Origin of the sequence: Roseateles sp., from assembly GCF_036404855.1 — a bacterium.
GTDB lineage: Bacteria > Pseudomonadota > Gammaproteobacteria > Burkholderiales > Burkholderiaceae_C > Pelomonas.
In genome coordinates, this window is the sequence record NZ_DASWYS010000040.1 from 1 (window position 1) to 43,663 (window position 43,663).

Genomic DNA, 43,663 nt, shown 5'->3' on the forward strand with positions numbered 1-43,663 from the left:
CTGGCGCATCAGCCGCATCGGTACGGGTGCCGGTGAGAGCGTCGTCGAAAAATCCACCTTCGTGCTGCCGCGCTGACGGCGAGGAGAACCCCATGTCCACAGTGAATCCTGATTCCGCCTGGCGCGAGCCCATGGTGTGGCTGGTGGTCGGCGGCCCGGCGGCTGTCGTCGTCGCCAGCTTCATGACGCTGGCGCTGGCGCTCAAGCATCCCGATCCGCCGCTGGACCTGCGCGCCACGTCGCACCAGGCGGCGGACGACGTCGAGCCGGCCGACGTGCGGGCGCAGTCCGGCGACGTGCCGGCGATGCTGGGCCGCAATCACGCCGCGACCGGTCCGGCCGGGGTCAAGCGGTGATCGGCGGGCCTGGCCCCTCGCGCATCGCGCGCTTCGCGATGGCGGTGGCTTGGTCGTCCTTCCTCGCGGCCGGCGTGATGGAGCTGCTGGTGTTCGCCGTGGTCGACCCGGGTGACCTGCGCTGGTTCGGCGCCACCCCGCTGGACCTGCCGGCCCAGGCCATCTACACGATCAGCTTCTTGATCTTCTGGGGCGTCGCGGCGCTCGGCGCCAGCCTGGCGTTGCTGCTTGCCTGCCTGCCGGTGGACGACGTCAAGCCTGCGAGTCGCGCGCCGGGCTGGCCGCGCTAGCCGTCGCGACGACGCGTGCGTGCCGGTCGTGGGTCCAGTAGGCCCATGCCCAGTCCAGCAGCACGACGAAGCGGTTGCGAAAGCCGATCAGGAAATACACGTGGGCAAACAGCCAGAACAACCAGGCCGGATAGCCTGAGAACCGCAGCGGCCCCGCCGGGGTGCCGAGGTCGACGACGGCACTATTGCGGCCTATGGTGGCCAGGTTGCCGTAATCACGGTAGCGGAACGGCTGCGTGGCCTCGCCGCGCAGGCGGCGCAGCAGGTTCGCGGCGGCCTGCCGGCCCATCTGCTTGGCGCCGGGTGACACGCCCGGCACGGCCTTGGGCTCCCGGCCCGGCACATGGCTTTGCGCGGCGGCGAGGTCGCCGATGACCTGGATGGCGGGGAAGCCCGGCACGCTCAGGTCGGGCTCGACGACGACGCGGCCGGCGCGGTCCAGCGTGCAGCCGGTGGCTTGCGCCAGCGCGCGGCCCAGCGACGACGCGGCAACGCCGGCGGCCCAGACGATGCAGCGGCTGTGCAGGCGCTCGGCCCCTGCGGCAGTCGCGATATCCAGCCCTTGCGCATCAATGCCGGTCACGCGGGCGCCGACCCGCACCTCCACGCCGAGCGCGGCCAGTTGCTCGCGGGCGCGCTCGCTCAAGGCTTCGGGCATGGCCTGCAGCACGCGCGGGCTGCCTTCCACCAGCAGCACGCGTGCCTGGCGCGGGTCGATGCGGCGGAATTCGCCGGGCAGGGTGTGTCGCGCGATCTCCGCGAAGGTGCCGGCCAGCTCGACGCCGGTCGGCCCACCGCCGATGACCACGAACTGCAGCAGCGCCGCGCGCCGCGCAGGGTCTTCCTCCCGCTCTGCGGCCTCGAAGGCCAGCAGTACGCGGCGCCGGATCTCGAAGGCGTCCTGCAGCGTCTTCAGACCCGGTGCGAAGGCGGCCCAGTCGTCGCGGCCAAAGTAGCTGTGCGTGGCCCCGGCAGCGACGATGAGGTGATCCCATCGCAGCAGGGCGCCATCCATCAGCTCAGCCGTCCGGCCCTTGGCATCGATGGCGACGACCTCGCCCATCAGCGTCGTCACGTTGCGCTGGCCGCGGAACAGGTGGCGGATGGGTGCCGCGATGGACGGCGCCGACAACCCCGCCGTGGCCACCTGATACAGCAGCGGCTGGAAGAGGTGATGGTTGGTCTTGTCGACGACGGTGATGTCGACGTCGGCGGCGCGCAGGGCGCGCGCCGCCTCCAGGCCGCCGAAACCGCAGCCGATGATGAGGACTTGGGGACGCATGGCCCCATCCTACGCCTGGTCATGCTGCACTGCAGCATCGACCTGCCGACTCCGGGGCGGGGCCGCAGGGCATCGGGACGCAGAAGGCGGCCTGCTCCTACGCGGGCGGCGAGACCGGCATCCTAGGATGCTCGCGTCCGCGCGCGCTCAGTTCGATGCCCCAACACCTCCTAGCCACCACCCCCGCGCTGACCGCCACGACCGCGCCCCCGTCTTCCCCCGACTCGGCCTGGCAGCGCCAGCGCGGCGGCAAGCTGCGCGGCCTGTCCTTCCATCAATGCCTGCTGGCAGCCTTTCTGCTCATCACCGCGGTGCTGGGCGGCGCGGCGGCGCAGGCGATGCTCGCGCTGGAGCATGTCGCGCTGCAGGGCCGGCAGGCCTCGCAGGACGCCGCAGCCTTGACGGCCCAGGTGCAACGCCTGGCCGAGCGCACCGTGGCCATGGAGCGCAGCGCGCGTCAGTTCCTGGTGCTGGACGATGCCAGCCTGCGCGACCGCTATCAGGCCGCCTGGGCGGACGCTCGCGCGACGCAGGCCGCACTGGCCGAGCTGATGGGCGACGCGGTCGCGCAGTCCTTGCTTGCTGAATGGGTGACCCAGGCCGGGAGCGCCTGGGAGGTGCTGCAGGGCCCCGGCCTGGCCCGTGCCCGTAGCGCCGCACTGAAGCGGCTGACGCCGTTGTTCGCCCGCCTGCACCGACTCAACGAGTTGTTGACGGAACACAGCCAGCAGGCCATGGACCGCCGCAGCGATGCCGTGCTGGCGGAGCTGGAGCAGCAGCGCAACCTCATCAGCGGCCTGGTGCTGGGGGCCATCGCGCTGGCCGGCCTGCTGGCAGTGGGGTTCGGCCACTGGCTGCTGCGGCCGCTGGCCCATGTGGAAGCCGTCATCGGCCGGATGGGGGACAACCGCTTCGACGAGCCCATCGCCATCGGCGGCCCGGCCGACCTGCGCCGGCTCGGCCGCCAGTTGGAATGGCTACGCCAGCGGCTCGCGACGCTGGAGTCCGACAAGACGCGTTTCGTCCGCCACATCTCGCACGAGCTGAAGACGCCCATGGCCTCTATCCGCGAGGGTGCGGCGCTGCTGCGCGATGGCGTGGCCGGGCCGCTGACGCCGGACCAGACCGAGATCGTGCGCATCCTCGGCGACAACAGCATGGCCCTGCAGCGCCAGATTGAGGACCTGCTGCGATACCAGACGCTGGCGTCGAACTCGCAGCAATTGCAGCGCCGCGCCACCGACCTGCCGGCGCTGCTGGGTCGTGTCGTCGACGACCAGCGGCTGCTGTGGCAGGCGCGCGGGCTGGACGTGCGTGTGCAGGCTCAACCCTGCACGGCAGTCATCGACGGCGAGAAGCTGGGCATCGTCCTCGGCAACCTGCTCGTCAATGCGGTGCGATTCAGTCCGCCCGGCGGGCGCATCACGCTGGCCCTGGGGCAGGGCGATGGCAAGCTTCGCATCGACTGCCTGGATGACGGCCCCGGCGTGGCACCCGAGGATGCCGCGCGCATCTTCGACCCCTTCTACCAGGGCGGCAACCAGGTGCCCGGCGCGCGCCGCGGCAGCGGCATCGGCCTGTCCATCGTGCGCGAGATCGTGCAAGCCCATGGCGGCAACTGCTGCCTGCTGCCCGCCGAGCGCGGCGCCCATTTCCGGATCGAGATTCCCCATGCGACTTGAGCGACGACTGCCTGCACTGGCCTTGATGCTGCTCCTGGCGGCCTGCCAGACGCCAGCACCGGCCCCCGAGCCGGCGCCCCCGCCGCCCCAGCCGGTCTGCCCGGCACCGCCGCCTGCGCCGCCGCAGGCCGAGGCGTCGCTGGAGGCGGTGCTGGCCTATGCAGAGGACCTGCGCAAGGCGTTGGCCCTGAGCCAAGGGCGCAGCGGCGCCGAGCTGGCCCAGGCCGCTGCGCAACTGGAGCTCGCCGCCAACGCGACCGAGCCGCTGTCCGAGCCCCTGCGGCCTCTGGCGGCCCTGCTGGCCGCTCGACTGGCCGAGCAGCGTCGGCTGCAGGACAACGTCGACAAGCTGACCCAGCAACTGCGCGACAGCCAGCGCCGCAACGAGCAGCTCAACGAGAAGCTGGAGGCGCTCAAGGCCATCGAGCAGACCCTGCCCGGCAAGCCGGGCGCACCGCGATGAAGGAGGGCAGGGCATGACCACGCAAGCCACCATCCTGCTGGTCGACGATGACGCCGACTTGCTGCGCCTGATGACGATGCGGCTCAGCGCCGCCGGTCACACGGTGCAGGCGGTATCCAGCGCCGAGGCTGCGCTGGCCCACCTGGCCGTGCGGCTGCCGTCCCTCGTCATCACCGATGTGCGCCTGCCGGGCATGGACGGCCTGGCCCTGTTCGACGAGGTGCGCGCCCGCCATCCGTCACTGCCCGTCATCCTGCTCACGGCCCATGGCAGCATTCCCGACGCGGTCGAGGCCACGACGCGAGGTGCCCATGCCTACTTGACCAAGCCCTTCGACGGTCAGGAACTGATGGCCAAGATCCACCGCGCGTTGCTTTTCAACGCGTCCGCTCCCGGGACCTTTGATGGTGATGGCGCATGGCGCAGCGAGATCATCAGCCGCAGCCCGCGCATGGCTGAGGTGCTGGCGGAGGCCCGGTTGGTGGCGGCCACCGACGCCAGCGTGCTGATCTCGGGCGACAGCGGCACGGGCAAGGAGCTGCTGGCGCACGCCATCCACAACGCCAGCCCGCGCGCGACGCGGCCCTTCGTCGCCGTGAACTGCGCGGCCATTCCCGAGGCGCTGCTGGAGTCCGAGCTGTTCGGCCACGTGAAGGGGGCCTTCACCGGCGCACAGGGCCACCGTCAGGGCCTGATCCCCGCCGCGCACGGCGGCACGGTCTTCCTCGACGAGATCGGCGACATGCCGCTGGCCCTGCAGGTCAAGCTGTTGCGCGTGCTGCAGGAGCGTGTCGTGAGGCCGGTGGGCAGCAACGAGACGGTGGCGGTGGACGTGCGCGTGCTGTCCGCCACCCACCGCGACCTGGAGCTGGCGATGGCGGAGGGGCAGTTCCGCCCCGACCTCTTCTACAGGCTCAACGTCGTCAAGCTCAGGTTGCCGCCGCTAGCCGAGCGGCGTGAGGACATCGCGCTGCTGGCCCAGCACTTCCTGCTGGCGCTGGCGCAGCGGCACCGCAAGCCGGTCAAGGGCTTCGCGCCCGATGCGATGGAGGCGCTGGTCACGGCGCCCTGGCTGGGCAATGTGCGCCAGCTCTACAACGTCGTGGAGCAGGTCTGCGTCCTGGCCACGGCGGCACTGGTGCCGCTGGCCCAGGTGCAGCGCGCGCTGCAGATGCCGGCGGCCCAGGTGCTGAACTACCAGCACGCCAAGCAGCGCTTCGAGCGTGACTACCTGAACCAGTTGCTCAACCTCACCTCCGGCCATGTCGCCGAAGCAGCACGGCTGGCCGACCGCAACCGCACCGAGTTCTACCGCCTTATGCAGAAGCACGGGCTGGATCCGCAGCTGTTTCGCACCGATCCCTGACGCGCTGGGCGTTTTGCCGATTGCATTGGCGCCAATGCAAGATGGCGGCATGGACACTAAACCTGAACCGGGCCTGGGCGAGCTGCTGAGCCATGTGGGCGAGCTGATTGAGGTCGTGGGCCGAAAGTAGCGCTTCAGGGTCCTCTGCCGCGACGAGCGCGAGGTGATCGGCGAAGGCACGCACGAGCGCTTCGTCATCGACGCCGCGCGGTTCTTGCAGAAGGCGGCGGAGAAGGCCGGGCCACCGGGGGGCGTCTGATCCTGGCGACAAAAAACTGTCAGACAAATCAAGCACTTAGGTCTCTGCGCCATGAAGCTGTCGCCGCCTGGCGACAAATAACAGGCGTTGACTGGCCACGGACGTCTCACCGCACCGCGAAGCGCGTCCCAAGTGCTTGATTCTCAAAGGGAATCTGGAGCTGGCACAGCCCTTGCGCTCAGGGGGCTCGTGGTGCCAACCCGGCGCCGCGTTTGATTCACGCATCTTCAGGAGATCTGCATGCAACAAGCATCCACCATGGCCCGTCTGCTGTCCGCCGCCCTGATGGCGACCGCCGCCACCGCCTCTTTCGCCGCCGAGCCCGCCAATGCGCCCGCCCAGCAGGTCGCGCAGGCCAGCGACGACGCCGCCGTCGCAGCCCAAGCCGCCGCCGCCTTGCAGCAGGACAAGGATCTGCAGGCCCTGCCGCTGACCGTCAGCAGCGCGGGCGGCGGCGTCATCGTGGTGAAGGGCGCCGCACCCAACGCGGAATTGGCCCAGAAGGCCATTAAGCTCGCCCAGGCCGTGCCGGGCGTGAAGGAAGTGCGCAACGAGATCAAGGTCGGCTGATCCCCCCAGCCCCTCGGTCCCGAGGCCCTGCGCGCCCCCGCAGGGCCTTTTCGTGAGGGCACGGGCTCTGCAGCCCGGGCCCGTACGGGCCCCGCTCAGCGGCAAGACCGGGTGAGGGGAATCGGTGTCAGCAGTGGCTGTTGTTGACCAGCGCCTCCAGGCCCGCCTGGTCGAGGATGCGCAGCTGGCGCTGCTTCACCTCCATCAGCCCATCCTCCTGGAACTTGGAGAAGGTGCGACTGACGGTCTCGAGCTTGAGCCCGAGATAGCTGCCGATCTCCTCGCGCGTCATGCGAAGCACGAGGCTGGACGACGAGAAGCCGCGCGCCTGCAGCCGCTGCGTCAGGTTCAGAAGGAAAGCCGCGAGGCGCTCCTCGGCTCGCATGTTGCCCAGCAGCAGCATGACGCCGTGGTCGCGCACGATTTCGCGGCTCATGATCTTGTGGAACTGGTGCTGCAGCACCGTGAACTCGCGCGACAGCTCTTCCAGGTCGCGGTACTGGATCACGCACACGGACGAGTCCTCCAGTGCGACGGCGTCGCAGTGGTGGTGGTCGCTGCTGATGCCGTCCAGCCCCAGCAACTCGCCGGCCATCTGGAAGCCGGTGACCTGATCGCGGCCATCCTCGCTGCCGACGCAGGTCTTGAAGAAGCCGGTGCGCACGGCGTACAGCGCTTCGAAGCGGTCGCCGTTGCGGAACAGGTGGTCACCGCGCGGCACGCTGCGGCGCTTTTCAACCAGACCGTCCAGCTTCTGGAGCTCGCCAGGGTTCAGGCCCACGGGCAGGCAGAGCTCGCGAAGGTTGCAGCTTGCGCAGGCGACGCGAAGCGGCTCAAGCGGGGTGGCGCTGGGTTGCCCCGGCATGTCGGGAGAGATCGGCACGCTCATCGGACGAGGCAGTGGGGTCAGCATGAAAGGCATTGTTTGCGGCGGGACCCGCTGCGGCATTGACCTGGATCAACGCCCGGGCCTGTTCAGGCCGGCACAGTGGCAACATGACTGCTGTCACAGACCGCCCCATCGATGCCGACCTGCTGCGCCGCCACGACGTTGCCGGTCCGCGCTACACGTCCTATCCCACGGCCGACCGCTTCGTCGAGGCACACCAGGCGCCCCAGCATCTGCAGGCGCTTCGCCAGCGTGGCACGGTTCAGCCGCTGTCGATCTACGTGCACATCCCGTTCTGCGAGCAGCTCTGCTACTACTGCGCCTGCAACAAGATCATCACCAAGCACCACGAGCGCGCCCAGCCCTACCTGGCGTCGCTGGAGGTGGAGATGGATCTCGTCGCCGAGGCCGTGGGCGGTCCGGCGCCGGTGTCGCAACTGCACCTGGGCGGCGGCTCGCCCACGTTCCTGTCGGACGCCGAGCTGACGGCGCTGATGGACGCCTTGCGCAAGCGCTTCAAGCTGCTGCCGGGCGCCGAGCTGTCCATCGAGGTGGACCCGCGCACGGTGGATGCCGCGCGGTTGGCGCACCTGCGCACCTTGGGGTTCAATCGCCTGTCCTTCGGCGTGCAGGACTTCGATCCCGCCGTGCAGAAGGCCGTGCACCGCGTGCAGCCGCTGGAATCTGTCGCGGCGCTGATGCGCGCGGCGCGCGACCTCGGCTTCGCCTCCATCAGCGTCGACCTGATCTACGGCCTGCCGCTGCAGACGCCGACGTCGTTCGCTCGCACCATCGCGCAAGTGGCCGAGCTGCGGCCGGACCGCATCGCGATGTATGCCTACGCCCACCTGCCGCAGCGCTTCAAGCCGCAGCGCCGCATCGTGGCCGAGTTGCTGCCCCCGGCCGGCGACAAGCTGGGCATGCTGTCCGGTGCGATCAGCGCGCTGCTGGGCGAGGGCTACACCTACATTGGCATGGACCACTTCGCGCTGCCCGACGACCCGCTGGCCGTCGCCAAGCGCCAGGGCCTGCTGCACCGCAATTTCCAGGGCTATTCGACCCAGCCCGACTGCGACCTCGTGGGCCTGGGCGTGTCGGCAATCAGCCGAATCGGCGCCACCTACGCGCAGAACGCCAAGACCTTGCTGGAGTACGACGACGCGCTGCGCCAGCGCCAGTTGCCCATCCAGCGCGGCCTGGCGCTGACGCGCGATGATCTGCTGCGTCGCGCGGTGATCATGGCGCTGATGTGCCAGGGGCGGCTGGAATTCGAGTCCATCGCGGCGTCCTACCTTGTCGACGTCCCGCGCTATTTCGCGGCCGAGATGGAGCGACTGGTTCCGCTCGAGCAGCAGGGGCTGGTCGTCATCGAGCCGGACGCCATCCAGCTCACGCCGCTGGGCTGGTACTTCGTGCGTGCGGTCGCGATGGTGTTCGATCGCTACTGCCAGACCGACGCCAGCCGCGAGCGTTTCTCCAAGATCCTTTGAGGCCCATCGGGTGGATGTCGCGCTGATCGCCTCCGCCGCATTGATGGGGCTGGCTGGCATGCCGCACTGCGCGGCCATGTGCAGCGCCCCTTGCGCGCTGGCGGGTGGCCAGCGGCCGGTGAAGCTGCTGGCCGGGCGGGTGCTTGGCTACACGGCGGGTGGGGCCATCGTGGCCGCCTCGGCCGAGGCGCTGGCCCGGGCTTCACAGAGTGCCGCGGTGCTGCAACCGGCCTGGGCGCTGCTGCAGGCGGCCCTGCTGCTGCTGGGCCTGACGCTGCTGGTGCGCGGCCGCATGCCGGTCTGGCTGGGCGCGGTGACCTGGCGCCCCAAGCCGAGCCATGCCTTCGCCACCGGCATGGCCTGGGTCATCATGCCCTGCGGGCTGCTGCATGCAGCGCTGCTGTTGGCGGGCCTGTCCGGCTCGGTGGCGGGTGGCGCGGCGACCATGGCCGCATTCGCGCTGGCCAGCACGCCCGGACTCGTCGTGGCGCCGCTGTGGCGCGCGCGGCTGCTCAAGCGTGGTGCGGGTGGAGAGATGCTGGCCCTGCGCCTGGCCGGCCTGGCCCTGGTGCTGGGGGCGGCCTGGGCCTTGGGTCATGGGGTTTGGCAGCGGGTCATGTTGGCCTGCTGACGCGGCAAAATCGCCGCGTTTCGTTTTCCTCTCTCTCGTCTCTTTGCGAAAGCTCCAAGCCATGTACCAACACATCACGGTGCCCGAAGGCGGCCAGAAGATCACGGTCAATGCCGACTTCTCGCTCAACGTGCCCGATCAGCCGATCATTCCCTACATCGAAGGCGATGGCACCGGCCTGGACATCACACCGGTCATGTTGAAGGTGGTGGATGCGGCCGTGGCCAAGTCCTACGGCGGCCAGCGCAAGATCCACTGGATGGAGATCTACGCCGGCGAGAAAAGCACTCGCGTGTACGGTCCCGACGTGTGGCTGCCGGCGGAGACGCTGCAGGTGCTGAAGGACTACGTCGTCTCCATCAAGGGCCCTTTGACCACGCCGGTCGGTGGCGGCATCCGCTCGCTGAACGTCGCGCTGCGCCAGGAGCTGGATCTCTACGTTTGCCTGCGTCCGGTGCAGTACTTCGACGGCGTGCCCAGCCCCGTGAAGGAGCCGCACAAGGTCGACATGGTGATCTTCCGCGAGAACTCGGAGGACATCTATGCCGGCATCGAGTACGAGGCCGAGAGCGACAAGGCGAAGAAGCTCATCAAGTTCCTGCAGCAGGAGATGGGCGTCACGAAGATCCGCTTCCCCGAGACCTCGGGCATCGGCGTCAAGCCGGTCTCACGCGAGGGTACCGAGCGCCTGGTGCGCAAGGCCATCCAGTACGCCATCGACAACAACAAGCCCAGCGTGACCATCGTGCACAAGGGCAACATCATGAAGTTCACCGAGGGTGGCTTCCGTGACTGGGCCTATGCGCTGGCACAGAAGGAGTTCGGTGCAGAGCCCATCGACGGCGGTCCGTGGTGCCGGTTCAAGAACCCGAAGACGGGCAAGGACATCACCATCAAGGACAGCATCGCCGACGCCTTCCTGCAGCAGATCATCCTGCGACCGGCCGAGTACAGCGTCATTGCCACGCTGAACCTGAACGGCGACTACATCTCCGACGCGCTGGCCGCACAGGTGGGCGGCATCGGCATCGCACCGGGTGCCAACATGAGCGACTCCATCGCCATGTTCGAGGCCACGCACGGCACGGCGCCAAAGTACGCCGGCAAGGACTACGTGAACCCCGGCTCCGAGATCCTGTCGGCCGAGATGATGTTGCGTCACATGGGCTGGACGGAGGCTGCCGACCTCATCATCAGCGCGATGGAAAAGGCCATCCTCAGCAAGAAGGTCACCTATGACTTCGCGCGCCTGATGGACGGTGCGACCCAGGTGTCGTGCTCCGGCTTTGGCCAGGTCATGATCGACTGCATGTGAGGCCCAGGCGCCGGCCGTGCGTGATCAGGTCGCGCGGCGCCGGCGCCACGCCACGAACAGCAGGCCCAGCGCTAGCAGGGCCGGGGCCGTCGGCTCGGGCACGGGTGCGGCCTGCACGGACCAGGACACCGTGCCGTAGCCGGAGCCAATGCCGGCATGCACGCCGTCGTTCAACGGACCGCCGCTGGACGCGGACAGCATGAAGTCAGGCTGGGTGCCGGCGCTGTAGACGCAGCCGTAGCGCAGCAGGCCACAGGTCGGCGCGCTGTAGCGGCCGCCCAGCGCCCAGTCGACCAGCTCGCCGTCCGCGAAGCGCAGGGTGGCGATGCTGGCGTTGCTCACGTCGAAGTGGGTGCCGAACCATTCGAAGTTCAAGGCCTGCGTGGACAGCCCCATGACCAGATTGCCGACCTGACCCGAGCCGCCGACCGGCATCAGGGCGTCATCGAAGCTGAAGCTGCCCTGGCCCACGGTGCCGATGGCGTAGAAGTCGGAGCTGGCGTTGGTGCTCGTGATGCTGAAGTTCACCGTCACCGTGGCGGCTTCGGCGGTGCTGGGGGAGGCGAGGGTGGCAATGAGCAGGCCGGTCGTTATGGCGAGGGCGGCCAGTTGCTGGAGGGGACGGGTCATCGAGGGGCTCCTGGGGCGAGGGGTTTCATGGTCGGCCCGCGGCGCCAGCGGCCTGCGAACCGAGGCGGTCTCGACGACCGCGGGCACGCAGTCTCCGCAAACGGGGCCTCCCCGCCATCGCCCGAAAGCACCATGGCCCGCCCGGTGAAGAGCCACCCGCTCGCGGGGCGGGCCAGTGGCCGGTGACCCGCCACTGGCCCGGTGCCGGGCGGCCATGAAATGAAAAAGGGGCGCCCTTTGGGCGCCCCTGTCGACCTGCGGAGGCGGACCCGTCAGCCCAGCGACGCCAGAGCGGCGTTGAAGGTGGCGCTGGGGCGCATGACCTGGTCCAGCTTGGCCACGTCCGGCAGGAAATAGCCACCGATGTCGGTCGCCTGGCCCTGCACGGACTTCAGCTCGTCAGCAATCTTGGCTTCGTTGCTGGTCAGCGTGGCGGCCACCGGCTTGAAGCGTGCGGCCAGTTCTGCGTCCTCGGTCTGCGCGGCCAGCTCCTGCGCCCAGTACAGCGTCAGGTAGAAGTGGCTGCCGCGGTTGTCGATCTCGCCGGTCTTGGGGCTGGGGCCCTTGCCGTTGTCCAGCAGCTTGCCGGTGGCAGCGTCCAGCGTCTTGGCCAGCACCTTGGCCTTGGCATTCTTGTTCTTGATGCCCAGGTCTTCCAGACTCACGGCCAGGGCCAGGAATTCACCCAGCGAGTCCCAGCGCAGGTGGTTTTCTTCCACCAGTTGCTGCACGTGCTTCGGGGCCGAGCCACCGGCGCCCGTCTCGTACATGCCGCCACCGGCCATCAGCGGCACGATGGACAGCATCTTGGCGGAGGTGCCCAGCTCCATGATGGGGAAGAGGTCGGTCAGGTAGTCGCGCAGGATGTTGCCGGTGGCGCTGATGGTGTCCAGGCCGCGGATGACGCGCTCCAGCGTGTAGCGCATGGCACGCACCTGGCTCATGATCTGGATGTCCAGGCCGTTGGTGTCGTGCTCGTGCAGGTACATCTTGACCTTGCGGATCAGTTGCGCCTCGTGCGGGCGGTAGCTGTCCAGCCAGAAGACCACCGGCATGCCGGAGTTGCGCGCGCGGTTGACGGCCAGCTTGACCCAGTCGCGGATGGCGGCGTCCTTGACCTGGCACATGCGCCAGATGTCGCCCTGCTCGACGGCCTGGCTCAGCAGCACCTCGCCGGTCTCCAGGTCGGTGATGTTGGCGACGCCGTCTTCGGTGATCTCGAAGGTCTTGTCGTGCGAGCCGTATTCCTCGGCCTGCTGGGCCATCAGGCCGACGTTGGGCACCGTGCCCATCGTGCGCGGATCGAAGGCCCCATGCCACTTGCAGAAGTTGATCATCTCCTGATAGATGCGGGCGAAGGTCGACTCAGGCATCACCGCCTTGACATCCTTCAGGCGGCCATCGGCGCCGTACATCTTGCCGCCGCTGCGGATCATGGCCGGCATGGAGGCGTCCACGATGATGTCGTTGGGCGAGTGGAAGTTGGTGATGCCCTTGGCCGAGTCCACCATGGCCAGCTCGGGGCGGTGCTCGTGGCAGGCATGGAGGTCGCGCTTGATCTCCTCTTGCTTGCTGGCCGGCAGGCTGGCGATCTTGGTGTAGAGGTCCACCATGCCGTTGTTGACGTTGACGCCGAGTTCATCGAACAGCTTGGCGTGCTTCTCGAAGGCGTCCTTGTAGAAGATCTTCACGCAGTGGCCGAACACGATGGGGTGGGACACCTTCATCATCGTGGCCTTCACGTGCAGCGAGAACATCACGCCGGTCTTGCGTGCGTCCTCGATCTCCTTTTCGTAGAAGGCCAGCAGTGCCTTCTTGCTCATGAACATGGAGTCGATGACCTCCCGGTCCAGCAGCGAGACCTTGGGCTTCAGCACGATGGTCTTGCCGCTCTTGGTGATGAGCTCCATCTTCACGTCGCGGGCGCGGTCCAGCGTCAGCGACTTTTCACCGTGATAGAAGTCGCCGGCGTGCATGTGCGAGACGTGCGAGCGCGAGGCCTGGCTCCACTCGTCCATGCGGTGCGGGTTCTTGCGGGCGTATTCCTTGACGGCCTTGGGCGCGCGGCGGTCGGAGTTGCCTTCGCGCAGCACCGGGTTCACGGCCGAGCCGATGCACTTGTTGTAGCGGGCCCGGATGTCCTTCTGCTCGTCCGTCTCGGGCTTCTCGGGGAAGTCGGGGATCTTGTAGCCCTTGTCCTGCAGCTCCTTGATGGCGGCCTTCAGCTGGGCCACCGAAGCGCTGATGTTGGGCAGCTTGATGATGTTGGCCTCGGGCTTGAGCGTCAGCTTGCCCAGCGCGGCGAGGTTGTCCGTCACGCGCTGATCTTCGCTCAGCAATTCCGGGAACTGGCCGAGGATGCGGCCGGCCACCGAGATGTCGCTGGTGACGACATCGATCCCAGCCTGTGCCGCAAAGGCCTTGACGACGGGCAGAAGCGAGGCCGTGGCCAGGCGGGGCGCTTCATCGGTCAGGGTGTAAACGATCTGGGTCTTGTCGGCAGTCATGAAATCTTCCGGTAAAGGTTCAATCCGTGCGGCGCAATGCAGCAGCGCGCCGGCACGCAGGGCATGAACTCTAGCAAGCCGCCCCCGCACTTTGCTGACGAGGAATTGCCGCGGCGGCAGTTCGCCCGCGCGATGGGCAAGACAAAGCCCCGCGGCCGGCCGGCTCACGGGGCTGCGGGGTGGGGGGTCTCAGGAGGCTAGCGGCTGCGGCTCGGCGGCGCGCGCAGCGGCCTCCATGGGCGTGATGTTCTGCGCCAACTGACCCTTGGGGCCCTGCACCAGCTCGAACTGCACCTGGCTGCCCTGCTTCAGCGTCCGGAAGCCTTCCATCTGGATCGCCGAGAAATGGGCGAAAACGTCATCGCCGCCGGCATCCGGCTCGATGAATCCAAAGCCCTTGGCATCGTTGAACCACTTGACTTTGCCCAGTGCCATCGTTTTGTCTCCGTTGTTGTGGCACCTCCCAGCGGAGGCGGACACGGATTTTGGTAGCGCAAAAATCAGCGTCAATTCGGGACCTTCCCGCCCGGGTTCACCCTGGGATGGCTTGCAATTCCAGCACTCGCCGCCAACTGCCCGCGGTCGGCGAGGAGATAACCCTCGTCGATAGAATCGTTCCATGCCTGTGCTGTCCGTTTTTTCACCGCGAAACCAGTCGGTCCCGCCCCCGCCCACCCCCCCTCTGAAGCCGGGCCGGGACGAGGGCGAAGGTGCGGTCGTCGTCGAGCGCCAGACCCAGAAGACCGAGCCGCCGCGGCTCTATCAGGTGCTGCTGCTGAACGACGATTTCACGCCGATGGAATTTGTCGTCATGGTTCTGCAGGAATTTTTCCGCCATGACCTCGATACGGCGACGCAGATCATGCTCAAAATCCACCACGAGGGTCGCGGGGTCTGCGGTGTCTTCACCAAGGACGTCGCCGCGACCAAGGTGGAGCTGGTTTCGGCCGCCTCCCGGCGAGCTGGCCACCCCCTGCAGTGCATTATGGAGGCCGCATGATTGCGCAAGAGCTTGAAGTCAGTCTGCACATGGCGTTTGTCGAAGCGCGTCAGCAGCGGCACGAATTCATCACCGTCGAGCACCTGTTGCTCGCGTTGCTCGACAACCCCAGCGCCGCCGAGGTGCTGCGCGCCTGTGCCGCCAACCTGGACGACCTGCGCAAGAGCCTGACGCAGTTCATCAAGGAAAACACGCCCATGGTGGGCGGCAGCGACGAGGTGGATACCCAGCCCACACTGGGCTTCCAGCGCGTCATCCAGCGCGCCATCATGCATGTGCAGAGCACCGGCAGCGGCAAGAAGGAAGTGACCGGTGCCAACGTGCTGGTCGCCATCTTCGGCGAGAAGGACTCCCACGCCGTCTACTACCTGCACCAGCAGGGCGTCACGCGCCTGGATGTCGTCAACTTCATCGCCCACGGCATCAAGAAGACCGACCCGGAGCCGCCCAAGAATCCGGAGGGCCAGGGGCCTGGCGGCCAGGAAGGTGAACGCGAGGAAGGCGAGGGCGGTGCCGCCAAGGCGTCGCCGCTGGAGCAGTTCACGCAGAACCTGAACCAGCAGGCCAAGGACGGCAAGATCGACCCGCTGATTGGCCGCGAGGCCGAGGTCGAGCGCGTCGTGCAGGTGCTGTGCCGCCGCCGCAAGAACAACCCGCTGCTGGTGGGCGAGGCAGGCGTGGGCAAGACGGCCATTGCCGAAGGTCTGGCCTGGCGCATCACCGAAGGTGAGGTGCCCGAGGTGCTGTCCGACGCGATCGTCTATTCCCTGGACATGGGTGCGCTGCTGGCGGGCACCAAGTACCGCGGCGACTTTGAGCAGCGCCTGAAGGCCGTGCTGAAGGCACTCAAGGAGCAGCCCAACGCCGTGTTGTTCATCGACGAGATCCACACGCTGATCGGCGCTGGTGCCGCGTCGGGTGGCACGCTGGATGCGAGCAATCTGCTGAAGCCCGCACTGTCCAGCGGCGCGATGAAATGCATCGGTGCCACGACATTCACCGAGTACCGCGGCATCTTCGAGAAGGATGCGGCCCTGAGCCGTCGCTTCCAGAAGGTGGACGTGGCGGAGCCGTCGGTCGAGCAGACCATCGAGATCCTGAAGGGTCTCAAGAGCCGCTTCGAGGAGCACCACTCCGTCAAGTACGCCCTGGGCGCGCTGCAGGCCGCGGCCGAGCTGTCTGCCAAGTACATCAACGACCGCCACCTGCCTGACAAGGCCATCGACGTCATCGATGAGGCCGGCGCAGCACAGCGCATCCTGCCCAAGAGCAAGCAGAAGAAGACCATCACCCGTGCCGAGGTGGAGGACATCGTCGCCAAGATCGCGCGCATCCCGCCCGCCTCGGTCAACAGTGACGACCGCAGCAAGCTCAAGACGCTGGACCGCGACCTGAAGAGCGTCGTCTTCGGCCAGGACCCGGCCATCGACGCGCTGGCCGCTGCCATCAAGATGGCCCGTTCGGGCCTGGGCCGGCCCGACAAACCCATCGGCAGCTTCCTGTTCAGCGGCCCCACCGGCGTCGGCAAGACCGAGGTGGCCAAACAGCTCGCCTACATCCTGGGCATCGAGCTGATCCGCTTCGACATGTCGGAGTACATGGAGCGCCACGCCGTCAGCCGCCTGATCGGTGCACCTCCGGGCTACGTGGGCTTCGACCAGGGCGGCCTGCTGACCGAGGCCGTCACCAAGAAGCCGCACGCCGTGCTGCTGCTGGACGAGATCGAGAAGGCCCACCCGGACGTCTTCAACGTGCTGCTGCAGGTCATGGACCACGGCACGCTGACCGACAACAACGGGCGCAAGGCCGACTTCCGCAACGTCATCATCATCATGACGACGAACGCGGGCGCCGAAGCGCTGAACAAGTCCACCATCGGCTTCACGACCCAGCGCCAGCAGGGCGACGAGATGGTCGACATCAAGCGCCTGTTCACGCCGGAATTCCGCAACCGGCTGGACGCCATCGTGTCCTTCCGCCCGCTGGACGAGGAGATCATCCTGCGCGTGGTCGACAAGTTCCTGCTGCAGCTCGAAAGCCAGCTCCAGGAGAAGAAGGTCGAGGTCAGCTTCTCGGACGCGCTGCGCAAGCAGCTCGCGAAGAAGGGTTTCGACCCGCTGATGGGCGCACGGCCGATGCAGCGCCTGATCCAGGACACCATCCGTCGCGCGCTGGCCGACGAGCTGCTCTTCGGCCGCCTCGTGGATGGCGGTCGCCTCAGTGTGGACGTGGACGACAAGGGCGAGACGGTGCTGGATATCCAGCCCAGCGCCAAGCCCAGCAAGGATGGCAAGCCGAAGGCCGAGCCGGCAACGGCCTGAGCTTCGCTAACTAGCAAAGAAAGCGGCCCGCGGGCCGCTTCTTCTTTGGGGACGATTCACGGCGGCGGAAAAGCGGTGAAAAGGTAGCATGCCGAGCATCTCTTTTTTCGTCACCTCCCAGACATATGGCTCCGAAGAATCCCGGGCATTCTCATGCCCATGAGCTGAAATCAGGCGATCGCTACGAATTCGGTGCCAACTGGGCAAGATTCCTGAAAACGCTCAACGAGGAGAAGATTCAGGAGGCCGAGCAGAGCTTGAGGAGCATGCTTGGGGTTTCCGATTTGAGCAGGCGGACATTCCTGGATATTGGCAGCGGAAGCGGGTTGTTTTCTCTCGCGGCGCGGCGCCTGGGGGCAGCAGTTACCTCCTTCGACTACGATCCGCAATCCGTCGCCTGTACGCAGGAGCTGAAGAATAGATACTTCGCGGATGACGCGCAGTGGCATGTCGGGACGGGTTCCATCCTGGATGCGGACTATGTCCGCGGCCTGGGCAAGTTCGACGTCGTCTATTCCTGGGGGGTGCTGCATCACACCGGCCACATGTGGCAGGCGCTCGAGAACGCGGCACTGCCGACCCAGCCGGGCAGTGCGTTCTTCATCGCCCTCTACAATTACCAGCCCTTTGCGACGACGTACTGGACCACCATCAAGCGGGCCTACAACAAGCTGAAGATCACCCGGCCGCTGATCTTTGCCGTCCATGCCATCTATCCGATGCTGCCCAGCGTGCTGCTCAGGTTGCTCCGGGGCCAGCGCTATGGGCGAGGCATGAACCCTTGGCATGATCTGCACGACTGGCTGGGCGGTTATCCCTTCGAGGTCGCCAAGCCGGAGCAGATCTTCGACTTCTTCAAGCAGCGAGGCTTCCAGCTGGAGAAATTGCGTACGGTCGGTGGACGTATGGGCTGCAATGAATTTGTTTTCAAGCGCCTTTGATTCCGAATGGAAAGAATAATTGCTTAGAGTTGCTGCATTTACCGGGGGGGCGAATGTTCCTGGTGCACGCTTCAGAATCCGGCAGCATATTGCTGCGCTGCGTGCTGTCGATGTCGATCTGAAGGAGTTCGCTGCACCCTTGGGGATGTATCCGCCCCCCAGCAAGCTGGCGCGACCGCTGTGGGGTGTGGCGACTTTGGCTTCCCGCTTGCCGGGGATATTGCAGTCCTACCGGTTTGACGTCACTCTGCTGCAGCGGGAAATGCTGTCCAAGTTCGTGACGCTGGAGCCGCTGACCCGGCGTCCCAGGGTATTGGATGTCGACGATGCCATCTGGCTGTATCGCCCGGACCGATTCGCTCCAAAACTTGCCCGGCTGTGTTCGGGAATCATCTGCGGCAATACATATATCGCCGAGGCGTTCGGTCAATGGAATCCGAATGTCACGGTTATCCCGACGGCGGTCGACACGCAAAGGTTCGTGCCTGCGGCGCCGGTCGAGGACCTGGTGATTGGGTGGTCGGGCACGAGCGGAGGCTACGAGTACTTCCGGCCGATCGAATCGGCCTTCGCCGCCGTGCTGCAACGATTCCCGCGTGCGCGCTTGCGCATCGTGTCGGACAGGCCGCCGTCGTTTCAGGGCATTCCCGCGGACCGCATTGAGTTCATCCGTTGGTCGCCTGACAACGAGGTGAGCGCCATCCAGGGCATGAGCGTGGGCATCATGCCGCTGATGGATACGCCGTGGGACCGTGGCAAATGCAGCTTCAAGATGCTGACCTACATGGCCTGCGGCATTCCTGTCGTGGCCACGCCCGTCGGGATGAACGCCGACGTGCTGGCCGCCGGTGAATGCGGCCTGGGGGCAGGCAGCGTGGACGATTGGGCCGACGCTCTCACAACGCTGCTGGAGAACCCCGGCATGGCCCAGGCCTATGGCCGCCAGGGGCGGCAGATCGTCGTCGAGCGCTACTCCTCGGATGTCATCGTGCCGGCGCTCAGGCAGGCCCTGACGCGGTTCTCAACCAGCTGACTCAGTCCGCAGCCGGGTTCTGCCTGAAGAAGCCAGCGAGCAGCTCGTACATCGCGGGCTCCTCGGCCCGCATCGCAGCCGGAGCGACGAAGAAGGCCTCAACGGCCACGGCGAAGAACTCCTCGACGGCCTCCGCGCCATAGGGATCGATCAGCGTGGCTTCGCCTGCGTCGACGCGCTTGCAGAAGCGCTCCCATTCGGCGTCGATCACCGCGATCCAGCGGTCGCGCTCCTCCGCGCCGCCCAGCGGCGGCACGCCGTCGGCCTGGCCGTCCCGCATGTCGATGACGTGGGCAAACTCGTGGATGACCACATTGAACACCTCGTCGACGCCGAACTGCGCCGGGTCGCTGCTGACGGCGATCGCATTCCAGCTCAGCATCAACGGGCCGCCTTCCATCGCCTCGCCAGCCAGTTCCTCGTCGTATTCGTGGACGACGCCGTCCTCGTCCTGATAGGTACGTTGGGCGACGACTTCGCTCGCATGCATGACGATGCCGACGAAACCGTCGTACCAGCCCAGGCCCAGCCTCAGTACCGGCAGGCAGGCCTGGGCTGCGACGGCCACGGCGACTTCGTCCGTCACCTCGAAGCCGTCGACGCCGTGGAACTCCTTGGTCGACAGGAAGAGGCTGCACAAGCGGCGCAGCTCGGTCAGGTCGTCCGCGTGGCGCGCGGACAGGAAGGGGTAGCGCAGCAGCGTGAGCTGCCACAGCGCCTCGGGGATGGCGTGGCGCTCGATGGCGCGCTGCTCGCGCCATCGGTTCAGGGTCTTCAGGATCACGGCGACAGGCGTTCGAGGCCCGTGTGCGACAGGCGGATGATGTCGCCGCGCGGCGGCGTCGCGTCGAAGTCCCAGTCGGACAGCACGATGCGCGACATGCCGTCGCCCAGGTCATGCTCTGCAGGGCGATGCGTGTGGCCGTGGATCATCGTCGTCGCGCCGGCCTCGCGCAGAAGCGCTCGGCAGGCCTCGGCGTCGAGATCCGTGGCCATCAGCTCTGCGGCCTGCGCGGCACGGCTGCCGGCGCGCATCTGGCGCCCCAGCGCCTGGCGGGCTTCCAGCGGCTGTGCCAGCACCTGGGCCTGCCATTGCGGCGAACGCACCTGGCGGCGGAAGGCCTGGTAGGCCGTGTCGTCCAGGCACAGGGCGTCGCCGTGCACGAGCAGCCAGTGTCGGCCGAAAGCGTCGAGCACGGTGGGATCGGGCAGGGCGGTCATGCCGCAGGCGGCCAGCATGTCGGCTCCGAGGAGGAAGTCGCGGTTGCCGTGCATGAAGAAGAGGTCCACCCTTGCGGCCGCGGCGCTCAGCATTGCCGCGACCCCGGCTTCGAAGGGTTCGTGGCGGGCATCGTCGCCCACCCAGACCTCGAAGATGTCGCCGAGCAACAGCACCGCCTGGGCGGGGGTGCTGGCCAGGTGACGCTCGAGCCGGGCCAGCGTACCCGGCGTGTCCGGCCCGAGGTGGAGGTCGGACAGCAGGTCGATCTGCTGCCAGTGCGCCGGCGCCGCGAGGCGCGGAATCAAACTTCCGCGGCTTTTTCGATGACGACCGCTTCGACCGGCACGTCGGCGTGACCGCCAGAGCGGCCGGTGCGGACCTTCTCGATCTTGTCGACGACGTCCTGCCCCTCGACCACCTTGCCGAAGACGGCGTAGCCCCAGCCCGAGGGCGACTCGGACTTGAAGTCCAGGAAGCCGTTGTCGACCGTGTTGATGAAGAACTGGGCTGTCGCGGAGTGCGGCGCATTGGTGCGCGCCATGGCCAGCGTGTACTTGGCGTTCTTCAGGCCGTTGTTGGCCTCGTTCTGGATCGTGGCGTCGGTGGGCTTCTGGCTCATGGCGGCGTCGAAGCCACCGCCCTGGATCATGAAGCCCTTGATGACGCGATGGAAGATCGTGCCGTCGTAGTGGCCGTTGCGGACGTAGTTCAGGAAGTTGGCGACGGACAGCGGGGCCTTGGCGGCGTCCAGCTCGATGAGGATGTCACCGTGGTTGGTGGTGAACTTGACTTGGCTCATTTTTTGACGGGCTCGATGAGAGCCTTGGTGATAAAGATGGGTTTGACGGGCAGGTTCTGGTGGACGCCCTGGGCCTTCGTGTCGACGGCGCGAATCTTGTCGACGACATCCATGCCCTCGACCACCTGACCGAAGACGGCGTAGCCGGTGCCGGTGCGGCCGACGTCGGCGTCGAGGAGGATGTTGTCGACGACGTTGATGAAGAACTGCGACGTCGCCGAGTTCGGGTCATTGGTACGCGCCATCGCGACCGTGCCGCGCTGATTGGACAGCCCGTTGTCCGACTCCAGCGGGATGGGCGGCCTGGTCGGACGCTGGTTCAGCTTGGCGTCATAGCCGCCGGTCTGCACCATGAAGTTCTGGATCACGCGGTGGAAGATGACGCCGTTGTAATGGCCGGCCTTCACGTACTGCACGAAGTTGGCCACCGACTTGGGGGCCTTCTCGGCGTTCAGCTCGATGCGGATGTCGCCTTCGGTGGTCTGCAGCTTCACGGTCTGCGCCGAAGCGCCGGTGGCTGCCAGCAGGGCGGCGAGCAGGAGGGCGGTCTTGGTCATGCGGGCTTAGCGGGTCTTGTTGAGGTCGTGGGTCAGCGCCAGCGTGCGGCTGATCTTGCTGGCGAGGGCGTCGCTCGGCGCCAGTGCCGCCTTTTGTGCGCGCTGGTAGGCGCGCAGCGCCAGGCGGGTCAGCACGTCGCCGAGGTTTTCTTGGGCCTGGGCATGCTCGGGCTGCAGGCGCAGGGCCTGCTCCAGGGCAGTCTTGGCTTCATCGAGCTCGCCAGCGGCGGCATGCAGCACGGCAAGGTTGTTATAGGGGTCGGCCAGGTCGGGGAAGTCCTGGGTCAGCCGCGTGAAGATGCTCAGCGCCTTGGCGCGCTCGCCCAGCTCCATGGACATCACGCCCAGGGTGAAGCGCAGCTGCAGGTCGTCGGGCGTGCGGGTCAGGGCCTGCTCGACCAGTTCCACGGCCTGGGTCTTCTGGTCGGCCAGCCACAGGCGTTGGGCGTTGGCCAGATCATCGGCGCGGGCCGGTACGACGGCCAGCGCTGCGAGCAGCGCTAGGGTGGGGAGAAGCAGGCGCATGAGGGTTGGAGCTGGAGGCGGCGTCAGGGTCGGCCGGTATACTGATTTCATTCTATGAGCCCCGCCTGGCCGAACCCGGTGCGGGGCTTCTTGTTGGTGGCTGTTGCCCCTGGTTTCCGTCTCATGTCCCTGCGCGTCCACAACTCCCTCAGCCGCACCCTCGAAGACTTTCAGCCGCTCGTGCCTGGCCAGGTGCGCATGTATGTGTGCGGCATCACGGTCTACGACTTGTGCCACATGGGGCATCTGCGCATGAACATGGCGTTCGACGTCATCTACCGCTGGCTGCGCGCCAGCGGCTATGCCGTCACTTATGTCCGCAACATCACTGACATCGACGACAAGATCATCAAGCGCGCCGTCGAGCGCGGCATCACCATCCGTCAGCTGACCGAGGAGATGTCCGCCGCGATGCACGAGGACTTCGCGGCGGTGGGACTGCTGCGCCCCGACCACGAGCCGCGTGCGACGGAATATGTGCCGCAGATGTTGTCGCTGATCGAGCGTCTGGAAGACCGTGGCCTGGCCTACCGCGCCGAAGGCGGCGACGTGAACTATGCAGTGCGCAAGTTCGAGGGCTACGGCAAGCTCAGCGGCAAGAGCGTCGACGACCTGCGCGCCGGCGAGCGCGTGGCGGTGGACGACGGCAAGCTGGATCCGCTGGACTTTGTGCTGTGGAAGGCCGCCAAGGCCGACGAGCCGGCCGACGCCAAGTGGGCCGCTCCCTTCGGTGAAGGCCGCCCGGGCTGGCACATCGAGTGCTCCGCCATGAGCTGCGCACTGCTGGGCGAGAGCTTCGACATCCATGGCGGTGGCAGCGACCTGCAGTTCCCCCACCACGAGAACGAGATCGCGCAGAGCGAGGGTGCCGGCTATGACTTCGCCAAGTACTGGCTGCACAACGGGTTTCTGAATGTCGATGGCGAGAAGATGTCCAAGAGCCTGGGCAACTTCTTCACAATCCGTGATGTGCTGGAGAAGTTCGACGGCGAAACGCTGCGCTTTTTCATGCTGCGCACCCACTACCGTCGGCCGTTCAACTTCAGCGATGCGCACCTGGAAGACGCTCGCACCGCGCTGACCCGGCTCTACACGGCGCTCGACGCCGTGCCGCCTGCCGCCGTGGCCATCGACTGGAGCGAGCCCAGCGCCGCTGCCTTCAAGACCGCCATGGACGAGGACTTCGGCACACCAGGCGCCGTGGCCGTGCTGTTCGACCTCGTCAACGAGGTGAACCGCGACCGCTCGCCGCAGCGGGCCGGCCTGCTCAAGGCCCTGGCCGGCGTGCTGGGCATCCTGCAGCAGGACCCGCGCGCCTATCTGCAGGGCGGCAGCGGCGACGACGCAGGCTGGATCGAGGAGCGCATCGCCGCGCGTGCGGCAGCCAAGGCGGCCAGGGACTTCGCCGGTGCCGACGCCATCCGCGCCGAGCTGTCGGCCAAGGGCATCACGCTGAAGGACGGCGCCGGCGGCACGACCTGGGTGAAGAGCTGATGGCGTTGAAGCCCCCTGTCGAGGTCACGCCGGACTATTGGGACGAGGCCTGCAAACACCTGGTCAAGCGCGACCGGGTCATGAAGAAGCTCATCCCGCAGTTCGGAGAGGCCCGGCTGCAGAGCCGCGGCGATGCGTTCGCGACGCTGGCCCGCTCCATCGTCGGGCAGCAGATCTCGGTCAAGGCAGCGCAGTCGGTCTGGAATCGCTGGGTCGCGCTGGCGCCGAAATTCCAGCCCGCGGCCGTGCTGGCTCTGGGCGTGGAGGAGCAGCGCGCGGCCGGCCTGTCGGCGCGCAAGGTCGAGTACCTGAGGGACTTGGCCGAACATTTTGCTTCTGGCCAAGTACATGTGCGCCAATGGGCGCAGATGGACGACGAAGCCATCATTGAAGAGTTGGTCGCCATCCGCGGCATCGGCCGCTGGACGGCCGAAATGTTCTTGATTTTTCACCTGATGCGCCCCAACGTGATGCCCCTGGACGACATCGGCCTGCTGAAGGGCATCAGCGTGAACTACTTTTCCGGCGAGCCCGTGTCACGAGCCGAGGCCCGCGAAGTCGGCGACGCCTGGGCGCCTTATCGCTCGGTAGCGGTTTGGTACATTTGGCGCAGCCTGGATCCCCTACCGGTGGATTACTGATGAGCAAAAAACACTTCCTGGAATTCGAGCAACCCATCGCGGAACTCGAGACCAAAATCGAAGAGCTGCGCTACGTGCAAAGCGAGTCGGCCGTCGACATCTCCGAGGAGATCGACCGCCTCTCCAAGAAGAGCCTGCAGCTGACCAAAGAGGTCTATTCCAACGTCGCACCCTGGCAGGTCTATCAGATCGCCCGCCACCCGCAGCGGCCTCAGACACTGGACTACTGTTCGGAAGTCTTCACCGAGTTCCAGGAACTGCACGGTGACCGCCATTTCGCGGACGACGCCGCCATCGTCGGCGGCATTGCGCGCTTCAACGGCCAGGCCTGCATGGTCATTGGCCACCAGCGTGGCAGCGACGCCAAGGAGCGCACGCTGCGCAACTTCGGCATGCCACGTCCCGAGGGCTACCGCAAGGCGCTGCGCCTGATGAAGCTGGCCGAAAAGTTCGGCCTGCCCGTCTTCACCTTCATCGACACCATGGGTGCCTACCCCGGCATCGGTGCCGAGGAACGCAGTCAGAGCGAGGCCATCGGCCGCAACATCCTTGAGATGGCCCAGCTCGAAGTGCCCATCGTCGCCACCGTCATCGGCGAGGGCGGCTCGGGCGGCGCGCTGGCCATCGGCGTGGCTGACCAGGTTCTGATGCTGCAGTTTGCGGCCTACTCCGTCATCTCGCCCGAGGGCTGTGCATCCATCCTGTGGAAGAGCAGCGAGCGGGCCTCCGATGCCGCCGAGGCGCTGGGCATCACGGCCCACCGCCTCAAGGCCCTGGGCCTGATTGACAAGATCGTCAGCGAACCGGTGGGCGGTGCCCACCGCGATGCCAAGCAGATGGCGTCCAACCTGAAGCGTGCGCTGTCTGATGCGCTGCGCCAGGTCAGCGACCTGAAGACCGGCGAGCTGCTGGACCGTCGCTACGAGCGCCTGCAGGCCTATGGCCGATTCGGCGACACCAAGAACCGTTGATCCCTCCGGTGATGCCGTAGCGGTCGCCTTCAGCGGCGGCCTCGATTCCACGGCGCTGCTGCATGCCGCGACGCGGGCGGCCAGCGCCACCGCAGGCCAGCGGGTCGTGGCCCTTCACGTCCACCATGGCCTGCAAGTACAGGCCGATGACTGGGCAGCGCATTGCGAGCGCACGGCCCGTGACTTGGGCGCCGACTTCGCGTGCACCCGGCTGGCCGGCAAGCCTGCGGTCGGCGACAGCGTGGAGGCGTGGGCCCGTGCAGGCCGGTATCGCGCCCTGCACGACATGGCCGTCGCCGCGGGGGCGGACGTGCTGCTGCTGGCCCACCACCGGCGCGATCAGGCCGAGACTTTCTTACTCCAGGCCTTGCGGGGTGCTGGCAGCGCCGGTCTGTCCGGTATGCCCAGGACGCAATGGCGCGACGGCCTGTGTTGGGCGCGCCCTTGGCTGCGCTATCCACGGGAGGCCATCCAGGCCTATGCCGCGCAACATGGCCTGAGCTGGATCGAAGACCCCAGCAACCATGACGGGCGCCACGCCCGCAACCGATTGCGCCAGGTGCTATGGCCAGCTTTTGCCTCGGCCGAGGCGGGGCTGGCGCAGGCCGCACGCTGGGCCCAGCAGGCCGATGCACTGGCCGCAGAGGTGGCGACGCAAGACCTGGCCCTCTTGGCGACCGCTGAGCGCCTGGATCTGCCCGCCTTGTCGGCCTTGTCGCCGGCCCGTGCGAGCAATGCGCTGCGCGCCTGGCTGTCGGCACACACCGTCGCGCCGGCCAGCCTTGTGCAGCGCCTGCTGACCGAATGGCGACCGGGGGCCACGCTGTCCTGGCCGGTGCCTCATGGCGAGTTGCACGCATGGCGCGACGGGCTGTTCTGGGCACCCTTGGCGTCCGGTTCGGTCGCCGCGGTGCAGGTCGACCTCAGCCGGCCCGGCTGCTATCCCCAGGCAGCCTGGCGCGGCGCTTGGCTCGTCGAGTGGGCGGAGCAAGGGATCGCCCCGCAGCGCCTTGCCGGGCTGACCCAGCGTGGCCGCCGCGGGGCGGAGCAGTTCCAGCGTGCGCCGGCGACCTTCGCGCGCAGCCTGAAGAAGGCCTGCCAGGAGGCCGGGCTGCCGCCCTGGCGGCGCGGCGGGCCGCTGCTGTTCGACGCTCAACAGCACCTCGTCGCCGCAGCCGGCTTGGGCATGGATGCGCGTGCCTTCGCGTCCCAAGATGAGCCCAGGCTTGCTGTCCGCTGGCTGGAGGACTCAGCCTTGCCGCAGAGCGAAGGCGAGGGCGGGGCAGCCGCATAAAATCGGGGGTTTGCGAGCATGCCGTCCCGGCGCCTCACCTAAAGCCTTCGCTCAAACACATGGCTCTGATCGTCCACAAGTACGGCGGCACCTCGATGGGGTCCACCGATCGCATCCGCAACGTGGCCAAGCGCGTCGCCAAATGGGCACGCGCCGGCCACCAGATGGTGGTCGTGCCCTCGGCAATGAGCGGTGAAACCAACCGGCTGCTTGGCCTGGCCAAGGAGTTGTCCCCGGCCAGCATGAGCCCGGACGTCAATCGCGAGCTGGACATGATCGCCGCCACAGGCGAGCAGGTCTCGGTGGGCCTGCTGGCCATCGCGCTGCAGGCCGAAGGCGTGGCCTCGGTCAGCTACACGGGCTGGCAGGTGCCGGTCGCCACTGACTCGTCCTACACCAAGGCCCGCATCGAGAGCATCGACGACAAGCGCGTGCGCGAGGATCTTGCGGCCGGCAAGGTCGTCGTCATTGCCGGCTTCCAGGGTATCGACGCCGACAACAACATCACGACGCTGGGCCGTGGCGGCTCGGACACTTCGGCCGTGGCCATCGCCGCTGCGATGAAGGCCGACGAGTGCCTGATTTACACCGACGTGGACGGCGTCTACACGACCGACCCGCGAATCGTCCCCGAGGCCCGCCGCCTGCATACCATCAGCTTCGAAGAAATGCTGGAGATGGCGTCGCTGGGCTCCAAGATCCTGCAGATCCGCTCGGTGGAGTTCGCCGGCAAGTACAAAGTGCCGCTGCGCGTGCTGTCCAGCTTCACACCCTGGGACATCGACATCAACGAGGAAGCCAAGTCCGGCACCCTGATCAGTTTTGAAGAGGACGAGAAAATGGAACAAGCCGTCGTTTCGGGCATTGCCTTCAACCGTGACGAGGCCAAGGTGACGCTGCTGGGCGTGCCCGACAAGCCGGGCATTGCTTTCCAGATCCTGGGCCCGGTCGCCGAGGCCAACATCGACATCGACGTCATCATCCAGAACGTCTCGCAGGACGGCAAGACCGACTTCTCCTTCACCGTGCACCGCAACGACTACGCGCGCACGATGGACCTGTTGCAGAACACCGTCGGCCCGGCCACCAACGCGGCCAAGGTCGCTGGCGACCCGAAGATCTGCAAGGTCTCCATCGTCGGCATCGGCATGCGCTCGCACGTCGGCGTGGCCAGCAAGATGTTCCGCGCGCTGAGCGAAGAGGGCATCAACATCCAGATGATCTCCACCAGCGAGATCAAGACCAGCGTCGTGATCGACGAGAAGTACATGGAACTGGCCGTGCGCGCGCTGCACAAGGCCTTCGATCTGGATCAGGAAGCAACTGCGGCCTGATTTATCTCGGAGAGTGCCCCGCACTGGTATAGAATGCGAGGCTGTGCTGGAGTCGTGACCGAGTGGCCGAAGGTGCTCCCCTGCTAAGGGAGTATGTGGGCAAAACCTGCATCGAGGGTTCGAATCCCTCCGACTCCGCCAAAGATCAGTTCCGGGACGTCTTCTGAAGTCCCATAAAGAACTCGAAAAGCCCGTTTTCCTCAATGGAGACGGGCTTTTTTGTTTCCGGACGTCCGACAGCGTCCGTTGACAGCCTGCGTCGCGTGGGGGTACGGTGTGAACGTACTTTCCTCTGGCTACCTCCTCAAGGGGTGTCCTCATGGTGTCACCGGCCGCTTTGAGCCGGCGCTCCAGGCGCTCTATGTCCTTCTTCACGCCGACTTGCTCGAAGAGCTCGAAGGTGGCGAGGAGGTGGTCAGCTTTGAGCCCTACGTGATCCCACAGGCCGGCGGCGAGAAGGCAGCCGCGTGATCCTCTACCTGAACGACCCGGCCAGCATCGTGGCATGGTTCACGGCGTGGCCGGCTAGCCATGGGTTGATGCTCGCCGACATTGCGGGGAGGCGGCCACAGTTTGCGGAGGCGGTTGCCGAGGCCGGAAGGATCTTGCGGAACGAACGCGCGGGCCCCGGGGGCGGTCAGCCTGGAAACAGTTTGTCGAGGTCCGTCGATTGAACGTTGAACTGATCGGATTCGTGCGGCGTCACGGCACCGAGCTTGGCTAGGCGCTTGCCCTGCTCGGCAGAGAGCTTGAGCGGATGAACGAGCCAGATGGCCTAACTGCCATCGTCCAGCGGCTACACGGCACGAATCTCGGCGACGTTAATGGCGATGGGCTTCGCCAGGACAGCCATCTTGACGATGACAAATGATGGGTGGGGCATTTGTTGTCCAGCCTGTTCTAGTCAAGCGGCGAGAGCCAGAGGCTCGATTTCCTTCGCGATGACCTTGCCGGCTGCCTTCTCGGCGACGCGCAGGTCATAGGCCGTTTGCAGATTCAGCCAGCCCTGGGCCTCGCTGCCGAAGTAGCGCTCCAGGCGCAGCGCCGTGTCGGCGGACACGCCGCGCTCGCCCTTCACGATCTCGCTCAGCCGCGAGTAGGGGACATGCAGCGCCAGGGCCACTGCGCGCACGCTGACGCCCAGGGGCTTGATGTAGTCCTCAAGCAGGACTTCGCCGGGGTGGACCGGCCGCATTCCGTTCTTGAACATGATGCACTCCATTGCGTCAGAAAGGGCTGCTCGCCCCGGGTTCAATGTGGGTCTTCGACCTTCACGTCGTAGGGGCCGCTGTCGCCCCACTTGAAGGTCAACCGCCACTGGTCGTTGATCCGTACATGCCAGGCGCCGTCGTATTCCTTGAGGTCGTTCCCAGGCGGGGACTTCATGAAGTTCAGCGACGGCGCCGCGTCGAGCTGGGCCAGCTTGCGTTCGGCGACCTTCTTGATGTTGGCGAACTGCGCACTCTTGCCCGTCGTGAACAGGGCTTGGGTTTCAGCACAGGCAAAGGACTGAATCGACATGCATCTTCATGTTATCCGTTAACCGGATAACAGTCAATTTGCGATGGCGTTTCCAGCCCGAGAAAATTGCCCACGGGATTCATCGCTGCGGGGATGTGGCGCCAATGCTGCTTTGTTGTGGGGTCTCCCAAGCAGGTGAGATGCCACGCATGGGGAATGCGAGCGGGCAATCAAGTGAAATATGTCCGGTGCTTTGCTCGGGTGACGCCCGTCTGCGCTTAGAGGGGCAGCATGCGACCTACGCCACTGGGCGGCAAGCGCGGGTGCCGATGCCCATCGGCTGGAACGCCGACGAGGGTGCCAACATCATGGCCGGCAAAGACCGTGACGGCGGCCAACTTCCGTGAAGGCCTCCGGAACGATTTCGGCGCGCTACCCGAGCCCCTGCTGTCGAATACCGATACCCAGGCGCTGTCACGCGCGGCGCTGGAGCGCGATCTTCGCTTTGGCTATGAGACTTGGAAATGGACGCAGAGGCACGCGGCCTCGGGCGCCAGCGTCTACGCCTACCGCTTCGAACACCAACCGCCTTACCCCGCCGACTCGCCCTTCGCCCGCTGGGGCGCGGGTCATGGGATGGAGATGCGCTACGTATTCGATCAGCTCCGGCTAGAGCCTTGGGTGTGGTCACCTGCGGACCGTCACCTGGCCGAGGCGATGGCAGGCTATTGGACGAACTTCGCCAAGCACGGCAACCCGAACGGCCCCGGCCTGCCGAACTGGCCGGCCTACACATCGACACTCCCGAGCGCGATGCACTTCGGCGCAACGTTGGAAGCCCGTCCGAGAACGGACACGGGTGCGTTGCCGGTCCTCGATCCCCTGTTCGAGGCGGTCCGTCAGCGGCGATCCACGCCTGCCGCTGACCCTCGGTTACGTGAGACTAGGCGAAGCGGACGTGCCTCAACGAGACCCGCGCCTGCAATAGCGTCGGATCAGTGGCAACGGGCCCAGGCCAAGCCTTGTTCCCGTGCGTGGTGCAAAGCAGCTTGGGCGCTGCTGAACTTCGATGCGAAGCGCATCACGCGATCAACGCTCGCCATACCGCGGCCGGATCGGATGGAAACGAGGGCGTCAAAGCCACCGTCGTCTCTCGCTTGGGACATCGGAGAGATCCGAAATCGTCCCAGCTCAAAGTTCTTGTTCTTGTCCTGCATATAGTTCTTTCTGTCGTCTTTTGTTCTTGTTGTTCGGTTGGGCCGGCCGCAACCGGCCCATGGCGCGTCAGGCGCACCAGGTCGACACGGTCAGATCGTGCTGATCCGTGAAGCCTGAGGGCCCTTGGCACCTTGCGTCGTTTCGAACTGCACTTTTGCGCCTTCAGCCAGCGTGCGGAATCCGCCGACGTTCTGAATTTCACTGTGGTGAGCGAACAGATCCTTGCCGCCGCTGTCCGGTGCGATGAAGCCGAAGCCCCGGCCCTCGTCGAACCACTTCACAGTGCCCGTTTGAGTCGTCATGGTGTTTCCTTTGGGAAAGTTGGGATGAAGAAAACCCTCCGCGGGCGATCGCCGGGCGGAGACAGAAACACTCAAGAACACTCACCGGGGAGTTGCTGAAGCGAGCCGCTCGCGAGAAAGGACCAGGGGGTGGTCCGCGGGGCTGCAGAAAAAGACCATAAGACGGTCTTGTGCGAATCTATGGCGATCAGAGTAGCACACCTGTCAAGCCCTTGGCGCGCTGCGCTCACAGCGAGCTTGCGGGCGGCGACCGTGCGGCCCGGCCTGGCCGGCTCCTCGAGGCCCTGCCCACAGGGCGGATGCTCCCCCGGAAGAAGGCGGCTCGGCGTCGAAGCCTCCGGGCACTTCGTCAAGGATTGCCTGTTTCCATCAAACTTCCTCAAAATCCCCTGCATGTTGGTCATTTATGATCAATATCGTGGAGTTCAGGACAAGAAATAGAACCTGTTGTTGGGGCGCTTTGGGGATGCTGGCTTGCGGTTTGCTGGGCGGCACGTCGGCGGCCGCCAGCGACCCGGCAATGACGAGCCAGCCGGTGCCGGTCCGGCTGTTCGTGCCCTTCACTGTAGGCGGCGAGGCGGATGGCTCGGCCCGCAATCTCGTGCGCAGCGCTGCGCGAGTCGCCGGGATCAGCATGGAGATCAGCTACCTGACGGCGGAGTCGGGGGCCGCGGCGGCGCGCGCCGTCGCGCAGGCCTCGCCGGACGGCCAGACACTGTTGCTGGGACGGGTCGGCACGATTGCCATCCAGCCGGCGCTGTCGCCCCGCACGGTGGCGCCGCTGAGCGACTTCACCGTGCTTGCCGTGTTGGACGAGGCGCCGCTCATCTGTGCCGTTCGCAGCGGCTCGCCCATCCAATCCATGCACCAGCTGCTCGCCGCCATCGCCGCGGCACCGGGTCAACTGCGTTACAGCACGGCGGGCGCCGGTTCGCTGCAGAACTGGGCGGTGCGCTACCTGCTCGCGCTGAATGGCCTGCCTGACGACGCGGTCCGGCCGCTGCATCTCGGCCAGGGCTCGCAGGCGACACAAGCCCTGCAGGACGGCGAGGTGGATTTCAGCTGTAACAACATGCGCAGCATGCTGCCTGCCGTGCAGTCGGGCGCGCTGCGCGGCCTGATGACGACGGCACAGGGACGGCTGCGTTCATTGCCCCGTCTGCAAAACGCGGCCGAGCTGGGCTGGCGCGACATGCAACAGCTGCAGGGCTGGTCAGCGCTGCTCGGGCCGGCGGGTATGTCGGCGCATGCCGTCGACCGTTGGCGATCGGTGCTCGACAAGGTGGCCGCGGATCCCGGCTGGCAGGCCGGCACCGAGGCGCTGGGCGCGTCGGCCCGCATCACAGCCACCCAGGACCCGGCGCAGTTCCTGCGCAAGCAGGTCCAGTTCTATGAGCGTCTCGTGGGCGTGCTCGAGGCGCGGCCATGAGCTCCCGACAGCGTCGCGAGCTCTGGCCCACCTTTGTGGACGTGGCGCTGGTGGCGCTCGTGTTGCTGGTCGGCCTGGCCGGCAGCCTGGGCGCCTACCGCTCGTTGTCGCTGAAGGCGGCGGCACAGGAGCGCGAGCAACTGACTGCGATGGGCCAGAGCGTCGTGGGCGCGTTCGACCGGCAACTGATGCGAGTCGTGGAAGCGCTGCAGGCTGCCGGGCAGATGCTGTCGGCCCAGACCGAGCTGACACGCGAGCAGTTCTCGCGCTATGGCGCCGGCCTCGTCGGTGATGCCTCGGGCCTGACGCTGCTGGAATGGCAGCCCGTCGTGCCGCATGAGCAACTGGCCGCGTTCGAGAAGCAGGCGGCGCGCGAGCAGCCAGGCTATCTCGTCGTCGAGCCTGCGATCGAAGACGAGGGGGGCGGCTTCGTGCCTGCACGGCCGCGCGAACTCCATGTGCCGGTGCACTACTCCTGGCCCGAGGGCGGCGCGGCAGTGGGCGTGGACATGGCCTTCGATACGCGCCGCATGCATTCCAAGCTGCTGGCCCGCGACACTGGCGTACCCATCGCGTCCGAGGTGTTCACCGTGATCCGGCGTGGGCAACCGGGTGAGGCCCGCAGCGGCTTCGCCGTGTCCGCACCGGTCTATCGCGTGCCGCGTCCGTCGGGCATGGAGGCGCGCCGGCGCGAGCTGCGCGGCTTCCTGGCCGGCGTCGTCGAGCTGCCCTCGTTGATGTCGGAGGCCGTGCAGCGGGCGGAGGCCAACGGCCTGGACGTGTTCGTCTTCGACCAGCAGGCGGATCATCGTCTCATCTATGCGTCTGCGGCGGGCGTCCCGTCGCGCCCCGACGGGCGCGACATGGCGCTGAGCGTCGATGTCGGCGGCCGCCCCTGGCAGCTCGTGCTCCGGCCGCGGCCGGGCGCGCTCGGCACCGCGGCGGATGGTGCGCCTCTGCTGGCCCTGGCCGCAGGCAGCATGGCCACGCTGCTCGTCGCGCTGGCCGTGGGGCGAAGCCTGGTCGTGCGCCGCCGCCTGGAGCGCACCGAGGCCGTGCTGGCCGAAGACCGCCAGCATCTGAACAACGTGATCGACGGGACCGCCGCCGGCACTTGGGACTGGCATCTCGACAGCGACCACCTGGCAATCAACGAGCGCTGGGCGCAGATGCTGGGGCACACCCTCGCGGAGCTGTCGCCCACCACCGGCGAGACCTGGAAGCGGCTGTGTCATCCCGGCGATCTCGTCGAGGCCAAGCAGGCGCTGGAGCGCCACCTCGGCGGCCAGGACGAGCGCTATGCGGCCGAGTTCCGCATGCGCCATGCGCAGGGCCACTGGGTCTGGGTGCAGAGCAGTGGCCGTGTCTTCGATCGCGACGGAGACGGCCGACCGCTGCGGTTGGCCGGCACGCATCTGGACATCTCGCGGCGCAAGGCCGACGAGCAGCGCCTGCAGAACGACGCCCGAGCGCTGGAAGCAGCGAACCGCCAGCTGCGTGACCTGACCATCCTGGATGCCCTGACCGGCGCCTTCAACCGGCGCCACTTCGACGAGATCTGCCTGGCCAGCGCCCAGCGCGGCCAGGCCGTCGGCCTGTGCATGCTGGATATCGATCACTTCAAGGCTTACAACGACCGCTACGGCCACCAGGCCGGCGACGCGGTGTTGCGGGCGTTCGCGCAGACCCTCAACAATGGCCTCAAGCGCTCCACCGATGCATTGTTCCGCCTCGGCGGCGAGGAGTTCGGCGTCATCTTCTCGGCGTCGTCGGCCGATGTGGCCCGTCAGTTCGTCGGCCGGCTCAGTGCCGCCGTGCATGCGCTGGCGGTGCCGCATGCGGACAGCCCGCATCGCATCGTCACTGCCAGCTTCGGCTTGGCCTGGTGGGCAGCACCTACGCCCGGCCTGACGCCCGAGACCATGTATGCCGCGGCGGACGAGGCCCTCTATGCGGCCAAGCGGGGGGGGCGGGATCAGATCGTCGCCCACTGCTTCCTCGCCGGAGAAGGCGAGGTAATGCCCGGCGGTCCTCAGGCGTAGCGCGTCGCGCGACCCTCGCGCACAAAGGCCCACAGCTGCAGGCCGACGCGTCCGGCCATCTCGATGGCCAGGCTGCTGGGGGCTGACATGCAGGCGAGCAGGCCGGCACCCGCCATGGCCGTTTTGTGAACCAGCTCGTAGCTCGCGCGGCTGGACATCAGCACGAAGCCATCGCGCGGGTCAGCCTCGCGGCGGGCGAGGGCGCCGGTCAGCTTGTCCAGCGCGTTATGGCGTCCAATGTCTTCGCGCGCGATCAGCAGTTCGCCGCTAGGCAGGCACCAGGCCGCACCATGCAGACCGCCACAGCGCGCGTTCAGCACCTGGGCCGCATGCAGGCCGGCCATGGCACGGTCCAGCGCGCCCTCGGCCAGCAAGGGAGCCTGCACCGGTGTGGGTTGCACGGCGCCGACCTGGGCCAGGCTTTCCAGGCCGCACAGGCCGCAGCCGGTGCGGCCGGCGAGCAGGCGTCGGCGTGTCTTGAGGTGCTGCTCTCGGGCCGCCGTCACCCTCAAGGCCAGCTCGACGCCGCCGGGTTGCGGCAGCACGTCCACGTCCAGAAGTTCGCGGCGTGACGTGATCCAGCCCTCGCTGAGCGCAAAGCCCAGCGCGAAGTCTTCCAGGTCGGCGGGCGTGGCCAGCATGACCGCCTGAGAGACCTCGTTGACCGTCAGCGCAACGGGCATCTCCACAGCCACTCGTTCGTCCGCGATGGCACCTGGAGGGCGTAGCGTCTGCAGGGCGCTGCAGTCAGGCGTGGCTTCGACATCGGGCGGGGGCATCGCGGCATCATAGGAGCGCCCCGCGCAGTGTGGAGGGCGCCGGCGGGGCGGCTTGCGCCGGCTCGACGCTCATGCCGGCATGAATCCACAGGTCCGTGGCGCTGAGCAGCGTCAACATGCGGTGAGGCGAGTTGGCGGCACCGCGCACCAGGCGGGCGCGGCTGCCGGGGCTGGGCAGCGCCTGGGCCGCGGTGACGCTGAATACCGGCCCCAGCTCTTCCACGCGCAGGGCCAGTCGCTGCCCGGCGTCGTTGCGGCAGACGACGACGGGGGCTTCGTGCGCGTCAGTCGCGCGGCCGTACAGGGCCAGGCCGAGGTCCAGCACTGGCACCATGCAATCCTCGTGTTGCAGCATGCCGACCAGCGCGCGCGGCGCGTTGGGCAGCGCGGTCAGGCGCGGCTGCTCCAGCGCTTCGACCAGCGATGCCGCAGGCAGCCCCAGCCATTCGCCAGCCGCGCTGAAGGCGGCGATGTCCAGGCTGTGCTCGCCCGCCTGCGCCGGTGGCGGCACGAAGCCGGCGTCGATCACGTCCGTCTGCGCGGGCACGCGCGGGCCCAGCGGCTGCAGCAGCACGGCCGCCACCTCTTCGCCTGCCACGGCCGGGTCGTGCCGGTACTCGCGGTAGCCCTGGGACATGGCGATGCCGGTGGCATAGACCATCCCGGCGATGTCCAGTTCGCAGCGCAGCGTCTGGCCGACCGCGAGGCCGGCCAGCGTCGCGGGTGGCAGCGGGGCGGGATCGCCGGCCTGCCAGCGCGCGTCGGAGCTCGCGACGACGCGGCCGTCGCGCGTGATGAAGAGGCCTGTCGCCGCGGGCATTCCTTCGGGGGAGGCGGGCAGGGCGTCCCTCAACATGGCAGCGAACTGGGGTTCGCCATCGAAGACGATGGCAAGCCCGCCCACCACCCGGCCGCCATGCTGCAGCGAGGTGGCGTAGACGTAGGTGCACCGGCGCGCTGCCTCCGCGTTGCCGTAGAGCGGGCTGGCCTCGTGGCGCGAGACCACGTAGTGCTCGGGGTCGTGAAGTCCCAGCGCCGCGCCGACCCAGGGCGCGTCGAGCAAATGGCCGACGTGGTGTTCCTGCGCAGGGTCGGACACGGCCACCACGCGGCCCTGCAGGTCGTAGACCAGCAGCAGCGAGTAGACGGTATAGAGCCCGTTGATGTGCTGCAACACCTGCCGGGCTTCGGCTGCTGCGGCCTGGGCCTGCGGTGTGCCGTGTCCGCCCCCCTGTGCGGCCAGGGCCCGCTGCAGCCGCACGTCCAGCGCCCACCAGCGGCAGTCGTTGGCGCGCTCGTAGAGGTTGCGGTCCATGATGTCGATGGCCAGTCGGGCCTGGAACAGGGCGCCCTCGAAGATCTCTGCCAGTGCGGAGTTCTGCAGCTTGGCGATAGCCTGCTCGAACACCTGGCGCAGCTGTCCGCCGGTGCGCTGTACCTCGTTGAGCAGCGTCGTCGCAAAGCCGGCGCCGGCCGAACCGGTGCCTGTGCGCGCATGGCTGTGCAACTTGCCATTCCACAAGGTGCGCGACAGGTTGCGCTGGATTCGGCGCGCCTCCCGCGGGATGCCTTGCAGCTCGGCATCGAAGAGCTGGCGCGTGTCCAGGGTCGCGCCCAGTCGGCGCAGCTCCTCGTCCAGCGCCCGGTCGTCCTCGGCCTCGAAGGCCCACTCCAGTGGCGTCAGCACGCAAGCCATCCAGCCCGGCGGGCCCATGTAGCCTTCGTAGCCGCTCGCGGCTGCGGTGGCGCAGAGGTAGTTGCGGCCGGCGAACAGCAGGCGTTCGCCCTGGGGCTGCAGTTGCGCACCGGATGGGATCTGCCACGGGTCGGAGCTCTGCAGCACGCGGTGTCCGCCATCGAGCAGGCAGATGACGGCATGCCCGTCCTGGCTGGCCAGCAATTGGCGGAAGACGGTCGCCATCTCGTCTTCCAGGCGGAAGGACAGACAGAGCAGGCCCACGACGCCGTCTGGCGTGCGCAGTGCGCGGGCATAGATCAGGCCGTGACGGCCGCCGAGCAGGGCCGTGGGGCCGTAGCGTTCGACATAGGGCGCCTCCGAGGCCAGCGCTTCTGCGATCCAGGCTTCGTCGCAGACCGCCAGGGCGGCGCTGTCGTCCCGCCGCGCCAGGATCTCGCCGCGGGGCGACAGCACGATGATGTCGTCGTACACCGAGTACTTGGCGGTGTAGGCCGCGAAGCGGGCCTGCAACGCCGCGCGGCTGCTGGCGTGCCCGGGGGCAGCGGGATCCAGCGCCGCATGCGCGCACAGCGGCCCGTCCGACGCGAGGAAGCCCACGTCCGCCGTGCGCTCGAACAGGTTGCGAACGAGGATGTCGATGGCCACGCGGGCGTGACCGCCAATGCGCGCCAGCGCGTGCGCGCGCAACCGCCGTGCGAGGCTGTCCAGCAGCGTGGTGGTGAGGTCCTGGAAGGCCGTGCGCGTCTGCGCAATGTCGGCAGCCATGCCACTCATCTGGCCCAGCAGGGCCAGGCTGTCCCAGACCCCCTGCAGTCTCAGCAGGGCCTCCCGGTGCTCATCGACCAGCGCCATGCGTCGCAGATAGGGCGCCACCTCGGCGCTGAAGGGCATGCCCTTGTGCCAGACTTTTTGCATCGCGTCTCGTGGAAAACGTTTCCATGGGCAGAGCCCAAAACCGGGCAATCACGCAATTGGCGTGCCTGCGGATGGTGCCGCCCGCGCGCGCATCGGCCCTGAGACAGGCCCGCATGCATTGCACGGCGCGTGGCGCCAAGACACTGGGCGCCGCGGGCGCGTGGGCCGTCCCATCGGACCCGGCGCCGCGGCGATCAGCGCCGCGGTTCGGCCCGTTCACGCCGAATCGAATGCCCTCTTGTGGGGCGCCCTGCGCGATGATCGTGCCCCGTTTTGTGGCCCTTCCGGAGCTTCACCGTGTATTTGCCTTCGCATTTCACTTCCACCGACCTGGCGCACGCCCGGCGCCTCGTCGCCGAGCATCCGCTGGCATTGCTGGTAGGCCCGGACTTGCAGGGCCAGAGCTTCGGCAGCCATCTGCCGCTAGTCGCGCTGCCCGATGGCGAGGGCTTGTGGCTCGAGGGGCACATGGCACGCGCCAACCCCCATTGGGACTGGCTGTCGCAGCAGAAGCAGGTGCTCGCGGTCTTCAGCGGCCCGGGCGCCTATGTGAGCCCACGCCACTACGAGTCGGTGAAGAACGTGCCGACGTGGAACTACGCGGCCCTGCATGCCTACGGCGACATCGAACTGATCGACGGACAGGCCGACAAGAATGCGCTGCTCAAGCGCCTGATCGGCCGCTTCGAACCCGACTATGCCGAGCAGTGGCGGGGCCTGCCCGAGGACTACCAGCACAGGCTGCTCGGTGCCATCGTCGGTTTTCGCATCCGCGTGACGCGCTGGGAGCTCAAGCTCAAGATGAGCCAGAACCGCGCCGCCTTGGAGCGCGAGCGCATCCGTGAGGCGCTGGCCGCTTCGGATCGGCACGAGGACCGCGCCACGGCCGAGTGGATGGCGCGGCTCGCAGGCTAGGCCGGCACGTCTTCACCCAGCGCCCGGCGCAGTGCCATCGCCGCGTGGGGCGCACGCTCCTTGGCGCCGCTGATGAAGTAGACGAACACGTCGCGCGGCACCGTGGCAGGGGCGGGCGGCTCGATGTGCGGCAGCCCCTCGGGCGCGCTGCCTGCGGCCCAGGCCTGTACCGAGGCGGCCAGTTGCGGAAACACTTCGGGCGCGCAGCCCAGTGGTTCGTCCACGTGCGTGCGCATGATGCGCGTGTAGACGAAGTCGCCCGTCACCTCCGCAATGGGCGGGTAGTCGTCAGACTCGGTCAACACCGTCGCGGCCTGGTGCTTCCTGGCGAGGGCCAGGTACTCGGGGCACTGGAAGCTTGCGTGACGCACGTCGAGCGCATGGCGCAGCTTCAGGCCGTCTACCTCGGGCGGCAGCAGCTCCAGGAAGGCCGTCAGGTCGGTGGCGTCGAACTTGTGCGTCGGGGCCAACTGCCAGACGATGGGGCCGAGCTTGTCGCCCAGTTCCGCGATGCCGCTGCTGATGAAGCGCTGGATGGACTCGGCGCCGTCGGCCAGCAAGCGGCGCTGTGTCGCGAATCGGATGGCCTTGAGCGAGAACATGAAGCCGTCGGGCGACTCCTTGCGCCATTTGGCGAAGGTGGCCGGCTTCTGTGCACCGTAGTAGGTGCTGTTGATCTCGATCGTCGTGAGTCGCCGGCTGGCGTACTCCAGCTCGCGCGCCTGCGGCCAGCCCTTGGGATAGAAGTTGTCGCGCCAGGGTTCGAAGTTCCAGCCGCCAATGCCGACCCTGATCCTGCCTTTGCCCACGCTGCACCTCCGGCGCATTGACTGTATGAAAAAACAGTCTATCGACGGGGCGGCGCTGGCGCAAGCTGCGCGGCGAGGAATCGCGCCAGCAGGTCCTGCATCGCCGGCGGCGGGGGCAACGCCGCAGCCAGGCCGTCGCCGTCCTTCTGAAATCGGTCCCCCCATCAAAAAAGCCAGCGCTTGCGTGGGGCAGGTGCTGGCTTGGGGTTTGCGGGCAGTGGTCTACATGCCGGCGTAGTTTGGGCCGCCGCCGCCCTCGGGCGTCACCCACACGATGTTCTGCGTCGGGTCCTTGATGTCGCAGGTCTTGCAGTGCACGCAGTTCTGCGCGTTGATCTGGAGGCGCTCGCCGCCGCCGGCCTCGTTCGGCACGAACTCGTAGACGCCTGCCGGGCAGTAGCGGCTCTCGGGACCGGCGAACTTCGCGAGGTTGACCTGCACGGGCACCGCATCGCTCTTCAGCGTCAGGTGGGCCGGCTGGTTCTCCTCATGGTTGGTGTTGGAGATGAACACCGACGACAGGCGGTCGAAGGTCAGCTTGCCGTCCGGCTTGGGGTAGGCGATCGGCGTGCACTCGGCGGCGGGGCGCAGCGAGACGTTGTCGGCCTTGTGGTTGTGCAGCGTCCACGGCGGGCTGGTGACACCCAGCTTGGGCAGCAGCCACTGCTCGATGCCGGTCATCAGCTGACCGGTGGTCTTGCCCTTCTTAAACCACAGCTTGAAGTTGCGGGTCTGCTGCAGCTCCTCGTTCAGCCAGCTCTTCTCGAACGCTTCGGGGTAGGCGGCCAGCTCGTCCTGGGCGCGACCGGCGTCCAGCGCGGGCGCCAGCGCCTCGGCGGCCAACATGCCGCTCTTGATGGCAGCATGGCTGCCTTTGATGCGTGCCGCGTTCAGGTAGCCGGCGTCGCAGCCCACCAGGCAGCCGCCCGGGAACACCGTCTTGGGCAGGGCCTGCGGCGTGCCGTTGTTGATCGCGCGAGCGCCGTAGCCGATGCGCTTGCCGCCCTCGATGTGGGCCCGGACGGCGGGATGGGCCTTCCACCGCTGCATCTCCTCGAAGGGGCTGAGATAGGGGTTGTCGTAGTCCAGACCGATGACGAAGCCCAGCGTGACCTTGTTGTCCGCCAGGTGGTAGAGGAAACCGCCACCGAAGGTGTCACCCTCCATCGGCCAGCCGGCCGTGTGCACGACCTTGCCGGGCTGGGCCTTGTCAGCGGGAACTTCCCACAGCTCCTTGATGCCGATGGCGTAGGTCTGCGTGTCCTTACCCTCGGTCAGGTTGAACCGCGCCAGCAATTGCTTGCCCAGGTGGCCGCGAGCGCCTTCGGCGAACACGGTGTATTTGCCCAGCAGCTCCATGCCGAGCTGGAAGTGGTCGGTCGGCTCGCCATCCTTGCCCAGACCCATGTTGCCCGTGGCGACGCCCTTCACGCGGCCCTGCTCGTCGTACAGCACCTCGGCGGCTGCGAAGCCCGGGAAGATCTCGATGCCCAGGTTCTCGGCCTGCTGGGCCATCCACTTGACGACGTCAGACAGGCTGATGACGTAGCAGCCGTGGTTGTGGAAGTTGCGCGGCACCAGCCAGTCCGGCGTGCGCTGGCTGCCGGTCTCGCTGAGGAACAGCACGTCGTCGCCCGACACGGCCTGGTTCAGCGGCGCGCCCAAGTCCTTCCAGTTCGGGAACAGCTCGGTGATGGCACGCGGGTCCATGACGGCGCCGGACAGGATGTGCGCGCCGGGCTCCGAACCTTTCTCCAGCACGACGATGTTGGCGTCGGGCTTGATCTGTTTCAGACGGATGGCCGTGGCCAGGCCGGCCGGGCCGCCGCCGACGATGACCACGTCGTACTCCATGGACTCGCGGGGGCCGAACTGGGCCAGGATTTCTTCGGACGTCATGTGGGTCTCCGACCGTATTGAATTGCGCGCGATTCTAGAGAGGGTGGGCGATGAATCGAACGATCGTGCTTTTTTAGTGCACGAGCTCTAGCCCGGTAGGATGGCTGCAACCCACTCAGAAGGCAGTCTCATGAGTTACTCCATCAATCTTGAAGGCCGTGTGGCGCTCGTCACCGGTGCGTCCAGCGGCCTGGGCGCGCAGTTCGCCAAGACCCTGGCCCAGGCCGGCGCCTGCGTCGTGCTGGCGGGCCGGCGCGTCGAGCGGCTCAAGGACTTGCGCGCCGAGATCGAGGGCAAGGGCGGCGACGCGCATGTCGTGCAGCTGGACGTGACCGACGTCGCCAGCATCCGGGCCGCCGTGGCCCACGCCGAGACCGAGGTAGGCACGCTGGACATCCTGATCAACAACTCAGGCGTCGGCACCACGCAGCGCCTGACGGACGTCACCGAGAACGATTACGACTACGTGATGGACACCAACACGCGGGGCGCCTTCTTCGTGGCGCAGGAGGTCGGCAAGCGCATGCTGGCCCGCGCGCGTGGCTCGGCGCCGGGGACCTTCATCGGCGGTCGCATCGTCAACATCGCCTCCATGGCCGGCCTGCGCGTGCTGGGCCAGATCGGTGTCTACGCGATGAGCAAGGCCGCCGTCATCCACATGACGCGCGCGATGGCGTTGGAATGGGGCAAGTTCGGCATCAACGTGAATGCGATCTGCCCGGGCTATATCGACACCGAGATCAACCACCACATGTGGGACACGGATCGCGGGCGCGAGCTCGTCGAGCTGCTGCCGCGCAAGCGCGTGGGCCAGCCGAAGGACCTGGACACGGCGCTGCTGATGTTGTGTGCCAACGAGAGCCACTTCATCAACGGGGCCGTCATCCAGGCCGACGACGGGTTCGGCGTCTGATGCACAAGCGAGACCTGACCCCGCTGGAGGCCCGCGTGTTGGCCGTCCTCGTCGAGAAGGAGAGCACCGTGCCGGACAGCTATCCCCTGTCCGCGAATGCGCTGACCGCCGGCTGCAACCAGAAGACGGCGCGCGATCCGGTCATGGACGTCGCTGAGGCCGAGGTGCTGGCGACGGTGGAGGAGTTGAAGGCACTGCATCTCGTCAATACCGTCAGCGGTAGCCGCGTCGTGCGCTACGAGCACAACTTCGCGCGCGGCCTGGGTGTGCCGGGTGCCGCGATGGCGCTGCTGGCCCAGCTGATGCTTCGCGGCCCGCAGACGGCGGCCGAGCTGAGGCAGAACACCGAGCGACTGCACCGTTTCGCCGATGTGTCCTCGGTCGAGGGATTCCTCGACGAGCTGGCACAGCGCGAGCCGCCCTTCGCCGTCAAGCTGCCCAAGGCTGCGGGCGCGCGCGAGGCGCGCTGGGCGCACTTGCTGTGCGGGCCTGTCGCATCGGTCGAGCAGGCCACCGCGGCCGCGCTGCCGCGCGACGAGGAGGTCGCCCTGCAGAAAGCTGAACTCGCGGCACTGAAGGCGGAAGTCGCGTCGCTGCGCAGCCTCGTCAACCGCATGGCCGCCGAACTCGGCATCGCACCATGAGATACATCGTTCCCGCCGACAAGAAGCTGACCTTCGAGCTCCGCATCCAGATGCGCTGGGGCGACATGGACGCGATGGGGCATATCAACAATACGCTCTACTTCCGCTACCTGGAGATGGCCCGCGTGGACTGGCTGGCTTCCATCGGCGCGCCGCCCAATCCGGGCGGGCAGGGGCCGGTGATCGTGAATGCGTTCTGCAATTTCTACCGGCAGCTGAAGGCGCCGGGCGACATCATCGCCAAGCACTACGTCAGCGACCCGGGCCGCACCGCCTTCGAGACCTGGATCACGCTGGAGCGTGTGGACGAACCCGGCGTCATCTACGCCGAGGGCGGCGCGACGACGCTGTGGTTCGACGCCCAGACCGACAAGGCCATCGCCTTGCCGGACTGGGTACGCGACATCGTCACCTGAAGGTGTAGCGCAGGCTGACGTAGCCGTAGCGGCCGCGCGGGTCGGTGTAGCTCGGGTCGTAGCCGACCAGGAAGAAATAGGCCTGCTGCGAGTACGGCGGGGCCTTGTCGAACAGGTTCTGCACGCCGGCACGCAGGGTCAGCGACTTGGTGGCCTCCCAGGCGGCAGACATGTTCCACAGCGAGTAGGCGGCGACCTTGCGGTCAGCCTTGGCCATGTCGTGCTGGTCCGTGTAGCCGGACAGGTAGCTGTTGGACAGCATCAGCGAGTAGGGCCCCAGCGCCCAGTCGGCACTGACCGTGTGGCGCCAGCGCTGCACCACGCCGTCGTTGACGAAACGGCCCAGGTTGCTGACGAAGG

44 protein-coding genes and 1 tRNA gene are annotated in these 43,663 nt (G+C 67.2%); 27 read left to right on the forward strand and 18 right to left on the reverse strand.

The features are described 5' to 3' along the window. Positions 1-92 precede the first annotated feature (92 nt). Together VGF12_RS02335 and VGF12_RS02340 are read left to right on the forward strand one after the other, a co-directional pair. A complete protein-coding gene (locus VGF12_RS02335; protein WP_331174437.1) occupies positions 93-356 on the forward strand; it encodes a hypothetical protein in 264 nt (87 codons plus the stop codon). Further along, positions 353-646 carry a hypothetical protein gene (locus VGF12_RS02340; RefSeq protein WP_331174438.1) on the forward strand — a complete coding sequence of 98 codons (294 nt, stop codon included), beginning with the start codon at positions 353-355 and terminating at the stop codon, positions 644-646. Before VGF12_RS02335 ends, VGF12_RS02340 begins: the two co-directional genes overlap by 4 nt. On the opposite strand, the gene VGF12_RS02345 is transcribed toward VGF12_RS02340, so the two are convergent. Then, complete coding sequence (locus VGF12_RS02345) at positions 609-1,928, reverse strand: NAD(P)/FAD-dependent oxidoreductase (protein ID WP_331174439.1); 1,320 nt, start codon at positions 1,926-1,928, stop codon at positions 609-611. The two genes, VGF12_RS02340 and VGF12_RS02345, sit on opposite strands and share 38 nt — an antisense overlap. Positions 1,929-2,083: 155 nt before the next feature. Here VGF12_RS02345 and VGF12_RS02350 point away from each other — a divergent pair, with 155 nt between their 5' ends. The 4 genes from VGF12_RS02350 (at position 2,084) to VGF12_RS02365 (ending at position 6,268) form a co-directional block, all read left to right on the forward strand. Further along, entirely contained in the window at positions 2,084-3,610 is a 1,527-nt protein-coding gene (locus VGF12_RS02350; RefSeq protein ID WP_331174440.1) for a HAMP domain-containing sensor histidine kinase, read from the forward strand. Next, entirely contained in the window at positions 3,600-4,073 is a 474-nt protein-coding gene (locus VGF12_RS02355) for a hypothetical protein (RefSeq protein ID WP_331174441.1), read from the forward strand. Before VGF12_RS02350 ends, VGF12_RS02355 begins: the two co-directional genes overlap by 11 nt. Positions 4,074-4,086: 13 nt before the next feature. Then, positions 4,087-5,439, forward strand: coding sequence for a sigma 54-interacting transcriptional regulator (locus VGF12_RS02360; protein ID WP_331174442.1), 1,353 nt, complete (start codon positions 4,087-4,089; stop codon positions 5,437-5,439). A gap of 499 nt (positions 5,440-5,938) precedes the next feature. Further along, a complete protein-coding gene (locus VGF12_RS02365; RefSeq protein ID WP_331174443.1) occupies positions 5,939-6,268 on the forward strand; it encodes a BON domain-containing protein in 330 nt (109 codons plus the stop codon). Between the two features lie 127 nt (positions 6,269-6,395). Here VGF12_RS02365 and fnr read toward each other — a convergent pair whose 3' ends face one another. Then, positions 6,396-7,133 carry a fumarate/nitrate reduction transcriptional regulator Fnr gene (fnr, locus tag VGF12_RS02370; RefSeq protein ID WP_331174479.1) on the reverse strand — a complete coding sequence of 246 codons (738 nt, stop codon included), beginning with the start codon at positions 7,131-7,133 and terminating at the stop codon, positions 6,396-6,398. 131 nt (positions 7,134-7,264) lie between these two features. On the opposite strand from fnr, the gene hemN reads away from it, so the two are divergent. From hemN to icd, 3 genes are all read left to right on the forward strand, one after another. After that, entirely contained in the window at positions 7,265-8,647 is a 1,383-nt protein-coding gene (hemN, locus tag VGF12_RS02375; RefSeq protein WP_331174444.1) for an oxygen-independent coproporphyrinogen III oxidase, read from the forward strand. Positions 8,648-8,657: 10 nt separating this feature from the next. Next, on the forward strand, positions 8,658-9,278 hold the full coding sequence (locus tag VGF12_RS02380) for a sulfite exporter TauE/SafE family protein (RefSeq protein ID WP_331174445.1): 621 nt from the start codon (positions 8,658-8,660) through the stop codon (positions 9,276-9,278). Between the two features lie 61 nt (positions 9,279-9,339). Next, on the forward strand, positions 9,340-10,593 hold the full coding sequence (gene icd, locus VGF12_RS02385; protein ID WP_331174446.1) for an NADP-dependent isocitrate dehydrogenase: 1,254 nt from the start codon (positions 9,340-9,342) through the stop codon (positions 10,591-10,593). A 24-nt stretch (positions 10,594-10,617) separates the two neighbouring features. Here icd and VGF12_RS02390 read toward each other — a convergent pair whose 3' ends face one another. The 3 genes from VGF12_RS02390 to VGF12_RS02400 all read right to left on the reverse strand — a co-directional run bounded on the left by VGF12_RS02390 (position 10,618) and on the right by VGF12_RS02400 (position 14,165). Continuing rightward, on the reverse strand, positions 10,618-11,223 hold the full coding sequence (locus tag VGF12_RS02390) for a PEP-CTERM sorting domain-containing protein (protein WP_331174447.1): 606 nt from the start codon (positions 11,221-11,223) through the stop codon (positions 10,618-10,620). A gap of 272 nt (positions 11,224-11,495) precedes the next feature. Next, on the reverse strand, positions 11,496-13,730 hold the full coding sequence (locus VGF12_RS02395) for an NADP-dependent isocitrate dehydrogenase (protein ID WP_331174448.1): 2,235 nt from the start codon (positions 13,728-13,730) through the stop codon (positions 11,496-11,498). Positions 13,731-13,919: 189 nt separating this feature from the next. Further along, on the reverse strand, positions 13,920-14,165 hold the full coding sequence (locus VGF12_RS02400; RefSeq protein ID WP_331174449.1) for a cold shock domain-containing protein: 246 nt from the start codon (positions 14,163-14,165) through the stop codon (positions 13,920-13,922). A gap of 184 nt (positions 14,166-14,349) precedes the next feature. Here VGF12_RS02400 and clpS point away from each other — a divergent pair, with 184 nt between their 5' ends. The 4 genes from clpS to VGF12_RS02420 all read left to right on the forward strand — a co-directional run bounded on the left by clpS (position 14,350) and on the right by VGF12_RS02420 (position 19,025). Beyond that, positions 14,350-14,730, forward strand: coding sequence for an ATP-dependent Clp protease adapter ClpS (gene clpS, locus VGF12_RS02405; RefSeq protein WP_331174450.1), 381 nt, complete (start codon positions 14,350-14,352; stop codon positions 14,728-14,730). Then, a complete protein-coding gene (clpA, locus tag VGF12_RS02410) occupies positions 14,727-17,051 on the forward strand; it encodes an ATP-dependent Clp protease ATP-binding subunit ClpA (protein ID WP_331174451.1) in 2,325 nt (774 codons plus the stop codon). Before clpS ends, clpA begins: the two co-directional genes overlap by 4 nt. 125 nt (positions 17,052-17,176) lie before the next feature. Beyond that, entirely contained in the window at positions 17,177-17,992 is an 816-nt protein-coding gene (locus VGF12_RS02415) for a class I SAM-dependent methyltransferase (RefSeq protein WP_331174452.1), read from the forward strand. Between the two features lie 145 nt (positions 17,993-18,137). Next, entirely contained in the window at positions 18,138-19,025 is an 888-nt protein-coding gene (locus tag VGF12_RS02420) for a glycosyltransferase family 4 protein (RefSeq protein ID WP_331174453.1), read from the forward strand. A gap of 1 nt (position 19,026) precedes the next feature. Here VGF12_RS02420 and VGF12_RS02425 read toward each other — a convergent pair whose 3' ends face one another. Genes VGF12_RS02425 through VGF12_RS02445 form a run of 5 tightly spaced genes read right to left on the reverse strand, consistent with a single transcriptional unit; the run spans position 19,027 to position 22,128 of the window. Next, positions 19,027-19,806 (reverse strand): zinc-dependent peptidase, encoded by a 780-nt coding sequence (locus tag VGF12_RS02425; RefSeq protein WP_414709983.1) that lies wholly within the window; start codon positions 19,804-19,806, stop codon positions 19,027-19,029. Next, on the reverse strand, positions 19,806-20,552 hold the full coding sequence (locus VGF12_RS02430) for a UDP-2,3-diacylglucosamine diphosphatase (protein WP_331174455.1): 747 nt from the start codon (positions 20,550-20,552) through the stop codon (positions 19,806-19,808). Before VGF12_RS02430 ends, VGF12_RS02425 begins: the two co-directional genes overlap by 1 nt. After that, positions 20,549-21,046 carry a peptidylprolyl isomerase gene (locus VGF12_RS02435; RefSeq protein WP_331174456.1) on the reverse strand — a complete coding sequence of 166 codons (498 nt, stop codon included), beginning with the start codon at positions 21,044-21,046 and terminating at the stop codon, positions 20,549-20,551. Before VGF12_RS02435 ends, VGF12_RS02430 begins: the two co-directional genes overlap by 4 nt. Continuing rightward, positions 21,043-21,603 (reverse strand): peptidylprolyl isomerase, encoded by a 561-nt coding sequence (locus VGF12_RS02440; protein ID WP_331174457.1) that lies wholly within the window; start codon positions 21,601-21,603, stop codon positions 21,043-21,045. The genes VGF12_RS02435 and VGF12_RS02440 overlap by 4 nt, the downstream gene beginning before the upstream one ends. 6 nt (positions 21,604-21,609) lie before the next feature. Continuing rightward, positions 21,610-22,128 (reverse strand): tetratricopeptide repeat protein, encoded by a 519-nt coding sequence (locus VGF12_RS02445; protein ID WP_331174458.1) that lies wholly within the window; start codon positions 22,126-22,128, stop codon positions 21,610-21,612. A 123-nt stretch (positions 22,129-22,251) separates the two neighbouring features. Between VGF12_RS02445 and cysS the strand changes: the two genes are divergently transcribed. From cysS to VGF12_RS02480, 7 genes are all read left to right on the forward strand, one after another. Further along, positions 22,252-23,622: a cysteine--tRNA ligase gene (gene cysS, locus VGF12_RS02450; RefSeq protein ID WP_331174459.1), complete on the forward strand. Its 1,371-nt coding sequence runs from the start codon at positions 22,252-22,254 to the stop codon at positions 23,620-23,622. After that, the gene (locus tag VGF12_RS02455) at positions 23,622-24,263 is read left to right on the forward strand and encodes a DNA-3-methyladenine glycosylase (protein ID WP_331174460.1); all 642 of its coding nucleotides are present in this window, start codon (positions 23,622-23,624) and stop codon (positions 24,261-24,263) included. The genes cysS and VGF12_RS02455 overlap by 1 nt, the downstream gene beginning before the upstream one ends. Further along, positions 24,263-25,234 carry an acetyl-CoA carboxylase carboxyltransferase subunit alpha gene (locus VGF12_RS02460; RefSeq protein ID WP_331174461.1) on the forward strand — a complete coding sequence of 324 codons (972 nt, stop codon included), beginning with the start codon at positions 24,263-24,265 and terminating at the stop codon, positions 25,232-25,234. Before VGF12_RS02455 ends, VGF12_RS02460 begins: the two co-directional genes overlap by 1 nt. Further along, a complete protein-coding gene (gene tilS, locus VGF12_RS02465) occupies positions 25,203-26,528 on the forward strand; it encodes a tRNA lysidine(34) synthetase TilS (protein ID WP_331174462.1) in 1,326 nt (441 codons plus the stop codon). Before VGF12_RS02460 ends, tilS begins: the two co-directional genes overlap by 32 nt. Before the next feature lie 59 nt (positions 26,529-26,587). Then, positions 26,588-27,862: an aspartate kinase gene (locus tag VGF12_RS02470; RefSeq protein WP_331174463.1), complete on the forward strand. Its 1,275-nt coding sequence runs from the start codon at positions 26,588-26,590 to the stop codon at positions 27,860-27,862. Positions 27,863-27,910: 48 nt separating this feature from the next. Continuing rightward, a tRNA-Ser gene (locus VGF12_RS02475) sits at positions 27,911-28,003 on the forward strand. 135 nt (positions 28,004-28,138) lie between these two features. Further along, positions 28,139-28,333 (forward strand): hypothetical protein, encoded by a 195-nt coding sequence (locus VGF12_RS02480; protein WP_331174464.1) that lies wholly within the window; start codon positions 28,139-28,141, stop codon positions 28,331-28,333. A gap of 433 nt (positions 28,334-28,766) precedes the next feature. Here VGF12_RS02480 and VGF12_RS02485 read toward each other — a convergent pair whose 3' ends face one another. After that, on the reverse strand, positions 28,767-29,072 hold the full coding sequence (locus VGF12_RS02485; protein ID WP_331174465.1) for a HigA family addiction module antitoxin: 306 nt from the start codon (positions 29,070-29,072) through the stop codon (positions 28,767-28,769). 41 nt (positions 29,073-29,113) lie between these two features. Further along, on the reverse strand, positions 29,114-29,383 hold the full coding sequence (locus tag VGF12_RS02490; protein WP_331174466.1) for a type II toxin-antitoxin system RelE/ParE family toxin: 270 nt from the start codon (positions 29,381-29,383) through the stop codon (positions 29,114-29,116). A 231-nt stretch (positions 29,384-29,614) separates the two neighbouring features. On the opposite strand from VGF12_RS02490, the gene VGF12_RS26215 reads away from it, so the two are divergent. After that, on the forward strand, positions 29,615-30,544 hold the full coding sequence (locus tag VGF12_RS26215; protein ID WP_414709981.1) for a carboxylesterase family protein: 930 nt from the start codon (positions 29,615-29,617) through the stop codon (positions 30,542-30,544). An 86-nt stretch (positions 30,545-30,630) separates the two neighbouring features. Here VGF12_RS26215 and VGF12_RS02495 read toward each other — a convergent pair whose 3' ends face one another. Continuing rightward, positions 30,631-30,843, reverse strand: a complete 213-nt coding sequence (locus VGF12_RS02495) for a cold-shock protein (RefSeq protein WP_331174467.1) — start codon at positions 30,841-30,843, stop codon at positions 30,631-30,633. A 466-nt stretch (positions 30,844-31,309) separates the two neighbouring features. Between VGF12_RS02495 and VGF12_RS02500 the strand changes: the two genes are divergently transcribed. Continuing rightward, positions 31,310-32,272: a tripartite tricarboxylate transporter substrate binding protein gene (locus VGF12_RS02500; RefSeq protein WP_331174468.1), complete on the forward strand. Its 963-nt coding sequence runs from the start codon at positions 31,310-31,312 to the stop codon at positions 32,270-32,272. Next, the gene (locus VGF12_RS02505; RefSeq protein WP_331174469.1) at positions 32,269-34,314 is read left to right on the forward strand and encodes a GGDEF domain-containing protein; all 2,046 of its coding nucleotides are present in this window, start codon (positions 32,269-32,271) and stop codon (positions 34,312-34,314) included. Before VGF12_RS02500 ends, VGF12_RS02505 begins: the two co-directional genes overlap by 4 nt. Here the strand turns inward: VGF12_RS02505 and fdhD are convergent. Continuing rightward, on the reverse strand, positions 34,305-35,093 hold the full coding sequence (fdhD, locus tag VGF12_RS02510; RefSeq protein WP_331174470.1) for a formate dehydrogenase accessory sulfurtransferase FdhD: 789 nt from the start codon (positions 35,091-35,093) through the stop codon (positions 34,305-34,307). The genes VGF12_RS02505 and fdhD overlap by 10 nt on opposite strands. A 7-nt stretch (positions 35,094-35,100) precedes the next feature. Next, positions 35,101-37,707 carry a chemotaxis protein CheW gene (locus VGF12_RS02515; RefSeq protein WP_331174471.1) on the reverse strand — a complete coding sequence of 869 codons (2,607 nt, stop codon included), beginning with the start codon at positions 37,705-37,707 and terminating at the stop codon, positions 35,101-35,103. 297 nt (positions 37,708-38,004) lie between these two features. On the opposite strand from VGF12_RS02515, the gene VGF12_RS02520 reads away from it, so the two are divergent. Then, complete coding sequence (locus tag VGF12_RS02520; RefSeq protein ID WP_331174472.1) at positions 38,005-38,622, forward strand: FMN-binding negative transcriptional regulator; 618 nt, start codon at positions 38,005-38,007, stop codon at positions 38,620-38,622. Here the strand turns inward: VGF12_RS02520 and VGF12_RS02525 are convergent. Further along, the gene (locus VGF12_RS02525) at positions 38,619-39,449 is read right to left on the reverse strand and encodes a DUF72 domain-containing protein (RefSeq protein ID WP_331174473.1); all 831 of its coding nucleotides are present in this window, start codon (positions 39,447-39,449) and stop codon (positions 38,619-38,621) included. The two genes, VGF12_RS02520 and VGF12_RS02525, sit on opposite strands and share 4 nt — an antisense overlap. Positions 39,450-39,653: 204 nt before the next feature. Next, a complete protein-coding gene (locus tag VGF12_RS02530; RefSeq protein WP_331174474.1) occupies positions 39,654-41,330 on the reverse strand; it encodes an electron transfer flavoprotein-ubiquinone oxidoreductase in 1,677 nt (558 codons plus the stop codon). A gap of 130 nt (positions 41,331-41,460) precedes the next feature. On the opposite strand from VGF12_RS02530, the gene VGF12_RS02535 reads away from it, so the two are divergent. Genes VGF12_RS02535 through VGF12_RS02545 form a run of 3 tightly spaced genes read left to right on the forward strand, consistent with a single transcriptional unit; the run spans position 41,461 to position 43,303 of the window. Then, positions 41,461-42,243, forward strand: a complete 783-nt coding sequence (locus VGF12_RS02535) for an SDR family oxidoreductase (RefSeq protein WP_331174475.1) — start codon at positions 41,461-41,463, stop codon at positions 42,241-42,243. Then, complete coding sequence (locus tag VGF12_RS02540; protein WP_331174476.1) at positions 42,243-42,887, forward strand: YceH family protein; 645 nt, start codon at positions 42,243-42,245, stop codon at positions 42,885-42,887. Before VGF12_RS02535 ends, VGF12_RS02540 begins: the two co-directional genes overlap by 1 nt. Then, a complete protein-coding gene (locus tag VGF12_RS02545) occupies positions 42,884-43,303 on the forward strand; it encodes an acyl-CoA thioesterase (protein ID WP_331174477.1) in 420 nt (139 codons plus the stop codon). Before VGF12_RS02540 ends, VGF12_RS02545 begins: the two co-directional genes overlap by 4 nt. On the opposite strand, the gene VGF12_RS02550 is transcribed toward VGF12_RS02545, so the two are convergent. Next, positions 43,296-43,663: TonB-dependent receptor domain-containing protein (locus VGF12_RS02550; RefSeq protein ID WP_331174478.1), on the reverse strand; the 368-nt coding region annotated here is incomplete at its 5' end. The two genes, VGF12_RS02545 and VGF12_RS02550, sit on opposite strands and share 8 nt — an antisense overlap.

What these genes read in the sequence shown, in the direction of transcription:
- VGF12_RS02335 (WP_331174437.1), top strand. Translation starts at nt 93, where the DNA reads ATGTCCACAGTGAATCCTGATTCCGCCTGGCGCGAGCCCATGGTGTGG.
- VGF12_RS02345 (WP_331174439.1), bottom strand. Translation starts at nt 1,928, where the DNA reads ATGCGTCCCCAAGTCCTCATCATCGGCTGCGGTTTCGGCGGCCTGGAG.
- VGF12_RS02350 (WP_331174440.1), top strand. Translation starts at nt 2,084, where the DNA reads ATGCCCCAACACCTCCTAGCCACCACCCCCGCGCTGACCGCCACGACC.
- VGF12_RS02355 (WP_331174441.1), top strand. Translation starts at nt 3,600, where the DNA reads ATGCGACTTGAGCGACGACTGCCTGCACTGGCCTTGATGCTGCTCCTG.
- VGF12_RS02360 (WP_331174442.1), top strand. Translation starts at nt 4,087, where the DNA reads ATGACCACGCAAGCCACCATCCTGCTGGTCGACGATGACGCCGACTTG.
- VGF12_RS02365 (WP_331174443.1), top strand. Translation starts at nt 5,939, where the DNA reads ATGCAACAAGCATCCACCATGGCCCGTCTGCTGTCCGCCGCCCTGATG.
- fnr (WP_331174479.1), bottom strand. Translation starts at nt 7,133, where the DNA reads ATGCCGGGGCAACCCAGCGCCACCCCGCTTGAGCCGCTTCGCGTCGCC.
- hemN (WP_331174444.1), top strand. Translation starts at nt 7,265, where the DNA reads ATGACTGCTGTCACAGACCGCCCCATCGATGCCGACCTGCTGCGCCGC.
- icd (WP_331174446.1), top strand. Translation starts at nt 9,340, where the DNA reads ATGTACCAACACATCACGGTGCCCGAAGGCGGCCAGAAGATCACGGTC.
- VGF12_RS02390 (WP_331174447.1), bottom strand. Translation starts at nt 11,223, where the DNA reads ATGACCCGTCCCCTCCAGCAACTGGCCGCCCTCGCCATAACGACCGGC.
- VGF12_RS02395 (WP_331174448.1), bottom strand. Translation starts at nt 13,730, where the DNA reads ATGACTGCCGACAAGACCCAGATCGTTTACACCCTGACCGATGAAGCG.
- VGF12_RS02400 (WP_331174449.1), bottom strand. Translation starts at nt 14,165, where the DNA reads ATGGCACTGGGCAAAGTCAAGTGGTTCAACGATGCCAAGGGCTTTGGA.
- clpS (WP_331174450.1), top strand. Translation starts at nt 14,350, where the DNA reads ATGCCTGTGCTGTCCGTTTTTTCACCGCGAAACCAGTCGGTCCCGCCC.
- clpA (WP_331174451.1), top strand. Translation starts at nt 14,727, where the DNA reads ATGATTGCGCAAGAGCTTGAAGTCAGTCTGCACATGGCGTTTGTCGAA.
- VGF12_RS02415 (WP_331174452.1), top strand. Translation starts at nt 17,177, where the DNA reads ATGGCTCCGAAGAATCCCGGGCATTCTCATGCCCATGAGCTGAAATCA.
- VGF12_RS02420 (WP_331174453.1), top strand. Translation starts at nt 18,138, where the DNA reads ATGTATCCGCCCCCCAGCAAGCTGGCGCGACCGCTGTGGGGTGTGGCG.
- VGF12_RS02435 (WP_331174456.1), bottom strand. Translation starts at nt 21,046, where the DNA reads ATGAGCCAAGTCAAGTTCACCACCAACCACGGTGACATCCTCATCGAG.
- VGF12_RS02440 (WP_331174457.1), bottom strand. Translation starts at nt 21,603, where the DNA reads ATGACCAAGACCGCCCTCCTGCTCGCCGCCCTGCTGGCAGCCACCGGC.
- VGF12_RS02445 (WP_331174458.1), bottom strand. Translation starts at nt 22,128, where the DNA reads ATGCGCCTGCTTCTCCCCACCCTAGCGCTGCTCGCAGCGCTGGCCGTC.
- cysS (WP_331174459.1), top strand. Translation starts at nt 22,252, where the DNA reads ATGTCCCTGCGCGTCCACAACTCCCTCAGCCGCACCCTCGAAGACTTT.
- VGF12_RS02455 (WP_331174460.1), top strand. Translation starts at nt 23,622, where the DNA reads ATGGCGTTGAAGCCCCCTGTCGAGGTCACGCCGGACTATTGGGACGAG.
- VGF12_RS02460 (WP_331174461.1), top strand. Translation starts at nt 24,263, where the DNA reads ATGAGCAAAAAACACTTCCTGGAATTCGAGCAACCCATCGCGGAACTC.
- tilS (WP_331174462.1), top strand. Translation starts at nt 25,203, where the DNA reads ATGGCCGATTCGGCGACACCAAGAACCGTTGATCCCTCCGGTGATGCC.
- VGF12_RS02470 (WP_331174463.1), top strand. Translation starts at nt 26,588, where the DNA reads ATGGCTCTGATCGTCCACAAGTACGGCGGCACCTCGATGGGGTCCACC.
- VGF12_RS02485 (WP_331174465.1), bottom strand. Translation starts at nt 29,072, where the DNA reads ATGTTCAAGAACGGAATGCGGCCGGTCCACCCCGGCGAAGTCCTGCTT.
- VGF12_RS02490 (WP_331174466.1), bottom strand. Translation starts at nt 29,383, where the DNA reads ATGTCGATTCAGTCCTTTGCCTGTGCTGAAACCCAAGCCCTGTTCACG.
- VGF12_RS26215 (WP_414709981.1), top strand. Translation starts at nt 29,615, where the DNA reads ATGCGACCTACGCCACTGGGCGGCAAGCGCGGGTGCCGATGCCCATCG.
- VGF12_RS02495 (WP_331174467.1), bottom strand. Translation starts at nt 30,843, where the DNA reads ATGACGACTCAAACGGGCACTGTGAAGTGGTTCGACGAGGGCCGGGGC.
- VGF12_RS02500 (WP_331174468.1), top strand. Translation starts at nt 31,310, where the DNA reads ATGCTGGCTTGCGGTTTGCTGGGCGGCACGTCGGCGGCCGCCAGCGAC.
- VGF12_RS02505 (WP_331174469.1), top strand. Translation starts at nt 32,269, where the DNA reads ATGAGCTCCCGACAGCGTCGCGAGCTCTGGCCCACCTTTGTGGACGTG.
- fdhD (WP_331174470.1), bottom strand. Translation starts at nt 35,093, where the DNA reads ATGCCCCCGCCCGATGTCGAAGCCACGCCTGACTGCAGCGCCCTGCAG.
- VGF12_RS02515 (WP_331174471.1), bottom strand. Translation starts at nt 37,707, where the DNA reads ATGCAAAAAGTCTGGCACAAGGGCATGCCCTTCAGCGCCGAGGTGGCG.
- VGF12_RS02525 (WP_331174473.1), bottom strand. Translation starts at nt 39,449, where the DNA reads ATGCGCCGGAGGTGCAGCGTGGGCAAAGGCAGGATCAGGGTCGGCATT.
- VGF12_RS02530 (WP_331174474.1), bottom strand. Translation starts at nt 41,330, where the DNA reads ATGACGTCCGAAGAAATCCTGGCCCAGTTCGGCCCCCGCGAGTCCATG.
- VGF12_RS02535 (WP_331174475.1), top strand. Translation starts at nt 41,461, where the DNA reads ATGAGTTACTCCATCAATCTTGAAGGCCGTGTGGCGCTCGTCACCGGT.
- VGF12_RS02540 (WP_331174476.1), top strand. Translation starts at nt 42,243, where the DNA reads ATGCACAAGCGAGACCTGACCCCGCTGGAGGCCCGCGTGTTGGCCGTC.
- VGF12_RS02545 (WP_331174477.1), top strand. Translation starts at nt 42,884, where the DNA reads ATGAGATACATCGTTCCCGCCGACAAGAAGCTGACCTTCGAGCTCCGC.